Source organism: Anoxybacillus sp. TBDG-1, from assembly GCF_054815885.1.
The window spans coordinates 1-56757 of record NZ_JBTZSY010000014.1 but is presented as its reverse complement, the minus strand read 5'-3'; the positions used below and the strand labels follow the sequence as shown (position 1 = coordinate 56757).

Annotated in this window: 61 protein-coding genes, 1 pseudogene and 2 riboswitches (1 of these 64 only partly in view); of the genes and pseudogenes, 40 read left to right on the top strand and 22 right to left on the bottom strand. The window is 39.8% G+C overall.

Annotated features, from left to right (window positions below):
- Positions 1-55, bottom strand: partial view of a nucleotidyltransferase domain-containing protein gene (locus ACYQY7_RS06235; protein WP_461201241.1) — the 5' end (the start) only. Its footprint begins 188 nt before the window's first position; the window shows 55 of its 243 coding nt (coding positions 1-55); it begins with the start codon at positions 53-55; the stop codon falls past the left edge of the window.
- Positions 56-245: 190 nt separating this feature from the next.
- On the opposite strand from ACYQY7_RS06235, the gene ACYQY7_RS06230 reads away from it, so the two are divergent.
- Entirely contained in the window at positions 246-1370 is a 1125-nt protein-coding gene (locus ACYQY7_RS06230) for a conserved virulence factor C family protein (protein ID WP_461201240.1), read from the top strand.
- A gap of 19 nt (positions 1371-1389) precedes the next feature.
- A complete protein-coding gene (locus ACYQY7_RS06225) occupies positions 1390-1521 on the top strand; it encodes a hypothetical protein (protein ID WP_461201239.1) in 132 nt (43 codons plus the stop codon).
- A gap of 228 nt (positions 1522-1749) precedes the next feature.
- Here ACYQY7_RS06225 and ACYQY7_RS06220 read toward each other — a convergent pair whose 3' ends face one another.
- Positions 1750-2322, bottom strand: coding sequence for a Uma2 family endonuclease (locus ACYQY7_RS06220; RefSeq protein WP_461201238.1), 573 nt, complete (start codon positions 2320-2322; stop codon positions 1750-1752).
- Positions 2323-2492: 170 nt separating this feature from the next.
- Here ACYQY7_RS06220 and ACYQY7_RS06215 point away from each other — a divergent pair, with 170 nt between their 5' ends.
- From ACYQY7_RS06215 to ACYQY7_RS06200, 4 genes are all read left to right on the top strand, one after another.
- Positions 2493-3272: a GNAT family N-acetyltransferase gene (locus ACYQY7_RS06215; protein WP_461201237.1), complete on the top strand. Its 780-nt coding sequence runs from the start codon at positions 2493-2495 to the stop codon at positions 3270-3272.
- A gap of 70 nt (positions 3273-3342) precedes the next feature.
- A complete protein-coding gene (locus tag ACYQY7_RS06210) occupies positions 3343-3804 on the top strand; it encodes a gamma-glutamylcyclotransferase family protein (protein ID WP_461201236.1) in 462 nt (153 codons plus the stop codon).
- Between the two features lie 11 nt (positions 3805-3815).
- Positions 3816-4208, top strand: coding sequence for a gamma-glutamylcyclotransferase family protein (locus ACYQY7_RS06205; RefSeq protein ID WP_461201235.1), 393 nt, complete (start codon positions 3816-3818; stop codon positions 4206-4208).
- A gap of 129 nt (positions 4209-4337) precedes the next feature.
- Positions 4338-5345: a TlpA family protein disulfide reductase gene (locus ACYQY7_RS06200; RefSeq protein ID WP_461201233.1), complete on the top strand. Its 1008-nt coding sequence runs from the start codon at positions 4338-4340 to the stop codon at positions 5343-5345.
- Positions 5346-5629: 284 nt separating this feature from the next.
- Here the strand turns inward: ACYQY7_RS06200 and ACYQY7_RS06195 are convergent, their stop codons facing one another.
- The 3 genes from ACYQY7_RS06195 to thiC form a co-directional block, all read right to left on the bottom strand.
- Complete coding sequence (locus tag ACYQY7_RS06195; RefSeq protein ID WP_461201232.1) at positions 5630-5974, bottom strand: DUF779 domain-containing protein; 345 nt, start codon at positions 5972-5974, stop codon at positions 5630-5632.
- 45 nt (positions 5975-6019) lie between these two features.
- Positions 6020-7540 carry an aldehyde dehydrogenase gene (gene adh / locus ACYQY7_RS06190; RefSeq protein WP_461201231.1) on the bottom strand — a complete coding sequence of 507 codons (1521 nt, stop codon included), beginning with the start codon at positions 7538-7540 and terminating at the stop codon, positions 6020-6022.
- Between the two features lie 162 nt (positions 7541-7702).
- Positions 7703-9331, bottom strand: coding sequence for a phosphomethylpyrimidine synthase ThiC (gene thiC, locus ACYQY7_RS06185; protein WP_461201230.1), 1629 nt, complete (start codon positions 9329-9331; stop codon positions 7703-7705).
- Positions 9332-9439: 108 nt separating this feature from the next.
- A riboswitch (TPP riboswitch) is annotated at positions 9440-9554 on the bottom strand.
- A gap of 89 nt (positions 9555-9643) precedes the next feature.
- Between thiC and ACYQY7_RS06180 the strand changes: the two genes are divergently transcribed.
- Positions 9644-10096 carry a PH domain-containing protein gene (locus tag ACYQY7_RS06180; RefSeq protein ID WP_461201229.1) on the top strand — a complete coding sequence of 151 codons (453 nt, stop codon included), beginning with the start codon at positions 9644-9646 and terminating at the stop codon, positions 10094-10096.
- The gene (locus ACYQY7_RS06175; RefSeq protein WP_461201227.1) at positions 10086-11483 is read left to right on the top strand and encodes a PH domain-containing protein; all 1398 of its coding nucleotides are present in this window, start codon (positions 10086-10088) and stop codon (positions 11481-11483) included. The genes ACYQY7_RS06180 and ACYQY7_RS06175 overlap by 11 nt, the downstream gene beginning before the upstream one ends.
- A gap of 40 nt (positions 11484-11523) precedes the next feature.
- Here ACYQY7_RS06175 and ACYQY7_RS06170 read toward each other — a convergent pair whose 3' ends face one another.
- Entirely contained in the window at positions 11524-12234 is a 711-nt protein-coding gene (locus ACYQY7_RS06170) for an NAD-dependent deacylase (protein WP_461201226.1), read from the bottom strand.
- 123 nt (positions 12235-12357) lie between these two features.
- Positions 12358-12441, top strand: a riboswitch (cyclic di-GMP riboswitch).
- 38 nt (positions 12442-12479) lie between these two features.
- Here ACYQY7_RS06170 and ACYQY7_RS06165 point away from each other — a divergent pair.
- Together ACYQY7_RS06165 and ACYQY7_RS06160 are read left to right on the top strand one after the other, a co-directional pair.
- Entirely contained in the window at positions 12480-13136 is a 657-nt protein-coding gene (locus ACYQY7_RS06165; RefSeq protein WP_461201225.1) for a hypothetical protein, read from the top strand.
- Between the two features lie 83 nt (positions 13137-13219).
- Positions 13220-13399, top strand: coding sequence for a small acid-soluble spore protein H (locus ACYQY7_RS06160; RefSeq protein ID WP_461201224.1), 180 nt, complete (start codon positions 13220-13222; stop codon positions 13397-13399).
- A 31-nt stretch (positions 13400-13430) separates the two neighbouring features.
- Here the strand turns inward: ACYQY7_RS06160 and ACYQY7_RS06155 are convergent, their stop codons facing one another.
- Positions 13431-14312 (bottom strand): LysR family transcriptional regulator, encoded by an 882-nt coding sequence (locus tag ACYQY7_RS06155; RefSeq protein WP_461201223.1) that lies wholly within the window; start codon positions 14310-14312, stop codon positions 13431-13433.
- 137 nt (positions 14313-14449) lie between these two features.
- Here ACYQY7_RS06155 and ACYQY7_RS06150 point away from each other — a divergent pair, with 137 nt between their 5' ends.
- From ACYQY7_RS06150 to ACYQY7_RS06090, 13 genes and pseudogenes are all read left to right on the top strand, one after another.
- Positions 14450-16219 carry an assimilatory sulfite reductase (NADPH) flavoprotein subunit gene (locus ACYQY7_RS06150; RefSeq protein WP_461201222.1) on the top strand — a complete coding sequence of 590 codons (1770 nt, stop codon included), beginning with the start codon at positions 14450-14452 and terminating at the stop codon, positions 16217-16219.
- Positions 16220-16230: 11 nt separating this feature from the next.
- Positions 16231-17946 carry an assimilatory sulfite reductase (NADPH) hemoprotein subunit gene (cysI, locus tag ACYQY7_RS06145; RefSeq protein ID WP_461201221.1) on the top strand — a complete coding sequence of 572 codons (1716 nt, stop codon included), beginning with the start codon at positions 16231-16233 and terminating at the stop codon, positions 17944-17946.
- A 214-nt stretch (positions 17947-18160) separates the two neighbouring features.
- Positions 18161-18727 (top strand): glycerol-3-phosphate responsive antiterminator, encoded by a 567-nt coding sequence (locus tag ACYQY7_RS06140; protein WP_461201220.1) that lies wholly within the window; start codon positions 18161-18163, stop codon positions 18725-18727.
- Positions 18724-19824: an ABC transporter ATP-binding protein gene (locus tag ACYQY7_RS06135; RefSeq protein ID WP_461201219.1), complete on the top strand. Its 1101-nt coding sequence runs from the start codon at positions 18724-18726 to the stop codon at positions 19822-19824. Before ACYQY7_RS06140 ends, ACYQY7_RS06135 begins: the two co-directional genes overlap by 4 nt.
- Positions 19796-20674 carry a carbohydrate ABC transporter permease gene (locus ACYQY7_RS06130; protein WP_461201218.1) on the top strand — a complete coding sequence of 293 codons (879 nt, stop codon included), beginning with the start codon at positions 19796-19798 and terminating at the stop codon, positions 20672-20674. The genes ACYQY7_RS06135 and ACYQY7_RS06130 overlap by 29 nt, the downstream gene beginning before the upstream one ends.
- Positions 20671-21483: a carbohydrate ABC transporter permease gene (locus ACYQY7_RS06125; protein ID WP_055441408.1), complete on the top strand. Its 813-nt coding sequence runs from the start codon at positions 20671-20673 to the stop codon at positions 21481-21483. The genes ACYQY7_RS06130 and ACYQY7_RS06125 overlap by 4 nt, the downstream gene beginning before the upstream one ends.
- Positions 21484-21523: 40 nt before the next feature.
- Positions 21524-22819 (top strand): ABC transporter substrate-binding protein, encoded by a 1296-nt coding sequence (locus ACYQY7_RS06120; RefSeq protein ID WP_461201245.1) that lies wholly within the window; start codon positions 21524-21526, stop codon positions 22817-22819.
- 54 nt (positions 22820-22873) lie between these two features.
- Positions 22874-23590, top strand: coding sequence for a glycerophosphodiester phosphodiesterase (locus tag ACYQY7_RS06115; RefSeq protein WP_461201217.1), 717 nt, complete (start codon positions 22874-22876; stop codon positions 23588-23590).
- Between the two features lie 8 nt (positions 23591-23598).
- Entirely contained in the window at positions 23599-23910 is a 312-nt protein-coding gene (locus ACYQY7_RS06110) for a DMT family transporter (protein WP_461201216.1), read from the top strand.
- Between the two features lie 22 nt (positions 23911-23932).
- Positions 23933-24253 carry a YbjQ family protein gene (locus tag ACYQY7_RS06105; RefSeq protein WP_461201215.1) on the top strand — a complete coding sequence of 107 codons (321 nt, stop codon included), beginning with the start codon at positions 23933-23935 and terminating at the stop codon, positions 24251-24253.
- Positions 24254-24657: 404 nt separating this feature from the next.
- Complete coding sequence (locus ACYQY7_RS06100; RefSeq protein ID WP_461201214.1) at positions 24658-25773, top strand: NAD(P)/FAD-dependent oxidoreductase; 1116 nt, start codon at positions 24658-24660, stop codon at positions 25771-25773.
- A 102-nt stretch (positions 25774-25875) separates the two neighbouring features.
- Positions 25876-26133 (top strand): annotated as a pseudogene (locus tag ACYQY7_RS06095) (formate--tetrahydrofolate ligase); the annotation flags it as partial.
- Between the two features lie 131 nt (positions 26134-26264).
- Positions 26265-27455 (top strand): MFS transporter, encoded by a 1191-nt coding sequence (locus ACYQY7_RS06090; RefSeq protein WP_461201213.1) that lies wholly within the window; start codon positions 26265-26267, stop codon positions 27453-27455.
- A gap of 128 nt (positions 27456-27583) precedes the next feature.
- Here ACYQY7_RS06090 and ACYQY7_RS06085 read toward each other — a convergent pair whose 3' ends face one another.
- Genes ACYQY7_RS06085 through ACYQY7_RS06075 form a run of 3 tightly spaced genes read right to left on the bottom strand, consistent with a single transcriptional unit; the run spans position 27584 to position 29200 of the window.
- Positions 27584-28288, bottom strand: coding sequence for a pirin family protein (locus ACYQY7_RS06085; protein ID WP_461201212.1), 705 nt, complete (start codon positions 28286-28288; stop codon positions 27584-27586).
- Between the two features lie 16 nt (positions 28289-28304).
- Positions 28305-28703: a DoxX family protein gene (locus ACYQY7_RS06080; protein WP_461201211.1), complete on the bottom strand. Its 399-nt coding sequence runs from the start codon at positions 28701-28703 to the stop codon at positions 28305-28307.
- Positions 28704-28759: 56 nt separating this feature from the next.
- A complete protein-coding gene (locus ACYQY7_RS06075) occupies positions 28760-29200 on the bottom strand; it encodes a MarR family winged helix-turn-helix transcriptional regulator (RefSeq protein ID WP_461201210.1) in 441 nt (146 codons plus the stop codon).
- Between the two features lie 289 nt (positions 29201-29489).
- Here ACYQY7_RS06075 and ACYQY7_RS06070 point away from each other — a divergent pair, with 289 nt between their 5' ends.
- On the top strand, positions 29490-30077 hold the full coding sequence (locus ACYQY7_RS06070) for a cell wall hydrolase (protein WP_461201209.1): 588 nt from the start codon (positions 29490-29492) through the stop codon (positions 30075-30077).
- 94 nt (positions 30078-30171) lie between these two features.
- On the opposite strand, the gene ACYQY7_RS06065 is transcribed toward ACYQY7_RS06070, so the two are convergent.
- Positions 30172-30333, bottom strand: coding sequence for a type II toxin-antitoxin system antitoxin (locus ACYQY7_RS06065; protein WP_003397421.1), 162 nt, complete (start codon positions 30331-30333; stop codon positions 30172-30174).
- Between the two features lie 13 nt (positions 30334-30346).
- On the bottom strand, positions 30347-31192 hold the full coding sequence (locus ACYQY7_RS06060; RefSeq protein WP_461201208.1) for an SPFH domain-containing protein: 846 nt from the start codon (positions 31190-31192) through the stop codon (positions 30347-30349).
- 152 nt (positions 31193-31344) lie between these two features.
- Between ACYQY7_RS06060 and ACYQY7_RS06055 the strand changes: the two genes are divergently transcribed.
- From ACYQY7_RS06055 to ACYQY7_RS06030, 6 genes are all read left to right on the top strand, one after another.
- Positions 31345-32217 carry an ABC transporter ATP-binding protein gene (locus ACYQY7_RS06055; protein ID WP_461201207.1) on the top strand — a complete coding sequence of 291 codons (873 nt, stop codon included), beginning with the start codon at positions 31345-31347 and terminating at the stop codon, positions 32215-32217.
- Between the two features lie 11 nt (positions 32218-32228).
- On the top strand, positions 32229-33023 hold the full coding sequence (locus tag ACYQY7_RS06050; RefSeq protein WP_461201206.1) for an ABC transporter permease: 795 nt from the start codon (positions 32229-32231) through the stop codon (positions 33021-33023).
- Positions 33024-33037: 14 nt separating this feature from the next.
- The gene (locus tag ACYQY7_RS06045) at positions 33038-33691 is read left to right on the top strand and encodes a TetR/AcrR family transcriptional regulator (RefSeq protein ID WP_461201205.1); all 654 of its coding nucleotides are present in this window, start codon (positions 33038-33040) and stop codon (positions 33689-33691) included.
- Between the two features lie 134 nt (positions 33692-33825).
- Positions 33826-36009: a malate synthase G gene (locus ACYQY7_RS06040; RefSeq protein WP_461201204.1), complete on the top strand. Its 2184-nt coding sequence runs from the start codon at positions 33826-33828 to the stop codon at positions 36007-36009.
- 57 nt (positions 36010-36066) lie between these two features.
- On the top strand, positions 36067-36831 hold the full coding sequence (locus tag ACYQY7_RS06035; protein WP_461201203.1) for an IclR family transcriptional regulator: 765 nt from the start codon (positions 36067-36069) through the stop codon (positions 36829-36831).
- A gap of 66 nt (positions 36832-36897) precedes the next feature.
- Positions 36898-38958: a GDYXXLXY domain-containing protein gene (locus ACYQY7_RS06030; RefSeq protein ID WP_461201202.1), complete on the top strand. Its 2061-nt coding sequence runs from the start codon at positions 36898-36900 to the stop codon at positions 38956-38958.
- 91 nt (positions 38959-39049) lie between these two features.
- On the opposite strand, the gene ACYQY7_RS06025 is transcribed toward ACYQY7_RS06030, so the two are convergent.
- Together ACYQY7_RS06025 and ACYQY7_RS06020 are read right to left on the bottom strand one after the other, a co-directional pair.
- Positions 39050-39814 (bottom strand): CAP domain-containing protein, encoded by a 765-nt coding sequence (locus ACYQY7_RS06025; protein WP_461201201.1) that lies wholly within the window; start codon positions 39812-39814, stop codon positions 39050-39052.
- A gap of 81 nt (positions 39815-39895) precedes the next feature.
- The gene (locus ACYQY7_RS06020; protein ID WP_461201200.1) at positions 39896-40282 is read right to left on the bottom strand and encodes a permease; all 387 of its coding nucleotides are present in this window, start codon (positions 40280-40282) and stop codon (positions 39896-39898) included.
- 146 nt (positions 40283-40428) lie between these two features.
- Here ACYQY7_RS06020 and ACYQY7_RS06015 point away from each other — a divergent pair, with 146 nt between their 5' ends.
- The 4 genes from ACYQY7_RS06015 to ACYQY7_RS06000 all read left to right on the top strand — a co-directional run bounded on the left by ACYQY7_RS06015 (position 40429) and on the right by ACYQY7_RS06000 (position 43825).
- Positions 40429-42147 carry a two-component system sensor histidine kinase NtrB gene (locus tag ACYQY7_RS06015; protein WP_461201199.1) on the top strand — a complete coding sequence of 573 codons (1719 nt, stop codon included), beginning with the start codon at positions 40429-40431 and terminating at the stop codon, positions 42145-42147.
- 135 nt (positions 42148-42282) lie between these two features.
- On the top strand, positions 42283-42642 hold the full coding sequence (locus ACYQY7_RS06010) for an ArsR/SmtB family transcription factor (protein WP_461201198.1): 360 nt from the start codon (positions 42283-42285) through the stop codon (positions 42640-42642).
- A complete protein-coding gene (locus tag ACYQY7_RS06005; protein ID WP_461201197.1) occupies positions 42635-43582 on the top strand; it encodes a permease in 948 nt (315 codons plus the stop codon). Before ACYQY7_RS06010 ends, ACYQY7_RS06005 begins: the two co-directional genes overlap by 8 nt.
- A gap of 12 nt (positions 43583-43594) precedes the next feature.
- A complete protein-coding gene (locus ACYQY7_RS06000; protein WP_461201196.1) occupies positions 43595-43825 on the top strand; it encodes a thioredoxin family protein in 231 nt (76 codons plus the stop codon).
- A gap of 26 nt (positions 43826-43851) precedes the next feature.
- Here the strand turns inward: ACYQY7_RS06000 and ACYQY7_RS05995 are convergent, their stop codons facing one another.
- Positions 43852-44895, bottom strand: coding sequence for a cytochrome ubiquinol oxidase subunit I (locus ACYQY7_RS05995; protein WP_461201195.1), 1044 nt, complete (start codon positions 44893-44895; stop codon positions 43852-43854).
- Between the two features lie 18 nt (positions 44896-44913).
- On the bottom strand, positions 44914-46233 hold the full coding sequence (locus tag ACYQY7_RS05990; RefSeq protein ID WP_461201194.1) for a c-type cytochrome: 1320 nt from the start codon (positions 46231-46233) through the stop codon (positions 44914-44916).
- Between the two features lie 157 nt (positions 46234-46390).
- Between ACYQY7_RS05990 and ACYQY7_RS05985 the strand changes: the two genes are divergently transcribed.
- Entirely contained in the window at positions 46391-46714 is a 324-nt protein-coding gene (locus ACYQY7_RS05985) for a YnfA family protein (RefSeq protein ID WP_461201193.1), read from the top strand.
- 11 nt (positions 46715-46725) lie between these two features.
- Positions 46726-47466 (top strand): YkgJ family cysteine cluster protein, encoded by a 741-nt coding sequence (locus tag ACYQY7_RS05980; protein ID WP_461201192.1) that lies wholly within the window; start codon positions 46726-46728, stop codon positions 47464-47466.
- Positions 47467-47494: 28 nt separating this feature from the next.
- Here ACYQY7_RS05980 and ACYQY7_RS05975 read toward each other — a convergent pair whose 3' ends face one another.
- From ACYQY7_RS05975 to ACYQY7_RS05960, 4 genes are read right to left on the bottom strand one after another with little or no spacing between them, the layout of a single operon-like run.
- Complete coding sequence (locus ACYQY7_RS05975) at positions 47495-47749, bottom strand: sigma-G-dependent sporulation-specific acid-soluble spore protein CsgA (protein WP_461201191.1); 255 nt, start codon at positions 47747-47749, stop codon at positions 47495-47497.
- A 54-nt stretch (positions 47750-47803) separates the two neighbouring features.
- Positions 47804-48841, bottom strand: a complete 1038-nt coding sequence (locus ACYQY7_RS05970; protein WP_461201190.1) for an iron-containing alcohol dehydrogenase family protein — start codon at positions 48839-48841, stop codon at positions 47804-47806.
- Positions 48838-49488, bottom strand: coding sequence for an MtnX-like HAD-IB family phosphatase (locus tag ACYQY7_RS05965; protein WP_461201189.1), 651 nt, complete (start codon positions 49486-49488; stop codon positions 48838-48840). The genes ACYQY7_RS05970 and ACYQY7_RS05965 overlap by 4 nt, the downstream gene beginning before the upstream one ends.
- Positions 49489-49526: 38 nt before the next feature.
- On the bottom strand, positions 49527-50645 hold the full coding sequence (locus ACYQY7_RS05960; RefSeq protein WP_461201188.1) for an NAD(P)/FAD-dependent oxidoreductase: 1119 nt from the start codon (positions 50643-50645) through the stop codon (positions 49527-49529).
- A 112-nt stretch (positions 50646-50757) separates the two neighbouring features.
- Between ACYQY7_RS05960 and ACYQY7_RS05955 the strand changes: the two genes are divergently transcribed.
- The gene (locus tag ACYQY7_RS05955) at positions 50758-52452 is read left to right on the top strand and encodes a hypothetical protein (RefSeq protein WP_461201187.1); all 1695 of its coding nucleotides are present in this window, start codon (positions 50758-50760) and stop codon (positions 52450-52452) included.
- A 26-nt stretch (positions 52453-52478) separates the two neighbouring features.
- Here ACYQY7_RS05955 and ACYQY7_RS05950 read toward each other — a convergent pair whose 3' ends face one another.
- The gene (locus tag ACYQY7_RS05950; RefSeq protein WP_461201186.1) at positions 52479-53468 is read right to left on the bottom strand and encodes a sodium-dependent bicarbonate transport family permease; all 990 of its coding nucleotides are present in this window, start codon (positions 53466-53468) and stop codon (positions 52479-52481) included.
- Positions 53469-53584: 116 nt separating this feature from the next.
- Complete coding sequence (locus tag ACYQY7_RS05945) at positions 53585-53944, bottom strand: Na-translocating system protein MpsC family protein (protein WP_032099579.1); 360 nt, start codon at positions 53942-53944, stop codon at positions 53585-53587.
- 300 nt (positions 53945-54244) lie between these two features.
- Between ACYQY7_RS05945 and ACYQY7_RS05940 the strand changes: the two genes are divergently transcribed.
- From ACYQY7_RS05940 to ACYQY7_RS05930, 3 genes are all read left to right on the top strand, one after another.
- A complete protein-coding gene (locus ACYQY7_RS05940) occupies positions 54245-55162 on the top strand; it encodes a diacylglycerol/lipid kinase family protein (protein ID WP_461201185.1) in 918 nt (305 codons plus the stop codon).
- A gap of 114 nt (positions 55163-55276) precedes the next feature.
- Positions 55277-56251, top strand: coding sequence for a permease (locus tag ACYQY7_RS05935; RefSeq protein ID WP_461201184.1), 975 nt, complete (start codon positions 55277-55279; stop codon positions 56249-56251).
- 12 nt (positions 56252-56263) lie between these two features.
- Positions 56264-56716, top strand: a complete 453-nt coding sequence (locus tag ACYQY7_RS05930) for a DUF1980 domain-containing protein (protein ID WP_461201183.1) — start codon at positions 56264-56266, stop codon at positions 56714-56716.
- The last annotated feature ends 41 nt before the right edge of the window (positions 56717-56757 follow it).

The following is a 56757-nucleotide window of genomic DNA, read 5'->3' as shown; positions in this document are numbered from 1 at the left end:
CAATGTCAATATCGCTATCGTGACAAATGTGTTCTGTTGCTGTTGATCCGAACAAATAAATGACATATGGGGAACGGCATTTGTTAACATTTCGACTATAGCTTGTTCCATGGCTCTATCCGTTTTTTTATTTTTTATACCCGTCACATTTTCGAGTTTATTGAGTGAAACTTTTGCTTTTCTTTGTTTCTTCCTTTTTAATGAAGTTACGAGGGATTTTTTTGTAGAGGATAGGAGAGAAACAAATGAAAATTCAATCCATTGAACCAACGCCAAGTCCAAATACAATGAAAGTGCTGCTTGATGAAGAGCTTCCGTTTGGCACAAGTTATAACTATAAGCCGTCGCAAGCGGAACAGGCTCCAGAAATTATTCAACAATTATTGAAAATTGAAGGCGTAAAGGGCATTTATCATGTCGCGGATTTTTTAGCTGTTGAACGGCATGCGAAATATGATTGGAAACCGATTTTAACGAAAGTGCGTGAAGTATTTGGCGAACAGGTCGAACCACTTCAAGAAAATAAGGCGGTGCGCAACGAGCATTTTGGCGAAGTGAAAGTGTATGTGCAAATGCTTTATGGCTTACCGATGCAAGTGAAGTTAACGGACGGTCACGAAGAGAGACGAGTTGGCTTGCCACAGCCGTTTGTCGATGCGGTGTTAGAAGCGCAAAAACATGCGGGGAATATCGTCATGGAGAGAAAGTGGGTCGAAAAGGGCGTTCGATACGGGACGTTTGAAGAAATCGGCGCCGAAATAGTCGAGGAGTTGTCTGCCGCTTATCCACCCGAACGGCTCGAGCGGTTCGTGAATATGTTTAAACAAGGCGAGCAGGTGAAAACGCAAAAACGAACGAGTTTTCAAGTGACAGAACAAATGCTAGATGACCAAGATTGGACGAAACGATATGCAGCGTTAGAGCAAATGGGAGAGCCGACAGAAAACGATTTGCCGGTGTTGGCGAAGGCGTTAAAAGATGAAAAAGTCGCCATTCGTCGCTTAGCGACTGCGTATTTAGGAATGATTGGCGGAAAAAATGTACTTTCATATTTATATGAAGCGCTAAAGGATCCAGCCGTTTCTGTGCGCCGTACCGCTGGCGACTGTTTGTCTGATATTGGCGATGTGGAGGCCATTCCTGTGATGGTCGAAGCGCTAAAAGATGCAAGCAAGCTCGTTCGCTGGCGTGCCGCGATGTTTTTATATGAAAATGGCGATGAATCCATTCTGCCTGCGTTAAAAGCAGCCGAAAACGACCCGGAATTTGAAGTAAGCATGCAAGTAAAAATGGCCATTGAACGAATCGAAGGTGGCGAAGAAGCGAAAGGATCCGTTTGGAAACAAATGACGGAGAGTAGAAAGGGATAAATATAGTTATCTTGGAGATTTGAAAAATACAAGTAAAGGTACATCGCTACGAAATAATGAAAGCGTACTAGAAGAACAGCAGTCACCATCGCTGCAATCGCTAGCAGAAGAAGGGAAAACGTGCACGGACGGAAATTGCGCTATCGACTAAATTCAAGCAGATGAAAAGCCGGCTAGGGAACTTTAGCCGGCTTTATAAAAAGACAAGAAAGTACATGGGAGTTACCACGGTAAGCTGTCTAGCTCCAAGCGCCATGGACAAACCATCCTCGGTGGGGCTTGTGCGCCCTTCGCGGAGCCAAGGATGGCGACATTTCGCCGTTGCCCGCAGGATGCGGGCTGCCTTTAGGCGAAATTGGGACACTTTGCGCTTTTCTTATTATTCCACATCATCCATATGCAAAATGGAATCAAGCGAAATTGCTAAATCTGGATACAAAAAAGATGTTAGTACATCTCTCGGACCGAATACCGCCCGTTTTTGAAACCGTCCGTCTTCTAAGCCGATGACTTCAATCGTCCGATTGCTTGGGTCAACCATCCAGTACTCTTTCACACCATTTGCTTCATACAAATAATATTTTTGATTTCGATCTTTAATTCCTGTGCTAGCGGATAACACTTCGATCACGAGATCGGGTGCACCTTGTACTCGGTTTTTCTTCAGTTGAGTTACGTTGCAAATAACGAATAAATCCGGCTGTACAACTGTTTGCGCTTCTTCTTCATTTTTAGCTGTATCGAATTGCACATCAAATGGGGATAAGATGAGGCGGCATCCTTGTGCTTTGAAGTAAGGAGCTAAGGCGAGATACAGTTCGCCAACAACATATTGATGAACATACGAAGGCGATGCAAGCAAATAAGGGATACCGTCAATCAGCTCCCAATTTCCTTCCCATTGTTGAATATCTTTATATGAATACAGACGACCGTGTTGTGCTTTTTCCATCTCTCTCACCTGCTTCTTTGTCTTTTTTACATTATATCACAATGAGAGGGCACTTTTTGTATGCGACGAGAATCAAGCCTCATCTTTTTCGTTTTTTTTACATATTTCGACAAAATTTTGTGTGTATGTTTGCTATAGTAGGATTAATATTTGATCGAGGAGGGATGGATATGATTCGTAAGCTGAATAGGGCGGATCATCATGTTGTGTTTTCTTTTTTAAAGCAAGAGCCGTCACTTAATCTTTTTATTATCGGTGATATTGAAGCGTTTGGATATGAGCAGGAGTTTCAAGAGCTATGGGGTGACTTTGATGAGGACGGTGCATTGCGAGCCGTGTTGTTGCGATTTTATGATTCGTATATTCCATATGCTCCGGGGGAGTTTGATATAGACGGATTTGCGAAAATTATGAGAGATACTGCTCATTCTGTTCGACTTTCTGGAAAAACAGATCTTGTTGCAGCATTTGAACATCTCTTGCCACTTGGGAAAAAGCGTGTGACGTATTTTTGCGAATGTAACGAAATCATATTTCCGGAAGTGGAAAGCCGCTATGAAATAAAACAAGCAACGATCAATGATGTGGATCGAATAATAGCGTTGCGCAGTCGCATTGCTGAGTTTTCGGTGCTTCCTTCATCGCGAGATATGCTTGTCAAATCGTTAGAGACGAACACAGGTCGCACGTATTATATCGAGGAGGATGGCCGCATGGTGTCGTCTGTCTCGACAACTGCAGAGAATACGCTGTCTGCGATGGTTGTCGGTGTTTGTACGGATCCGAATGATCGTCAAAAAGGGTATGCAAGCGAAATAATGAAACGTGTCATCCAAGACTATATTCGCGCAGGCAAAACGTTATGTTTATTTTATGATAATCCGAGTGCAGGACGTATTTATAAACGACTTGGTTTTTCCGATATCGGCATGTGGACGATGTATGGGTGACATATGGTTTTTGTTTGCGGTTTTGCGTATATGTTGACACATATAAACAAAATGAAAGGTGCGGATGCATATGCCATTATATTTTGCGTACGGTAGTTGCATGTCGTTTTCGGACTTAGAAAGAACGACAAGTTTTGAGTACGTTGGAACGGGGATTGTTTTCAATTATCGCCTCGCATTTTCGGTATATTCGCGTACGAGACAAGGTGGGGTCGCTGATATCGTATATGCTCCGGGGGAAAAAGTGGAAGGAATTTTGTTTGAAGTGCCGGACTTTAAACAGTTAGACAGACGAGAAGGCCATCCGAATTTTTATCGGCGTTGTGAAATTGAAGTGTGGGATGAACAAGCGAAAACGATGCGAATAGCTAGTACGTATGAAGTCGTTCACAAAAAAACAGCTGAAATTCCGCCGTCTCGTGAGTATGCGAACATTTTGCTAGAAGGGGCGAAACGATTGTCTGAGCCATACCAGCAACAGTTGCAAGCACATATTTTTTCACTTTGGGGAAAAGAAAAAACAACCGAGTAAGGTGAGCGAAGATGAAATCGTTTCAAGTGTTCGTATACGGGACGTTGCTGCAAGGGGAGCCGAATCATCATGTTGTTGCCCCGTATGTTGCACATATCGAGAAAGGTGCTGTATGTGGTTGGCTTCATAGCGTTCATGATTTGTATCCGGCTTTAGTGCTTGATCCGTCTGCTCCTCCTGTGGACGGGGAATGGCTGACGGTGAGCGAAAAAGGACTAAGGGCAATGGATCGGCTTGAAGGATATTACGGAGAAGGAAAGCACAACGATTATGAACGAGTATTCGTGACAGATGTAAACGGAAAGACGGTCGGATTTGTGTATGTATACCCAAGCGAGCGAGCGAAACATTTGCCGCGAATCGGCACGTCGTGGAGGGCGTATAGGCAGTCGCGAAAAACATAAGAGACAAGAGAAGCGTGAAGTTTGCAAGTTTTTGACGCACTTCACGTTTTTCTATTGTTACATATGTGAATATAATAGAGGAGATGGATGCGTTCACTGAAAAAATGGAAATGAAGAGAGGGAAATACGGTGCAGCTTGGAGCGGTTGTCATTCAAGGAGAAAATGTATTACTTATCGTCAATTTGCTTATGACGTACGTGTTTTTTTATTACGGTTTGTTCGTTTTAAAAGCGAAACGAGATGTGATGGATGTTATTTTCAACAGTTTCATATATGGTTTGGTCATATGGAAATTGAGTTACGGTATTGTGCATCCGAACGTGGTGTTACAAAATCCGTTAACGCTCGTTTATTTCAACGGTGGCGTTGTTGGCCTTGTTTTAGCAGCAATATTTATTGTCGTGTATACATATTGGCAACTGAAAAAACAACACATTTCGTTCGATGTTTATATTCGTTCAGCTACTCCTATATATTTCGGGTACTGGGTCGTATTCAGTATGGTGAAAGGAAGTGAATTTTCGGAACAGCACTTCATTTGGCTACAAGCTATCGTAGCTCTTATTTTTTTCGTTGTCTCTTCCCGTACAAAAACGACGCAAAAGTTCGGACAATTGCTTGTTTTGTTCCATATTTTTGCCTTTATCTTTATATTCGCACCAATATCGGATACGACAAATGAAGGCACGTCAGAGCAATCGAGTACAAACGTTGGAATTGATGTTGGAGAAATGGCTCCGGATTTTGAATTAATGACATTAAAAGGAGAAAAAGTACAGTTGTCTCAATTTCGGGGGAAGAAAGTGATTTTAAATTTTTGGGCGTCGTGGTGTCCTCCGTGCCGCGCAGAAATGCCAGAGATGCAACGATTTTATGAACAGCATGGACAACATGTCGCCATTGTAGCTGTCAACTTGACGAATAAAGAAAAAAATCATCAAGCCGTTGAGACGTTTATTAACGAAAAAGGAGTGTCATTCGATATTATGTTTGATGAGCAAGGAACGGTTAGTAAAACATATGAAGTCATCACCATTCCGACTTCGTACATTATTGATGAACACGGAGTCATTCTCCATAAACATGTGGGCCCCCTTTCATATGATATGATGAAACGAACCGTTTTGTCGGAATGAGCTCGGTCGTTTCGTATGTTGAGCGAACAGCTTTTATATCTGTTCGCTCATTTGGTGCGCTCGGCATGGGTGCAATCTCTAGGGTGAAATAGTCGAAAAGGGTACTGGCGTATTTCAAATAGCCCCATCTTACACAGAACCCTTGGAAACTCCTATTGGAATGACCAAGGTCTCAAAAGTCTACAAGAACGTTATGAATTCTTGCGTTATTGATCTTGATTCAACCGCCGTATACGGAACCGTACGTACGGTGGTGTGAGAGGACGGAGGTTAATCACCTCCTCCTACTCGATTGAATCAAACATTTTTGATCTTGTTAAAAAACGCACCCCTTCGGATCCTTCAAGAGAAAACATACCGCCGCGACCAGGTACAACATCAATAATGAGTTGTGTATGTTTCCAATATTCGTATTGAGCAGCGTGTATATAAAATGGGCATCCTCCGATTTCCCCAAGCAACACGTCCGACTGTCCGATGATAAACTCCCCTTGTGGATAGCACATTGGTGAACTTCCATCGCAACAGCCGCCCGATTGATGAAACATAAGCGGACCGTACTTTGCTTTTAATTGTTCAATAAGTTGCAGTGCAGCATTGGTCGCGATCACTTTCGGTTGCATGTGCATCATCCTTTCAAAAAAGGCAGCGCTTTTGAGACGCTGCCTGAACGATTAGAAAAATCCAAGTTTTTTCGGCGAATAGCTAACAAGCAAGTTTTTCGTTTGTTGGTAGTGATCGAGCATCATTTTGTGCGTTTCGCGACCGATTCCTGACATTTTATATCCGCCAAACGCTGCATGCGCAGGATATGCGTGATAACAATTTGTCCACACGCGTCCAGCTTGAATGCCCCGACCAAAGCGATAGGCTGTATTCATATCGCGCGTCCATACACCAGCACCTAGTCCGTATAATGTATCGTTTGCGATGGACAACGCTTCTTCTTGATCTTTAAATGTTGTGACAGACACTACTGGACCGAAAATTTCCTCTTGGAAAATGCGCATCCGATTATGTCCCTTGAAGACAGTCGGTTTCACATAATAGCCGCCTTGTAAATCTCCTTCTAACATATTGCGTTCGCCACCGATGAGAAGTTCAGCGCCTTCTCGTTTGCCGATGTCAATGTATGACAAAATTTTCTCTAGCTGTTCGGATGAAGCTTGGGCGCCAATCATTGTGCTCGTATCGAGCGGATTACCTTGTTTAATTTGTTTGACTCGCTCTAATGCCCGTTCCATAAATACGTCGTAAATGGATTCTTCGATTAATGCACGTGAAGGGCATGTACAAACTTCTCCTTGATTTAAAGCGAACATCGTAAATCCTTCAAGCGCTTTATCAAAAAATTCGTCATCTTTCGCAGCGACGTCCGCGAAGAAAATGTTTGGTGATTTTCCGCCGAGTTCAAGTGTGACCGGAATTAAATTTTGAGATGCATATTGCATAATGAGACGTCCTGTCGTCGTTTCGCCGGTAAAGGCAATTTTTGCGCTGCGCGGGTTAGAAGCGAGCGGTTTGCCAGCTTCAAGACCAAATCCGTTGACGACGTTGACAACTCCTTTTGGTAGTAAGTCTTGGATGAGCTCGATCAGCACGAGAATTGATGTTGGTGTTTGTTCGGCTGGCTTTAGTACAACGCAGTTGCCAGCAGCTAAAGCAGGTGCAAGTTTCCAAGCTGCCATTAAAATTGGGAAATTCCACGGAATAATTTGTCCGACAACGCCGAGCGGCTCTTTAAAATGATAAGCAACGGTATCGTTGTCAAGCTCCGCTAATGTGCCTTCCTCAGCGCGAATGCAACCAGCAAAATACCGGAAATGATCAATGGCTAAAGGAATGTCAGCTGCACGTGTTTCACGAATGGGCTTTCCGTTTTCCCACGTTTCCGCCACAGCAAGCATGTCTAAGTTTTCTTCCATTCGGTCTGCGATTTTGTTTAACAGGCGTGCCCGCTCGGCAACAGATGTACGCCCCCATGCTTCTTTCGCTGCATGAGCTGCATCGAGTGCCAATTCAATATCGGCAGCTTTTGAACGAGGGACTTCGCAATATACTTGTCCAGTGACTGGCGAAATGTTCTCGAAATATTCCCCATCAATTGGAGGTACCCATTCTCCTCCGATGAAATTTTCGTATCTTTTTTTAAATGTAATGAGTGAGCCAGGTTGTCCAGGCTGAGCGTAAATCATTTGAATTCCTCCTTTTGTATCCGTTTTCAAAAAACAATGGATGACCAAGTCTGATACAAATGATATGTGTCCATTTTGTGAAATATGATAAATAAAAAATGTCTCATATTTTTGTTTTATTTAAAAAGGGGCTTTTTGGATCAGCCCCTTGTAACAAATAAACTAGCCTCTTCGAAACGTTTTTTGTAGTTGATGCGAGATATTCATTGAACAAAATTTAGGACCGCACATTGAACAAAAGTGGGCAAGTTTTGCTCCTTCAGCTGGTAATGTTTCATCGTGATACTCACGTGCACGTTCAGGATCTAAAGACAAGTTAAATTGATCGTACCACCGAAACTCAAATCTTGCTTTTGACAAGGCGTCGTCTCGTTGTTGTGCATTAGGATGTCCTTTGGCCAAATCAGCTGCATGAGCGGCAATTTTATAGGCGATGACACCTTGGCGCACATCTTCTTTATTCGGTAAACCAAGATGTTCTTTCGGAGTGACATAGCAAAGCATAGCTGTACCATGCCAACCGATAAGCGCTGCACCGATGGCAGAAGTAATATGATCGTAGCCTGGTGCAATGTCGGTAGTTATAGGACCTAATGTATAAAAAGGTGCCCCGTGACAAATTTCAATTTGTTTATCGACATTTTCTTTAATTTTATGCATTGGAACATGTCCGGGTCCCTCAATCATAACTTGAACATCGTGTGTCCAAGCGATTTTTGTTAATTCTCCAAGTGTTTGCAATTCGGCAAATTGAGCTTCATCGTTTGCATCCGCAATAGAACCTGGACGTAACCCATCGCCAAGTGAAATAGCAACATCGTAAGTTTTTACAATTTCACAAATCTCTTCAAAATGAGTGTATAAAAAGTTTTCTTCATGATGTGCTAAACACCATTGTGCCATTATTGAACCGCCACGCGAGACGATGCCTGTTGTTCGATTGATCGTCAATGGAATATAGCGAAGTAGCACACCTGCATGAATGGTGAAATAATCCACACCTTGTTCCGCTTGCTCGATTAATGTTTCACGATAAATGTCCCATGATAAATTTTCAACAATACCGTTCACTTTTTCTAATGCTTGATAAATCGGTACAGTACCAACTGGAACAGGAGAGTTTCGAATGATATATTCTCTAGTTTCATGTATAAATTTTCCGGTTGATAAATCCATGACTGTATCTGCTCCCCAGCGAATTGCCCAGAGCATTTTTTCAACTTCTTCATCCATTGAAGATGTAACAGATGAATTTCCAATATTTGCATTAATTTTTACATGAAACTGACTTCCGATAATCATCGGTTCACTTTCCGGATGATTAATATTAGCTGGAATGATTGCTCTACCTGCCGCAACTTCTTGTCGAATAAATTCTGGATTCATTTGTTCACGTATTGCAACAAACTCCATTTCTGGTGTAATAATCCCTCGTTTTGCATAGTGCATTTGTGTAACAGTTTTTCCTTTCTTTGCGCGGAATCTTCTGCATTGGAAAGGTAGGTTTGTGTTAAATGGCTGAGTTTTGTATTGTTCTACATCGCCGCGTTCTTCTATCCATTTTTCTCTTAATTTTGGCAGTCCTTGATGAATGTTCGGTTCAAACTGTGGATCAGTATATGGCCCGCTTGTATCATATACTCGAATTGGTTCATTATCCGATATGTTTGTCTCTGTTTTCGTTCGTGTGAGTTGAATTTCACGCATCGGAACAAGAATGTCTTCGCGTGTCCCTCTCACATATACTTTTTTACTTGAAGGAAATTGCATGTTAGAAAATAAGTCATTCATTTTCACTCGCTCCTTTTTCATTTTTTAGTTGGAGCAATGCCAATACGTAAAAAAATCAGGTTCTGTAACGAGAACCTGATTTTGTCCGCAAATAGTACAAGCAAAAAACACTCGCACCATCTACTTCCCTACGCTGGCATCACCCAGATCAGGTTCAAAGGGTCAAAGAACTTTTGCGCGTTCTTCTCTCAGTCCAAGCTATTGGACACCCCTAGTAGATGAAAAATTATGAACTTTAAAAATAATTTAACATATGATAAAAATGTTGTAAAGTTATATATGATAAACCTGTTAGAAAAGAGGATGTGAAAGATGAAAAACAAACTTTCTGAACGGGCTGTGTCTGTATGGCGGATATATGAAGCCATTCGTTTAATTATTTTTTTGCTTTTGTACGTGATTACTAGTTTTTTCGTTCCAACATGGATTGTTTGGGTGTTAGTTTTTTTATGGATTGTAGACGCTATTTTATTCGTTTTTTTCGTTCCACGATGGAAATGGGAACGCTGGCGATATATGATTCGCGATCGAGAAATTGAACTCGAGCACGGAGTATGGATTCGAAAGCGTACCCTTATTCCCATCCATCGCGTTCAACATGTCGATGCAAAGCAAGGTCCGTTAGCTAGAAAATATAAACTTGCTTCCATTTACATTTATACAGCGGCAACAGCGCATGAAATTCCATTTCTTGATGAACAAGAGGCAGAAACGCTGCGTGATTACATTTCTTCTTTAGTAAAGGAAGATGACTATGACGCATGAGACGAAACGGTTACATCCGATTGCGATTGTCATTTACACGATGAAGCGGTTGAAACAAGGACCTTTTCTTGCCCTTGCCTTACTGATTGCGATAAAAGAGAAAACAGGTAATCCTTTTGCTGATTGGTCGCCGTTGTTTTTATTTCTTTTATACGCTATGTTTGCTGGATATATGTCATGGAAGCGATTTACATATCGTTTAGAAGAAAATGACATGTATATTGAACAAGGGATATTTGTAAAAAAGAAACGGTATATTCCGTTTGAGCGTATTCAAGGTATTTCACATTCGTCAGGGGTGTTACAGCGGCTTGTAGGTGTTGTGCAAGTACATATTGAAACAGCTGGAAGGCAAATTGATGAACCGGAAGTCGTGTTGCCAGCCGTTTCAATAGAAGAAGCCAATCAAATCGAGCGTGCAATACGCAAATTAAACGAAGGGAACTTGCTCATAAAGCATGAGACAGATGTTGTATTTACACTTCGTTTTGGCGACGTGCTTTTTTTAGCTGTAACAAGCGGCGGCGCTTTTGGTGTTATTGCGGCGATCGGTGCATTTCTTTCTGAATTTGATAATTTTATTCCGTTTGAACGGCTAAAAACGTTTTTACCAATAGATGATACGACTTCTACCATTGTACTTTTGTTTACAATGCTAATTATCGCTTATATTTTGTCTATCGTTGGTCATCTTTTGGGCTATATGAATTTTACGGTTGTGAAACAAAAAAACACGCTAATGATTACAACTGGGTTGCTGCAAAAAAAGAGTATTTCTACGCCTGTTGAACGTGTGCAAGGCGTTGTGATTAAGGAGAGCTTGGTTCGTCGATGGTTTGGGTATGTTTCTGTTCATCTTATTCATGCAGGTGGGTCGCTCGATGATGGAAAACATGGGAGTCTTTTGTTGTTTCCGCTCGTTCGAACAAATGAAGTCACTTCACTTATTGCTGCTTGTTTGCCTGAATATCGTTTGCATGATTCGTTTCAATCGTTACCTACACGTGCACGTTGGCGTTATATATTAAGACCCACTTATATCGTCATGCCGATTACGATCGTAGCAATCATATATTTCCAGCGATTTGAAACTCTTTTTTTTCTTTTGATCGCAATGTATATCGGTTATCGGACGTATAAACAAGCGGGAGTGGCGCTCGGGGGCAAGCAACTTGTGTTGAGACGTGGATGGTTGACGATCAAAACAGTATATATGCTAAAGCATCGTATTCAATCGTTGACGATGTCACAAACTCGTATGCAACAACGGGCTCGGTTATGTACCGTACGTGCAACAGTCATGCCTGGCATACGCATAAAAGTCGTTGATGTTGATGAACGTGAGGCAAAAGCAATATACGAATGGTTTTTGGAAAATAAAGAATAAGCAATGATTGTGTCCCAAAAGAACACATTTTGGGACACAATTAAAGGAATTCGTCAATTTCCTGCAACACTTCTCCGATTTTACGGCCATGTACAATTAAATCTGCCCAATCATCGAATGGCGTCGGTTCCATATTCACGATAACAAGTTTTGCCCCGCTTCGTTTGGCGATGACAGGAAGCTCGTTCGCCGGCGATACTTGTAAAGAAGAGCCGAGCACAATCCATAAGTCCGCCCGTTCGGCTGCTGTCCATGCTTGTTCAATTGCATCATATGGCAACGATTCGCCAAATAAGACGACGGAAGGGCGCAAAAAGCCGCCACATGTGCACTCAACCTGCTTGTCTACATATCGTTTCGCATCGTACGTTTGCTTACAGCGCAAGCAATAGACGGTTCGCAACGTCCCGTGCAATTCGACGACATTTGTACTGCCTGCTTGTTGGTGAAATCCATCGACATTTTGCGTGACGATTTGATGAATAAGCCCTCGTTTTTGCCAATTGGCCAAAATCGTATGCCCAATATGCGGCCCGCATTCAAGAAGCGTGCGAATGCGATATTGGTAGAACGCGATAAATTCCCCGCGGTTATGTTTTAGCGCATACGTACTTGCTAATTGCTGCGGATTTTTCGTACGCCAAAGTCCTGTATTTGTCGAACGAAAATCAGGCAGCCCACTTTCTGTCGACATTCCTGCCCCAGTAAATACGACTGTATGCGAAGATTCTTTCAACCATCTTTCTAGCATAACTGTCCCCCTTTTTTTATCATACCATTTCTATCTTCGACCGCTTCTTCCTTTATTTTCGCATATATTTACTAGAAAAATAAGGACTTTCGATTCATGTGCATGAAAATAAGCGAAGTATAATAAAAGCAAAGGCACAGCTAAGGAAACTTAGCGTCGCAAAGCTATAGGGGCTAAGGGGAGAACCTATGCCAGCCAGCTGCCATTACCAAAAAAACATACATATGAAACGGAGGAGAAGGGTAATGTTGAAAAAAGGATTACCGATTTTATTAGCATCGATGCTTATTGCTTCCCCTACTTTCGCAGCAAAGCATGACGGAAAACATGTAGAGAAGAGCCATATTGTTGTGAAAAAAGAAGAAGCGAAGAAAAAACAACAGCTAGCGCAAAAGAAAAAAGAAGAAGCAAAGAAAAAACAAGAACTAGCCAAACAGAAAAAAGAACAACAAATGTTGAAAAACAAATTAGTAGAATTAAATAAAAAGCTCGGTAAGATCGAATTGCGTTTGGATGAGATAACAGTAGCACTCGCAGCGCTTAGCATGTCAAACGAACAACCAGTGCAAACAGAAGAAACGCCGACACAGATCGAGCAAACAACAGACGAAACAACACAAGTAGTCAGTGAACAAGGTAGTACAACTGTGACAACTCTTGAACAATCGACAGTTGTGCAAACAGATGAAGATGACGAGGAAGAAAAACAAGAAGAACTAGACAAATGGATTGGAAAACTTATTTCTACTTCTAACCAGTTAAAAGCGGTGAAAAATGAAATTCGTGCGTTAGAAAAGAAATTGTCTTCAAATGACGCCAACATGCAAGCGTTAAAAGAAAAAGTGAAAGTGTTAGAAGAAAAAGTACAACAAAATAAAAAGAAGTTGTTTGAATTAATGTAATGGGTGCCTTTTGGTGCTCTTTTTTTTGCATATTTTGATGCAAAACGTAGACGATAATAATTGTTTGAAAGGAGGAAAGCGGGATGAACATCATACGTGCACAACAAATTGCCGAGTCACCTGATATGAAAGATGTGACGTATCGCGGGAAATCTGTCTATATCGAACATGTCGATACGCAAACAGAAATGGCAACGATTCATTTTTTAGACAACCCTGAAAAGCAACAGCGCGTTCCTGTTTCACAGTTAGAGGAACATTAAGCGGTCGGGATGTGACAAAGCAACTTGTTTGTCACATCCTTTTTTGTTGAAGTAAATCAATAAATAAATGTATAAGTTTGTTGTCTTTCATGGTTGGTGCATAAAGATAAGAAAACGTTCGGTAAAAAGGAGGATGCTTTAAGCAGACGATCGATAAATGACCTTGTTTTAATTCACGCTCAATCACATGGCGTGAAAGAAAGGCTAATCCGTTTCCGCGCATTAACGTTTCTTTAATTCCTTGATTGCTGCTAATGATCATAAGCGATTTCACTTTTAGCCCGTTTGAGCGAATGAAATGATGAAAATATTCACGTGTGCCTGATCCTAATTCACGTGTAATCCATAGTTGATTTTGTAGATCGTTTATCGATACGGCTTGTTGGCAAACGAGCGGATGGTCGTTCGAAGCAACGATAACTAGCTCATCTTGCATAAACGGGTATACCGTAAGCTCTTTTTCATTCGTTTGTCCCTCAATTAAACCGATATCCGTTTGATACGTGCGGACGAGCTCTACAATTTCTTTCGTATTGCCAATGATGACTTCGAGATGCAAGTCTGGGTAATCGTTTTGTAAAGCAAATAAAAAAGAAGGTAGCACGTACTCTCCAATTGTAAAGCTAGCCCCGATTTTTAATGTCCCTTTCACACAATCGTGATGTTGTAAAATGTCTTGTTTTGTTTGCTCGTACAAGGCAATCATCTTTTTCGCCCGATCGTAAAGCAGTTCTCCCGTTGGCGTCATTTGTAATTTTTTCGGCGAGCGAATGAATAGTTTCGTTTGGAATTCTTTTTCTAAATTTTTAATATGCAAGCTCACACTCGGTTGGGATAAATGAAGAATGTCTGCTGTTTTTGTGAAATTTTTCACCTCGACTAATGTAATAAATGTTTTTAATTCTTCGTACACGACGATCGCTCCTTAGTTATTAAAAAAATAAATAGTTCTGATAATTTATATTTATTTTACTAATTTTATTTTTTGCGGTAAAGTCAAATAAAACATACTTGATTTATAGGAATAGTAGAAAAAAGAGGTGAACAAGGTTGCCATTTCAAGTGACAAACAGTCCATTTAATGAAAAACAAGTTGAGCTCCTGAATTGGCTTTTGCCGACATTAACGCCAGCACAAAAACTTTGGCTAAGCGGGTATTTAGCTGCAACCGAGTCGGTCGGAGCGCTTCAACAAGAAGCATCTATAACGAAAGAAGTGACGATCCTTTACGGGTCGCAAACAGGAAACGCACAAAAATTGGCGGAAAAAGCAGGGGAAGCACTCAAACATCGCGGGTTTCATGTGACCGTTTTCTCGATGCTTGATTTTAAGCCGAACGAGTTGAAAAAAATCAATACGTTGCTCATTGTCGTTAGCACATACGGAGAAGGTGAACCACCAGATAACGCCTTGTCATTTTACGAATTTCTCCATAGCAAGCGCGCACCGAAGCTCAATCATCTTCGTTTTTCGGTATTGGCGCTCGGCGATACGTCGTATGAGCATTTTTGCAAGACGGGAAAAGATTTCGATAAACGGTTAGAAGAGCTAGGCGGCAAGCGGTTATACGAGCGCGTCGATTGTGACGTCGATTACGAAGAAGCGGTAGCGAAATGGCTTGAAGGGGTGCTGAACGAGCTAGATAAGCACGGAGCGGTTTCCGTAGCAGCGCCCTCTGCACAAGTAAAGCCAACTGCGCTTTATTCACGAAAGCATCCGTTTCAAGCAGAAGTATTAGAAAACATCAATTTAAATGGACGCGGTTCAAATAAAGAAACGCGCCATATCGAATTATCGCTCGAAGGTTCAGGGCTTGTATTTGAACCAGGCGATTCGCTCGGTGTTTTTCCGACAAACGACCCAGAACTTGTCGACGCCATGATTGAAAAAATGAAATGGAGTCCAGACATACTTGTTTCTATTGAAGAAAAGGAAGAGCCGTTACGAGAAGCGTTGTTGTCGCGGTTAGAAATTACCGTATTAACCGAGCCATTATTGCAAGCATTTGCTTCGTTTTCGGGCGACCCAGACTTCCATGCGCTCCTTTCTTCTGAGCAAGAAGCGAAAAGAAAAGAATATATGAAAGGACGCGATGTGCTCGATGTTCTTTGTGACTTCGGTTCGTGGGAGATGACACCACAGCAGCTCGTCTCTTCATTACGAAAGTTGCAACCGCGCTTTTATTCAATCGCAAGTAGCTTGCTAGCTTATCCAGATGAAGTGCATATCACCGTTGGCGCGGTTCGTTACGAAGCACATGGGCGCTTACGGAAAGGAGTGTGCTCAACGTTTTGTGCCGAACGTTTACACATTGGTGACAAACTTCCTGTGTTCGTTCATCACAATCCGAACTTTAAACCGCCGAAAGACGCACATACACCAATTATTATGATTGGGCCAGGTACGGGGGTTGCGCCGTTCCGTAGCTTTTTACAAGAGCGTGAGGCGATGGGGGCGAAAGGGAAATCGTGGCTGTTCTTTGGCGATCAACATTTCGTGACAGATTTCCTTTATCAAACGGAATGGCAAACGTGGTTGAAAAACGGTGTGTTAACGAAAATGGACGTCGCATTTTCGCGCGATACAAAAGAAAAAGTGTACGTCCAACACCGAATGATTGAACAGAGCAAAGAATTGTTCCGATGGTTAGAAGAAGGGGCAGCCGTTTATGTTTGTGGCGACAAACAACGCATGGCGCGCGACGTTCACCAGACGCTTATTCATATTATCGAAAAAGAAGGGCAGATGAGTAGCGAACAAGCGGAAGCGTATATAGCAGAGATGCAAAAACAAAAACGGTACCAACGAGACGTATATTAGGGGGGATCATTGTGGGAAAATTTTTATTAACCGCGCCAGATGGACAGCCAAGCGATGTTGAACGCATTAAACGAGAAAGCAACTATTTGCGCGGCACATTGAAAGAAACGATGGAAGATCGCATCACCGCCGGCATTCCAGAAGATGACAACCGATTAATGAAATTTCATGGCAGCTATTTGCAAGATGATCGCGATGTAAGAGCAGAGCGGCAAAAACAAAAATTAGAGCCAGCGTATCAATTTATGATTCGCGTCCGTACCCCAGGCGGTGTAGCGACACCAGAACAGTGGCTTGCGATGGATGAATTGGCGCGGACGTATGCGAACGGGACATTGAAGCTTACGACACGGCAAGCGTTTCAGTTTCATGGCGTATTGAAATGGAATATGAAAAAAACGCTTCAAGCCATTAATGATGCCCTACTGACAACGTTGGCGGCATGTGGCGATGTGAATCGAAACGTTATGTGCAACCCAAATCCGTACCAGTCAGAAGTGCATGCGGAAGTGTATGAATGGGCGAAAAGGTTAAGTGATTATTTATTGCCACAAACAAGAGCGTATTACGAAATTTGGTTGGATGAAGAAAAAGTAGCCGGTACACCAGAAGTAGAGCAAGAGCCGATTTATGGAGCACTGTACTTGCCGCGGAAATTTAAAATCGGCATTGCCGTCCCACCGTCAAACGATGTCGATGTATTTTCGCAAGACCTTGGTTTTATTGCGATTGTCGAACGAGGAAAGCTCGTCGGTTTTAATGTAGCGATCGGTGGGGGGATGGGAATGACGCATGGCGACCGCACGACATATCCGCAGCTAGCGAAAGTCATCGGTTTTTGTAAGCCAGAACAAGTCATTGATGTGGCAGAAAAAGTCGTCACGATTCAGCGCGATTACGGCAATCGCTCCGTACGAAAACACGCCCGTTTTAAATATACGATCGACCGATTAGGGCTTGAAGCTGTCAAAGCAGAATTAGAACGCCGACTTGGCTGGGAGCTAGAAGAAGCGCGTCCGTATCATTTTGAACACAATGGCGATCGCTATGGCTGGGTTGAAGGGGTAAACGATACGTGGCATTTTACGTTATTTGTTGAGGGCGGTCGAGTGAAAGATACGGATGATTATCCGTTAATGACAGGCTTGAGAGAAATTGCAAAAGTGCATACGGGCGATTTCCGTCTCACCGCTAACCAAAACTTAGTCATCGCCAATGTGCCAAGTGAGAAAAAAGAAGAAATTGATACGCTTATTAAGCGATACAAATTAACAGATGGGAAACATTATAGTGCCCTTCGCCGCAATTCGTTAGCCTGTGTGGCTTTGCCAACGTGCGGATTAGCGATGGCAGAAGCGGAGCGCTATTTGCCAAAACTGCTTGATAAAATCGAAGAAATTGTGGAGGAAAACGGGCTTTGTGACGAGGAAATAACGATTCGCATGACCGGCTGTCCGAACGGCTGTGCACGCCATGTGCTTGGAGAAATTGCATTTATCGGCAAATCCATCGGTAAATATAATATGTACCTCGGTGCGGCGTTTGACGGCAGCCGCCTCGGCAAGTTATATCGTGAAAATATCGGGGAAAAAGAAATTTTATCTGAACTTCGTATGCTCCTTTCTCACTATGCGAAAGAACGGCTTGACGGCGAGCGTTTTGGCGACTTCGTCATTCGTGCTGGCATTGTGAAAGAAGTGACAGACGGAACGAACTTTTATGATTAAGAAAATCGGTTTCCTGTTTGGGAGCCGATTTTCTTAACATATAATTAACAAAATATTTAAATAAATATAATATGTTTTTAACAAAAGAAAGATAAAATCAAAATCAGAAAAGTGAATAAAAAAGGTGGAGAAAAGGAGAAACCGTAACAACAGCGTGGATATGTCATTCTGCCGTTGTTTTCGGTTTCTTTTTGTTTACAAGGAGGAAGTTTGTATGTTTTTACAAGATCAATTTATTGCGACAATTAAGCAACCGAAGCATATTGAGCTATTTTTACAAACGAAGTGGAGAACAGCACTACTGCAAACCGGTACAATTAGCGTCATCAAAAGGTACGTTGAGTTGTTAAAAGCTCATGATCGCTATGTATTTGTACATATCGAAAAAATACCGGGCATTAGTTATGACAAAGAGGGATTACAGTTTTTATCAAAATTTGTTCAACCGCACGGAATTGTTTCGACAAAAAGCACGTTGATTCAGTTAGCGAAAAAGGAAAAGCTATGGACAATTCAACGTTTATTTTTAGTAGATACAGACGCCGTTGAAAACGGGCTACAAGCCATTCAACAAGTTATGCCAGATGCGCTTGAAGTTATGCCTGGCATCGTACCTGACATGGTTGATCATTTAGTGAAGCAAATAAAAATTCCAGTTATTACAGGAGGATTAATCCAAAATCGTGGTCAAATGGTTCAAGCATTACGAAAAGGAGCACAAGCTGTATCGACGGGAAATCCGTTATTATGGAAAATAGCTGAGAAAGAGGGATTACAATGATTGAATTGAGGAATGTAAGTAAGTCTTACGATGGAAAAACATTTGTTCTTCATGATATAAGTGTACAAATTCAAGAGGGGGAATTTTTTGTTCTTGTTGGTCCGTCAGGATGCGGGAAAAGTACGTTGTTACGCATGATTGCTGGTTTAGAGTACATTACCGATGGACAATTAAAAATAGCAGGGAAAGAAATGAACAATACGCCACCAAGCGAACGATATATATCCATGGTATTTCAAAACTATGCGTTATACCCACATTTAACTGTTGAAAACAATATAATGCTAGGATTATATACTGCGAAACTGTCAAAGGAAGAGAAGCGAAGACGTTGTAAAGATGTAGCTGAAATGTTAGGCTTAACGGATTATCTTCAAAAGAAACCGCGTCACCTTTCGGGAGGGCAAAGACAACGAGTAGCACTTGCACGAGCTATCGTTTCTCAAAAACCGATTTGCCTAATGGATGAACCACTATCGAATTTAGATGCAAAATTGCGTACACATATGCGTTCATACATTCGTCAACTGCAACGTCAACTTGGTATGACAATCATCTATGTGACACACGACCAAGTAGAAGCAATGACGATGGCTGATCGGATGATGATATTATATGATGGACGAATTCAGCAAATTGGCGAACCGTTGTATGTATATAACAATCCGAACAATACATTTGTTGCTTCATTTATTGGTTCTCCTCCAATGAATATGGCTAAAGTACATAAGTTAAACGATTTATTTTTATTACAACAAGAATGGATTGTAAAGATTGCTCATCACGCGCAAATGGACAATAAATATGGAACGATTGGTGTTCGACCAGAACACATTAGACTTGCACATGAACACGAGCCACATGTATGGCTAACAGTTACACATGTTGAACGGCTAGGTACAGAAACACTTGTTACATTAAAACTAACAGAACAAGATGAATGGATTGCTCGGTGGCATGGGCAACATCCAATTGAAGTAGGACAACAAGTACGTATTTCAATTCATGACGAGCACGTTCTATTTTTCGATGAAGAAGGGAAAAGAATAGTGAAAGAGGGAGATAAGTATGTCACATACGATGAAACGAGCTATTGAAGGAGTTTTATATATTTTTCCTTCTTTCCTCCTATTTTCAATTTTTGTTTTTTATCCAATGGTTCAAACAGGCTACTTAAGCTTGCATATGACGGATTTCCAAGGAAACCCAACGGCATATGTTGGATTAGAACATTTTCTTTATTTACTGGAAGATCGAAATTTTAAAGAGAGCATGAAAGCGACGTTTTTGTTTGTTTTATACACTGTTCCTCCAACGGTAATTATTTCTTTCTTCTTAGCTCTTTTAGCAAATGAAAAACTAAGAGGAATACAGCTGTTTCGTACATGTTTTTCTTCGACGCTAGGAATGAGTGTGGCGGCATCTTCTGTCATTTGGATGTTTATGTACAATCCTGCTGTAGGAATAATAAACAAACTTATTGTTGCATTTGGCGGTGAGGAACGTCAATGGCTACTCCATCCTGATACAGCCTTAATTGCTGTTGCCATTGCAACAGTTTGGATGAATATCGGCTTTTCTTTTTTAATTTTACTAGGCGGGCTTCAAAATATTGACGTCACATTATATGAAAATGCAAATGTTTTAGGACTCAGCCGCATGTATCAACTATGGCGCATTACTATTCCATTATTATCACCGACTTTATTTTTCATTGTGACTGTTTCACTTATCCATTCTTTTCAAACATTTGGGCAAATCGATATTTTAACGAAGGGCGGTCCTATGAATGCGACAACTGTACTTGTTTACTCCATTTATCGGGAAGCGTTTATCAATTATAATTTCGGGTTTGCAAGTGCTCAAGCAGTAGTATTGTTTTTGATCGTGCTAGTTGTGACGTTTTTACAATTTGTACTTGTTGAAAGGAAGGTGCATTATCAATGAACCTTCTAAAAAAAATCGTGTTGTATGCCATGTTAGTTGTTTGTGCAATCATTTTGATGTTTCCGATGATGTATGCATTTCTTATTAGCTTTCTAAGCGGTGCTGAGCTTTTACAAGGAAGGTGGTGGCCAAATGATTGGTCTTTTCGAAACTATGCAGCTGCATTTGAAAAAGTTCCGCTAGCGAGATATTTGTGGAATAGTTTTTTTGTTTCATTCGTTGTGATGATTGGACAGCTAATTGTCTCTAGTTTGGCGGCATATGCTTTTGTTTTTCTTCGTTTTCCTGGGAGAAATGTATTGTTTTTTTTAACAATTACAACGATGCTTATTCCTTGGGAGGCAACAGTCATTCCAAACTATTTAACTGTTCAAGCTTTAGGATGGACGAATAATTACTTCGGTTTAACGGTTCCGTTTTTCGCTTTGGCTTTCGGCATATTTTTGTTGCGTCAACATTTTAAAACCATTCCATTTGAGCTATACGAAGCGGCACAAGTATCAGGCATAAAACATTTTCGTTTTTTCTGGTATGTCGTTTTGCCTCTTTCAAAAACAAGTTTAACTACATTAGGAATTTATAGCTTTCTAACAACATGGAATATGTATTTATGGCCGCTCCTTGTAACGAATGATGAACGTGTACGAACGGTTCAAATTGGCTTAAAACAAATGCAAACGCAAGAAATGGCGACGGAATGGGGGGTGGTGATGGCTGCGGTAATGATTGTTATTTTACCAACGTTACTTTTATTATTTGTTGGGCAAAAGCAATTGCAAAAAGGTTTGATGCAAGGAGCAATTAAATAGTTAGGGGGAATTAATTGTGAAAAAATGGATATATGCGTGTATGTTAGCGTCAACTCTAGCAGGATGTAGCGATAGCAATGAAGAGGCAACATCACAAGTGAAAGAGGAGGAATCATCGCCAAAAACAGAAGTGATTTTTTGGCATGCGATGAGTGGGGATTTAGAAAAAGCGTTAAATGAAATTGTGGATGATTTCAATGCTTCACAAACAGAAATTGAGGTTAAACCCGTATTTCAAGGAACGTATGAAGAGGCGTTGACAAAATTTAATGCCGTAGCTGGAACAAAAGATTCACCGACTATTATGCAAACATTTGAAATTGGGACAAAATATATGATTGAAAGCGGGAAAATTGAACCTGTCCAAACGTTAATTGATCAAGAAGGGTATGACGTATCACAATGGGAAAAAAATATTGTAAATTACTATACGGTAAATGGAAAAATTTACTCTATGCCGTTTAATTCATCGACACCTGTACTTATTTACAATAAAGATGCTTTTAAGGAAGCTGGTTTAGATCCAGAAAAACCTCCAATGACATATAGTGAATTAAAATCAGCAGCGAAAGCGTTAACGAAAGATGGGAAATATGGTTTTTCAATCTTGAATTATGGTTGGTTTTTTGAACAAATGTTAGCTGTACAAGGTGGTCTTTATGTAAATGAAGACAATGGGCGAAAAGGAGAAGCAACAGCAGTAAAGTTTAATGGAGAAGAAGGGCTACGTGTATTTCAACTCATTTATGATATGTATAAAGAAGGAACGTTTTATAATGTCGGTCAAAACTGGGATGATATGCGTGCTGCTTTCCAATCTGGAAAAATGGCTATGTATTTAGATTCTTCAGCAGGAGTAAGGACGATTGTTGATCATGCGCCGTTTGAAGTCGGAGTATCTTATTTGCCAGTTCCAGATGATGTCGAAAGACAAGGAGTCATTATTGGAGGAGCGTCATTATGGTTAATGAAAGATGTGGATGATGCAAAGAAAAAAGCAGCATGGGAATTTATGAAATACGTGACGACTCCGGAAGTACAAGCAAAATGGCATGTTTATACAGGGTATTTTGCAGTCAATCCGGCCGCTTATGATTTGCCACTTGTGAAAGAACAATGGGAAAAGTACCCACAACTTAAAGTAACAGTAAACCAATTGAAAGAAACGAAGGCCACACCAGCGACTCAAGGAGCATTAATCTCTGTTTTTCCACAAGCGCGTCAGCGTATTGTTAGCGCTATGGAAAGTTTATATCAAGGTGTTGATCCAAAACAAGCGCTTGAGCAAGCAGCTAATGAGATAAATCGCGAATTAGAAATGGCGAAAAAACGATAAATAAGAAGGGTGTCCACTAGGGCATCCTTTCATTATGAGAGGAGTAGAACAATCATGTATATTTATGCTCATCGAGGATTTAGCGGGGAGTATCCTGAAAATACAATGATTGCTTTTCAACGAGCGTATGAGCTAGGGGTAGATGGTATAGAATTAGATGTCCAAATGACAAAAGATGGGGAACTAGTTGTTATTCACGATGAGTGTATAGAACGAACAACAGATGGGATAGGGTATGTAAAAGACTTTTCATTTCGTCAGCTTCGCCAATTAGATGCCGGAAGCTGGTTTCATCCTCGTTTTGCAAGAGAACGAATTCCAGCGTTAGCAGAAGTTTTGGATTGGCTATCTGATCAAAAAAGATCAATCATTTTGAATATTGAGTTAAAAAATGGTATAATTCATTACGATGGCATGGAGGAAAAATTGCTCACTTTGTTGTATTCATATCGTTCGTGGTCGCATCGTATTGTTTGCTCCTCCTTTTCTATTCGGAGTTTATATCGGTTGTATCAGCTTGATCCAAATGTTGATAAAGCCATGTTAGTAGAAGGTTCTCAATGTGATGTATTGGATAAGGCTCGTGTATGTCATGCAAAGGAAATTCATGGTGATTGGAATTTTTTAATTTCTCGGGAAGGAGAGGAAATCAGTAAAAAGATGGACATTTGCGTATACACTATGAATGATCCGCTTTTGCTTACTGAGTTGATTAAACGGGATGTAAAAGCGCTCATGACTGATTTTCCTAATTGTATGCTTAGGGGATGAATAAAAATATGTATTGGTTATATTTATCTGTAGCAATTATCTTCGAAGTCATCGGAACAACTGCGATGAAATGGTCGAATGGACTTACGAACATATGGGCGACAATTGTCATGTTTGTTTGTTACTTAATCAGTTTTACATCACTTGCTATGGCTTTAAAAGGAATTGATGTTTCCATTGCATATGCCATTTGGTCAGGATTAGGTATTGTATGCATTACGTTCATCGGTTTGTTTTTGTTTCATGAAATGATAAGTGTCAAAAAGATCGTAGGAATTGCATTTGTTATTATAGGCGTCGTTTTATTAAAAACAAATTAAATAAAGAAAGCGGTGGGTTTACATGATTGTTACAACAACAAACAGCATTGAAGGAAAGCAAATTGAGCAATACCTTGGCTTAGTGTCTGGGGAGGTCATTTTAGGCGCCAACGTTGTCCGCGATTTTTTAGCGAGCATTACCGATATTATTGGCGGTCGGAGCGGAACATACGAGAGCAAGCTAGCTGAAGGACGGGATATGGCTGTACAAGAAATGGTGAAAAAAGCGCGCAATATGGGCGCGAATGCAGTCATTGGTGTCGATCTTGACTTTGAAACGTTGCGCGATGGAATGATGATGTGCATTGCGACAGGTACAGCGGTGAAGTTGAAAGGGGAATAAAAAAGTTTGCGAAGAAGCTCGTGTGGCTTCTTCGCAAAGTGTTGAAAAAGTGGAGCGTCAAGAAAAAAGTTCACGAAAGACGTGGGCTTTTTCTTTCTTTAGATTGTCGAATTTTTAAAATACCTTAACTTAAGGAAGATAAACTCACAAATATGCAACCACTTACCGGTGTGAGCTACCTAAAGTATACAATTGAAAAACGGTTTTGCCCTTGACAAAATCGTTTTTCAACAGTCTGAAGGGTTTTGCCAAAGGCCTTTGGTATGTTTGATTTTCAAAGGATGATAAATTTTTTGTAACAAAATTACATGCATATTTAAGCATAACATGATTACTATTGTTATTGAAAAGTGTTTATGTTATATTTTAAATCGTAATAATTACTGTTATCAAGAGGTGATACAATGCAACCTTTTTTTATTATTGTTGGAGCTGGCCCAGCAGGAATTGGAATGGGAATTTTATTAAAACAGTTAGGAATAGAGAATTTTGGAATATTAGAGCGTGATTGCATTGGTTCTTCGTTTCGACAATGGCCAAAAGAAATGCGTTTTATTACTCCTTCGTTTGTTGGTCAAGGTTTCGGTGCATTAGATTTAAATGCTGTGTCCCCCACTACCTCACCGGCATACACTCTACAAAAGGAAAGATTAAGTGGAGAAGACTATGCTTTGTATTTAGACTTGTTGGCCGAACACTTTGATTTACCGATTCGCGAAGGTGTAAATGTCAATCGTGTTTTTCCGTCAAAAAGTCGATTCCAGTTAGAAACGAATGAAGGGAAATATGAGGCTGACGCTGTTATTTGGGCAACTGGGGAATTTCAATTTCCAAACGCTCAACCATTTCCAGGGGCAGAGCATGCGCTGCATAATCGCTACGTAGATAGTTGGAAAACGTTTAATAAAAATCGCCATTATATTGTCATAGGGAGCTATGAAAGTGGAATAGATGCTGCTGTAAACCTTATTTCTCTTGGAAATGAAGTCACAGTTATTTCTAAATATCGATTATTTGCGCAAAAAGAGGCAGATCCAAGCGTTTCCTTAGCACCTTATACATGGGAGCGTTTAAAAGAAGCACTAGAAACAGAGCGACTGTATTTTATAGAGGATGTAGAAGTTGAAAAAATAGAAAAACAAAAATCAACATATACATTATTTCTTTCAAATAACGAAACACTTCAGACAAATCAACAGCCGATTTTAGCTACAGGTTTCCGTTCAGGGGCAGAGGAAATTTATTCATTGTTTGAGTGGGGAGAAAATGGAAAGCCGAAATTGACCGTAAATGATGAATCAACATTAGTTAACAATTTATTTTTGATTGGTCCCAGTGTTGCACATGAAAAGGCAATCTTTTGTTTTATATATAAATTTAGACAAAGATTTGCAGTGGTGGCCAAACAACTTGTTGATCGATTTCAACTTCCACATGACGAGGAAGTGTTTAGATACTATGAAAAAAATCAAATGTATTTAACGGATTTATCTTGTTGTGAAGTGCAATGTGAATGTTAAGTAGGAGTTTATATACATGCACTTTGTAGCTTTCATATGAGCAAGCATGATCTATTAACAGTCGAAAAAATGAAGTTAAACTTCTCATTTGTAGCTATATAACTTGTGCACGATGGCTCGTTCGCGAACATCGCTCATGGGTGCAATGGCGTTATCGCAATGAAAATGGCGCAAAAGCCCGAGGATTACGTCGTGGCAGAAGCTGAATTTGGCGCGGATTTAGGTGTGGAAAAGTTTTTACATATTAGTTTTCTCGTTGTGTTAATCGGTGATGTCATGACGATGCTAGGGCTTCCAAAACAACCAGCAGCGCTTCAAATGGATGTTGATGAATATGGAAACACGCGTGGGCTTTTCTAAATTATCAATAGGTTGAAAAGCGTCTCATCAATATGATGAGGCGTTTTTTATTGAGCAAGCAAAAAAATTGAAATATTTGTTGAAGTTATTATAATGTAAATATTCCATTTGTTTTGTAGGGAGAGAGGAAAATGCAAACAAGTGTTGAACAGCGAGTAAATATGCAAACTGTTGTTTATCCTATTTTAATTGCCATTAGTATTGGTCATTTATTGAATGACGCGATGCAAGCTGTGGTGCCAGCGCTGTTTCCGATTTTGGAATCATCGATGCATTTATCTTATACACAAATCGGTTGGATTGCATTTACGCTCAATATGACTTCGTCCATCTTGCAACCGGTTGTCGGATTATTTTCCGATCGGTATCCATCACCGAGCTTTTTGCCGCTTGGTATGGGGGCAAGCTTGCTAGGGATGATCGGATTAGCGTTTGCACCTAATTTTTTCTTTGTGTTATTGTCCGTTTTATTCATTGGATTTGGTTCAGCTATCTTTCATCCAGAAGGTTCTCGTGTCGTTTATTTTGCTGCGCGGGCGAGAAGGGGATTCGCTCAATCTATTTACCAACTTGGCGGCAATACAGGAAACGCCCTTGCCCCATTGTTTACAGCGCTCATTTTTGTTCCGTTTGGTCAAAAGGGAGCAGGTTGGTTTGTCATTGTTGCGGCGTTAGGAATGGCTGTTTTATTTTGGGTGTCAAAATGGTACGCTCTTCAGTTGCATCAACTGAAAAATCGTCCAAACAGAACAATAGAAAGAAAGAAGCATGCAAGCAAACGAATTATATTTGCCCTCGTTCTTCTCGTGTTGCTAGTATTTGCACGTTCGTGGTATTATGCAGGAATTTCAAATTATTATCAATTTTATTTAACGAAATATTATCATATTTCAATTCGTGAAGCGCAGCTTTATTTGTTTGTTTTTATGATTGCAGGGGCGATCGGTACCGTTTTTGGCGGTCCGCTTGCTGATCGATTTGGGAGACGAAATTTAATTTTTGTATCCACGCTTGGTACGGCACCGTTTGCACTCATTTTGCCATATGTGCCGCTTCATTTCGTTTTGCCAATTGTTTTTGTCACAGGCTTTATTTTATCGTCTAGTTTCGCTACTTTTGTTGTTTATGCGCAAGAGTTGCTTCCAGGAAACGTTGGAATGGCATCAGGATTAATTGTCGGTCTCGCATTTGGTATGGGAGCGCTCGGGGCAGTTGCACTTGGGAAAATTGCTGACGTTTATACGTTAAAAACGCTTATGGTCATGTGTAGTTTTCTTCCTTTATTTGGTTTTCTTACGTTTTGGTTACCAAAAGAAGCATAGTGGCAAGTGTATCGCTTGCCACTATACAGATGATCGTTCAGGCAGTTTTTCTTTTTTGGGCTGTGTATAGTTATTTGTATATCATTTGGAAAGCTTTTTCTCCATGAGTGAAAAAGGAGTTCTGGCAACTATGGTAAGTCAATAAGCATAAATTGACTATCTGCTTTTGCGGTAATATGCAATATTGGCATATGTGTTATACGAGCGGCGTCACGACGGTGTAATACCGTTTCGTCGTTTAAAACAATCTCCCCCTCAATAACAAACATATACATTCGACGTCCTTCTTGTTGATGGAATGTTATATGCTCATTATTTTCTAAATCGGATAAATACATTGTTAGATCTTGGTGAATATAGGCAACTTGCTCACCGATTTGTTTTTTCGAAACAATGGGCAATAAGCGATTTTTCATGTTTTCAACATCGTATGAAATTTGTTCATATGACGGAGCAAGACCGTACGTTTTAGGTAAAAACCAAAGTTGCAGAAGATTGACTTCTTCTGTAGTAGACGGATTCATTTCTGAATGTATAATGCCTGTTCCGGCTGTCATTCGTTGTACTTCACCAAATGAGATGATGCGATGATTGCCGAGATTATCGCGATGTTCGAGTTGTCCTTTTAAGACGACTGTAACAATCTCCATTTCTTGATGAGGATGAGCGCCAAAACCGCGTTGTGGAGCGATGATATCATCGTTAAATACGCGTAATGGGCCAAAGTGCATATTTTTTCGATCAAAATATTCAGCAAATGAAAAGCTAAAATAACTTTGCAACCAACCGTGGTTCGATTCAAATCGTTCATGTGCACGATATATGTGAATCATTGAAAAATCCCCTTCCTTATTTCATGAGTGCGTCAAGTGAATAGTCGCCTGCACCGATAAGCGCAACACCGATCACAACGACAATTAAAATAAAATTATACTCGAAGCCATTTTGTGTTACCCAAAATCCGTTTAGCGCATGTACTTTTACAATGGCTACAACCATTGTCATGGCGATCAACAAAGCTGCAAATGGTGTGAACAGTCCGAGAGCAAACAATAGCCCGCCAACGAACTCTGCTAAACCAGCAACTAGAGCCATTGTCACTCCAGGTTTTAATCCAATCGATTCGAGCCATCCACCTGTTCCTTTTAAACCATATCCTCCGAACCATCCAAACAATTTTTGGGCTCCATGACCGACAAAAGTCAAACCGACAGCTAGACGAATAAGTAAAATACCAATGTGCATCATAATCATTTCTCCTTTCATATATCTTGATTTCAAGATAAAAGTTGTGCGATAGGCCTTTAAAACGGCGCTAATGAAAGACCTATCTTTTTGAGCAAGTGAATCGCCATTTCTTTTTCATCTGTAGATAAAGATTGAAAAATTTCCGACATTTTTTGTGCGTGCTGTGGGAAAATGTGATCCATTAATGCTTTTCCTTCTTCAGTAATGACAGCGTACGTAATGCGCCGATCCTTTTCACAACGTTGTCGGACGATATATCCTTTTTCTTCGAGTTTGTCCATGACATATGTCATGGTTCCACTAGTGAGTAAAATTTTATCACCGATTTGCTGAATCGGCTGCGCCCCTTTGTGATACAACAAATCGAGAACGCCAAACTCTGTTGGATTCAGCCCGTAACGTTGAATGTCATGTTTTACATGCTCGGATACAGCTTTATGTGCCCTAGAAAGGACAACAAATAGTTTTAACGATAATGTTTGCTCGTTTTGGTTCATATGCATCAACCTTTATCTTGATTTCAAGATAATTATAAACTTACGAAAAGTAAGTTGTCAATACGGGTTATTTTATTTGGGTATTGTGATTTTGAGAAAATGTTATATACGCTGAAAATGACCACATAAATATGAAACACAATACCAATTTTAATAGATGAATAAATTTCCATATACCTTCTCGGGCGTTGAGCGCCATATGATCGGGAGTTTTTCCATAAATTAGATAATGATAGACTGCTAAATCCCTGCTAGTCTTATAAGCGAGCAATGGACTAGGAGGGATAATATGAGGAAATTACTGGCACTTGCTTCTGTTATTGTAGCAGCTTTTTGTTTTTCAACAACTGAAGTAGCTGCGCAAACGACGGTTCATCATGTGAAGCCGGGAGAAACGTTTTGGACGATTGCAAAAAGTTACAATGTTTCATTGCTAGAACTTCAACGAATCAACCAAAAACAATCGGATATTTTATTTGTTGGTGAGACATTGCGTATTCCACAGCCGATCTCTCAAGCTGATAGAGACTTATTAGCTCGTCTCGTTCATGCGGAGGCAAAAGGAGAACCGTATGCAGGAAAAGTGGCTGTTGCAACGGTCGTTTTGAACCGTGTTGATCATCCGAATTTTCCAAATACGATTCGCCAAGTCATTTATGAGCGTTCAGGGGGATATTATGCGTTTACTCCTGTACAAAATGGCGAGATTAACAAACAAGCAGACCGAGAAGCATACCGAGCGGTTGAAGAAGCCATTGCTTTTCGCGGTTTAGGAAGTGGCTCATTGTATTTTTACAATCCAAAAACGGCGAAAAGCGAATGGATCCGCTCACGTCAAGTGACAGTTATTATTGGAAACCATGTATTTGCAAAATAAAAGATTTGTTCATGTATATAATGAAGCGAGCGTTTGAAATATATAGAATCGGATGATGATGGAAAAAGGTGTCCCAAAAAGCTGGGACACCTTTTTACTTTTTATTTTCTTTCAAACGTCCTTCGCGCTTTGCTGCTTCACGCAGTAAAAATTCAATATGAGCATTCACGCTTCGAAATTCATCTTGTGCCCAACGTTCGATGATTTCATACAACTTTGGATCAATTCGTAGCGGGAAGTTTTTTTTCTTTGTCATTTCGTATTCACCGTTAGTATAACGTTCCGGCATTGATGACAGGTTGGGCTCCGCGATCAGAAATAATCGCCACCATCAAATTGTTAACCATGTTTGCTTTCCTTTCCTCATCTAACTGCAAATGAGCTTCTTTGTCCAACTGTTCAATCGCCATTTTTGCCATGGAAACAGCACCCTCGACAATTTTTTTCCTTGCCGACAAGATGGCGGTAGCTTGCTGGCGTTGTAACATGGCGTTTGCGATTTCTGTGGAGTATGCTAAGTGCGTTAAACGTGCTTCAATGACTTCGACACCGGCAACATTCAGACGTTCTTGCAGCTCTTTTGCTAATACTTCTGAGACAATGTCGGCGTTCCCACGTAACGAAATGTCTTCATTTTCAAATGTATCATACGGATATTTTGTTGCGACATGACGAATCGCTGTTTCACTTTGAATCTCAACAAATTGTTCGTAGTTATCTACATCAAATATTGCTTTTGCTGAATCAATGACCTTAAAAACGACGACAGCTGCAATTTCAATTGGATTTCCTTCAATATCATTCACTTTTAATTTGGCGCTATTGAAGTTGCGAACGCGTAATGAAACGGTTTTGCGAACGCTAAATGGAACAGTGAGGAATAAGCCGCTATCGCGAATAGTACCGATATATTTTCCAAAAAAGGTGACAACTTTTGCTTGATTAGGTTGCACCATCGTCATGCCTGTTGCTAGTAAGAAAGCGAGAAGAGCAAACAAAAGCGGAAGAACAAGTTGCGTCTTCATAAAAAACAACCAAACCGCCCCTGCAAGCAATGCGATGATGAAAAATAGAGCGGCGAATCCATTCATATACCATGCTTTTGTTTCTTTCATTTTTTTCTCCTCCTAACATCATAAAGATATTTTTATGATATTATATTTTCAATTATATGTAAATATATTTTTATTGACTAATAAGTCAAGATTGTGTACTATAAAGTTGACTCATTAGTCAATCAATAAGTGATGCCGAGGGAGGCGAAACAATGGGGATTGTTGATGTTAAGCAGTTAACGAAAATGTATAAAAACAATCGGGGAATTGAACATGTGACATTTTCTATTGAGGAAGGCGAAATTTTTGGTTTTATTGGTCCGAATGGGGCAGGAAAAAGTACAACGATTCGTACATTACTGAACTTTATTTATCCAACGAGCGGTAGCGCCACGATTTTTGGAAAAGATATTGTGAAAGATGCGAAGGAAATTCGAAGACATGTCGGTTATTTACCTTCTGAAGTACATTATTATGATGATATGAAAGTCATTGATTTACTCATGTATTCTGCATCATTTTACAAAGTATCGGATCGACGATTGAAACAGTTAGTTGAGCGTCTTGATTTAGATATTCATAAAAAAATCGAAGATTTATCGTTTGGCAATCGAAAAAAAGTGGGTATCATTCAAGCGTTGTTGCATGAACCGAAATTGTTAATTTTAGATGAACCAACGGGTGGATTGGATCCGCTCATGCAGCATACTTTTTTTGAACTTCTTTTAGAAGAACGTAAAAAAGGTGTGACGATCTTCTTCTCCTCGCACATTCTTTCAGAAGTACAAAAACTTTGCGATCGTGTGGCGATTATTAAAGAAGGCAAGCTTATTCAAGTGGAGACGATTGAACACTTAACGAAAAACCAGTTGAAACACGTAACGATCGTGCTCGAGGAAGGACAATATGCCATGTTTGATTTGGAGGGAGTTGTAGAAAGAGAAGTCAGCGGCAATGAAGTGATGATGTTATACAGAGGGGATATGAACGAACTAATTGCCCAGTTGCACAACTTGCGCATTAAAGATGTATTGATTAGCGAACCGTCTCTTGAAGATGTGTTTATGCACTATTACGAAAAGTGAGGGGATAGACGATGTTTAAACGAGAATGGAAACGAAACGCAAAATCTTTAGTGATTTGGAGTGCGGTGCTTGGTAGTCTTGTTCTTTTGATGTTAAGTATTTTTCCGCAGTTTGCGGAGCAACAAAAAGAAGTGACAAAACTTCTTGAATCATTGCCACCAGCGATGATTAAAGCATTTGGCATGGATCAATTAAGCATTGGTGATCTAACAGGGTATTACGGTGTCCGTGTATATATGATGACGACGTTACTAGGAAGTGTTTATGCGACTATGTTAGCAGCAAATATCGTTGCGAAAGAAGAAAACGATAAAACAATTGAATTTTTGCTTGCGAAACCAATAACAAGGCGAGAAATTTTAACAAATAAATGGCTTGTCGTGACAGCGAATATTCTCACTTTAAATGTGATTTCCCTTCTTGTTAGTTTGATTGGTTTTCACATGGCTAAAGGATACGATGTGTTGTTAAAAGCTGTTTATTTACTAACAATGGCAGCTGTATTCCTTCACTTTACGTTTGCGGCTATGGCATTTTTATTATCAGCAGTCATGCGCAAAACGAGAAATGCATCATCATTTGCTCTTGGGCTTGTCTTTGTTACGTATTTTATGAGCATGATGTCAAGCATTTCTGATGATTTATCATTTTTAAAATACGCTAGCCCATTTAAATATGTCGATGCAGCACCAATTATTCATCATTTGCAACTTGATGCATTATACGTTATTTTAATGATTGGGATAATTAGTGTAAGCATTGTTTCGGCATATATCATTTATCAAAAGAAAGATATTGTTGTATAGGTAGGGTGGTTTTATTGTACGAAGCGTTTGAAAGGCAGCCGGAAGAAAAAAAGAAGCACATTATTCGTATAACGATTGAAGAATTTGTTGAACATGGATACGATAGAGCATCGACCGATCTCATTGTAAGTCGGGCTGGCATATCGAAAGGGTTGTTGTTTCATTATTTTAAAAGCAAAAAAAATTTATATTTGTATGTTGTTCATTATGCGAAAGAGTTGTTGACAGAAAAAACGATGAAAGCGATCAGTGAACTACAATGTGAGGATTTTTTTGAGCGAATGAAACAAATTTTACTTGTAAAACAGCAAGTATTTATGCAACATCCAAACGAAGCACAATTGATGATTGAAGTGGTGACAAATCCGCCGAAAGCGGTGAAAAAAGAAATCGAGCAACTGCTTGCAAAACATGAAGAAACGTATGGCAAAGATTTTTTGTTACAGCATGTTTTTTTGAAACAACTTTTGCAGAAAGAACAATTACGTGAAAATATATGTGTTGATACAGTCGTGCGTATGATGATGTTTATTGTCGACCAATTATCAAATAAGTACTTGCAGCTATATAAAAGCAATTCATTTGACCTTATTCAACAGGGGGATATGCTGATTAATGAGCTTGAAGATTATATGAACATTATTAAGTATGGAGTGTATCGCTTGTAAAGCAGGGTTTTCCCTGCTTTTTTAATTGTCAGAAAATAATTGAAAACATGTGACTCATTGTGGTATCATTTTCTTAGAAATTTATGAAACAATGTTTCGTAATACGCAACAAAAAAGAGGGAAGGGGAACGATGATGGGAGAATATGTACAAGTTGGACGTTTGCAAGTAGCTAAGTTGTTTTATGAGTTTGTTGTTGAGGAAGTATTACCAAATAGCCAAGTGGATCCAAGGAAGTTTTGGGGAGATTTTGAACAACTCATTAATGAGTTAACACCAAAAAATAAAGCATTGCTTGAAAAACGTGATGAATTGCAAGAAAAGATCAATGAATGGCATAAACAGCATCGCTCACAGTTTGATTTTAAACAATATAAATCATTTTTACAAGAAATCGGTTATTTAGAGCCAGAAGTCGAGGATTTTGAAATTACAACAGAAAATGTAGACGATGAAATTGCTAAACAAGCAGGTCCACAACTCGTTGTTCCGATCACAAATGCGCGCTATGCATTGAACGCAGCTAACGCTCGTTGGGGAAGTTTGTATGATGCTTTATATGGCACGGATGTCATTAGCGAAGAAGATGGTGCAGAGCGTGGAAAAGGATACAATCCGGTGCGCGGCAAGAAAGTTATCGCTTACGTTCGCTCGTTTTTAGATGAAACGGTGCCGCTTCGCGGGTATTCGCATAAAGATGCCGTTCAATATGCAGTCGTCGATGGCGTATTAACTGTTACGGTAAAAGATGGGCAAACGACGACGTTGCAAGATGAAGCAAAATTTGTCGGCTATCAAGGTTCACCTGAGCAACCGTCCGCCATTTTGTTAAAAAATAACGGTCTACATATTGAAATACAAGTGGATCGTAACCATCCAATCGGTCAGACTGATCCAGCAGGGATAAAGGACGTTTATTTAGAAGCAGCTTTAACAACGATTATGGATTGTGAAGATTCTGTTGCCGCAGTAGATGCGGAAGATAAAGTGCTTGTATATCGCAATTTACTCGGTTTAGTTCGCGGCGATTTAACAGCGAGCTTCGCAAAAGGAAACAAAACGGTGACACGCGAGCTAAATCCAGATCGTGTATATACAACGCCAAGTGGCGAAACGCTCACTTTGCCCGGACGTTCGCTTATGTTTGTACGCAACGTCGGTCACTTAATGACAAATAATACGATTTTGCTTGAAAACGGAGAAGAAGTGTATGAAGGCATTTTAGATGCGGTTGTGACGACGTTAATTATGAAACATTCGCTTCTTGGCAATGGGAAATATGTCAATTCAAGAAAAGGTTCCATTTACATCGTGAAGCCAAAAATGCACGGTTCCGAAGAAGTGGCGTTTGCGAATGAATTGTTTGACCGTGTTGAAGATATGCTCGGTCTTGAGCGCAACACGATTAAAATTGGCGTGATGGATGAAGAACGACGTACGACGCTTAATTTAAAAAACTGCATTTATCAAGCAAGAAATCGAATCGTTTTCATTAATACAGGCTTTTTAGATCGTACAGGTGACGAAATTCATACGTCGATGGAAGCAGGCCCGATGATTCGGAAAAATGAAATGAAATCGTCGACATGGTTGCAAAGCTATGAAAAATCAAACGTGGCGATTGGATTAGCGACTGGTTTTCAAGGACGCGCGCAAATTGGTAAAGGCATGTGGGCGATGCCAGATATGATGGCAGAAATGGTGAAACAAAAAATTGTCCACCCACAAGCAGGCGCGAATACAGCATGGGTACCGTCACCGACTGCGGCGACGTTGCATGCGCTTCATTATCATCAAGTCGACGTGTTTACAGTGCAAGATGAATTGAAAAAACATATAAAAAATTATCGTGACGATATATTACAAATTCCTGTCGCTATCAATCCGCAATGGACGCCAGAAGAGATTCAACAAGAGTTAGACAATAATGCGCAAGGCATTCTCGGTTACGTTGTCCGTTGGATTGATCAAGGGATCGGATGTTCTAAAGTACCTGACATTCATAACATCGGTCTCATGGAAGACAGAGCAACGTTGCGTATTTCTAGTCAACATATCGCCAACTGGTTACATCATGGCATTTGTACGAAAGAGCAAGTGCTTGAAACGTTGAAGCGAATGGCAAAAGTGGTAGATGAACAAAACGCCGATGATCCGGCATATCGACCAATGGCAGTTGACTATGACAACTCAGTCGCTTTCCAAGCTGCATGCGATCTTGTTTTCAAAGGGTACGAACAGCCAAACGGCTATACGGAGCCGATTTTACATCGTCGTCGTTTAGAAGCGAAGGCAAAATTTGCGCATGTAAAACAATAATGTGATGAGGGCATTCCATGTGAATGCCCTCGTTATTATGTTAAAGGTGGGAGACATATGGAGAAAGATTCGTTTGTGCAGTCAGTTAGTCGGGCATTGCGAATTATGGATATTTTAAGTAACGAACGTCACGGTATGGGCGTAACGGAAGTCGCAAAACAAATCGGGATTCATAAAAGCTCTGCTTATCGTTTATTGGCGACACTTGTTGAGCACGGATATGTTGAACAAGATGAAGAAACCGAGCGTTATAAACTCGGTTATAAATTTTTAGAAATGAGCTCAAAGTTGTTAGATTCAATTGATTTGCGTAAAGAAGCAAAACCGTATTTGCGTGAGTTAGAACAACTCACGAATGAAGTAGTCCACCTTGTCGTGTACGATCAAGGAGAAGTCATTTATATTGAAAAATTGGATGGGAACGAAACGTTGCGTATGCATTCGAAAGTTGGAAAGCGAGCCCCGATGCATTGTACGGCTGTTGGTAAAGCAATTTTAGCACATTTACCAAAGCATGTCGTTATGGACATTTTAGAAAGAAAAGGATTGCCGCCACATACGGACTATACGATTACAGATCAACATATGTTTTTTCATGAGTTAGAGCGTGTTCGCGAGCTTGGTTATGCGCTCGATTTAGAGGAGAACGAGTACGGCATCCGTTGCATAGCGGTGCCCATTTTTGATCATACAAAACAAGTTATTGCCGCAGTAAGTGTTTCCGGACCGACCATTCGTATGACAGATGAACGGCTTGAACAACTTCACATACAAATGAAAAAGATAGGTAAACAAATTTCGGAGCGGCTTGGATGTCGATGAATGATGTATACGTTTGGCCTCTAGTCGTAGTATAATGTCAAAAAGGATGTTTAAGGAGGCCACTTTATGGCACAACGTGTTGTGAAAACAACATATTTGTTAGGACTTTTGTTTTTCGCTGCCGCGCTCGTTTATTTTTTTGCTTCGAATTGGCCTGAACTAGGAAGATTGACGAAAGTCGGTGTTGGTGCTGGGTTTATGGTACTGTTTTATGCGATGAGCGCAACTGTTTTTCGTCGACATTTTTTAAGTAAATGGTTGTTTATTTTTGGAGCGATTACGTTTGGAATTTGTGTGTCATTAATTGGGCAAGTATATAACTCACATGCTGATAGTTTTTTATTGTTTTTCATTTGGTTCATTCCTACCGCCATTTTGGCATGGTTTACTCGCTATCGATTTCTTTCGATATTTAGCTTCGGGTTGTTGCAGCTTACATTTTGGTTTTACTACTTCCCGTCTTCTTATCAAATTGAACGAGGAGAATGGACATCGTTTTTTCTTTTGCTGCTTTTTGCCGTAGTCAACGGAATCATTTCGTTTCTTGGGCGCCCATCGATTGTTTCAAATTTAGCTTATATAGCCATGCACGGTTGGTTATTCGTTATATTTGTACAAGGAATTTCCACTGATCAGTTTCATTTTTGGTCATACGCATATGCTGTTATTCTTGTTTTGTTTTTAATGTATGTAAAAAAACAACCGTATTTTATATGTACTGTGTTGTTCACAGGTATGTTTTGGATCGTGCAATATTTTCGCTTTGTTGAGCGGCATTTTGGTGGTAATTGGTATATATTTGGGCTTGTATTAGCTGCTATCATCGTTTATATAGGCATTTATGTACTTCGCTGGATGAAAATGCGAAGCAACGGAAAAGTAGAAAAAGTTTTCCTGATCGCTTTTCAAATCATTGTTACAGGGGTTGCTTCCGTCATTGCGATTGGAAGTATTATGCAGTTGTTGTCGTTTTGGTTTGATGTATTTTCTCCTTATTGGTTGTTCAGTATATCTATTGTTTTGTTCGTTGTTCCAGGGTTGTTATGGAAAAGATGGAACGATGTCGTTCGCTACACGTTGCTTGCGATTGGATATATACTTGGAGCGTTTAGCGCGACGGATGTTTCTTTTATTGCGATGAGTGTATATGTCGCTGCATTGTTTCTTATTTCATGGCGTATGAAAGCAGGCATACGAGCGATGACGAATATTGCTGTCTCGATTTATCTCGCCATAATCATGCTTGACGAATGGAACAATATTCGTTTCACGTTACTTATTATATTTCTTTTTTATAGTGCGATTTATTGGTTTTCCAAACATATGTACGAACGCTTTGTGTTTCTCGTTTTTTCGTTTACTTCGCTCCTTCTATTGACAAGTGCTGATTTTTTTGAAGTAGATGGAATGTATGTCGTTTGGAATATATTATTTCTTGGCGCTGTTGCGTTCTTTCTCTTTTTCCGTACGAATGAACAAGAACAATGGATTGCTTGGGCATATACATGTTTGTTTTTAGCGTTAAAGTATTATGAATGGGTATGGGACTTACTGCATAAGTCGGTCACGCTGGCGATTGTTGGAATATGCTTGTTTATCTTGGCTTCGTTTGTACAAAAAAGAAAAGCGATTTCGTTTTCTGTTACGAAGCAAAAATGGTTGCCGCTTTTCATTGTCATGGTTTTGCAGTTTGCTTTTATCGTTTATGTGACGTTTGATAAAGAACAACATCTCCGATTCGGTCAACAAATTAAATTGCAACTTGAACCGATCGACCCACGTTCGCTCATTCAAGGAGATTATGTACGCCTTCAATATGATATTTCAACGATTGAAGGGATGAATGAATGGGGAAAAGTGCAAGTCGTTTTACGAAAAGATGAAACAGGAATCCATCGATTAGTTGGCATTTATTCGCTAAATGGAAAAAAACGCAATTCAATTGTGTATCAAGAAGGGGATGTATTAGTAAACGGAAATATATATGGGGACACGATCATTTATGGAATTGAAGCGTATTTTGTCCCTGAAAAAGCAGGGGGAGACATACAACAGCACGCTCGTTTTGCCTATGTTCGCGTGAGTAAAACAGGTGATGCATTGTTAGAGAAAGTAACTGAACAGTAAAAATGAATCGCCGCCTCATACGGAGACGGCGTTTTTTTATGATGTTGCTTAGCTTCAACTCCCATTTCCTTTGACAGTGGTAAAGGAGACTTTACCTTCCAATAAACATTTGTGTCCAATAATTTCCGTTTCCATCGAATCCGACACCGATATGTGTAAAGTTACGATTTAAAATGTTCGCTCGGTGTCCTGCGCTATTCATCCACGCATTGACCACCTCTTGTGGTGTACGTTGCCCTTTGGCGATATTTTCTCCCGCGGTGCGATAAGAAACGCCAAAATCGCGCATCATATCGAAAGGAGAGCCGTACGTTGGGCTTGTATGCGAGAAATAATTGTTTTTACGCATATCTTCTGATTTTTTTTGTGCGACAGAACTAAGCTGTGCATCAGCACGTAATGCTGGCAATCCTGCGCGCGCTCGTTCTTTATTTGTTAAGTCAATGACTTGTTGGGCATATTGACTAATTCCGGTTGTTGGTGTCGTTCGTCTTGTTTGTTGCTGCGTCGGTTGTTGCGTTTGTCTATTTGGTTGTGTCGGTGTCACTTGATTTGGACGTTGATACGCATTTGGTGCTTGCGTATAAGGTTTTGGTTGCATATACATCCTTTGTTGTTCCATTAATGATCGTTCAATTTGTGTGCGTAAATTTGCAGCATCCTTTGGATCGATTGGAACAAATTTATAGCGAGCATCTTGGATCAATATAGCCTTTGTATGCGGATATTGATCGCTCGATAACGTCGTATGCAAAGCGGAAATGTTGGAACGATTGTTCATATCCATTGCATTGTTACAGCCAACAATAGCAAGCAAGCTTAAAGCGGCAATGGATTTCGTGAGTTTTGATATCATTTGTTCATCCCTCCCATCTGTTTTGCATGATTAGTTTTTACGTTTATGCACAAAACTAAAGATGGGAATGGTTGAGAAATGTTATGTTCGTTTTAATGTTACACGAATGACTTCAGCAATCATGCCAACGATGATACCGAACGCTGAAATGGTTAGAAAAACAATCACACTTGTTATATCGCTCCAGCCATCGTGCATACGAGTTATGGAAATGAACGTGACGTAAACGATCCCAATGATGGAAAAAATGGAAGATATGATGACAAATGTTGCTTTGCCGAAAAAACCACCGATTCCGATTATAAAAGATAAAATAAAGGATATGATCGCAAAGCTAACGAGCTGCTTAAAATCCAACTTTATGCTAAGCAATAAACGGGATGCGGCGAGTGTACAAAAATAAAGAAAAAACAAAAAAGCGCTAACGCCATACCACTGTCTTGACCGACTTTCGGGAAGTTTTATCATCGCTGTCACTCCTTTGTCATTTTTTTTATTATATCGCATTGTTGATTTTGTTGAATAGAAAAATAAAAAATTCTCTTGTTGCCTATCATCGTTGTTTACAATAGAATGATAGAGTCAAAACTGTACATGATAGGTGAACACATTCCATGAAACGATTATTTACGCTATATGTGACGCTCATCTCTTTGATTGGATGTGCATTATTTCTCTATATATGGCCATTTTCGGATGTGCACGTAGCACAACAATGGTTGTTGTTATTGTTATTTGCTGGTTCGGTAGCATTGTTAGATCGATATTTAATATGCCTCCCACCTAGTGGTAATTCGTTTACATTGGAATCATCGATTTATTTGTCTTTACTTTTTGTTTTTGGATTGAAATATACACTAGCTGTCTTAATATTAGGAGGCTTTATTGTATATTTTACTCATCTTCAAAAAATGGTTTGGTGGAAACATGTATTTAATTTTGCGGTCTACGCCATCATGATCTGTAGCGCTTATTATGTTTATATCATTTTTGGTGGAGTAGTTGGGGAAATATCTTTCAGACACTTTTTTGCCTATATATTCTGTTTTCTTACTTATTTTATTTTAAACGCTGTACTTATGGCTATGTATTTTTCGCTTCATTCATCTAAGAATTTCGCTGTTGTATTGACTCATACAATAAAAGAAGTTGTATATATTTATGCTGTTACATTGGTAGTAGCTCTCATACTAGCCATTCTTTTTAAATTCGATTCATTCTTTGGTTTGTTTTTGTACACATTTATTATGCTATTGCTTTCTTCAACTTTTCGACAGTATTCTCGCTTATATGAGAAACTAGAGGATGATAAAATATATATTGAGCAACTGCTCAATTCATTGCCTATTGGTTTGATTACAATTGATAATTCGAAGTCGAATCTTTTCATTAACAATTCTGCCGCTACGTTGCTTGATTTAGATAAAAAAGAAATGAAACAAATGATCAAGCAAGGAAAACAAAATGAACATAATGGTTTGTTTTGGGAACTTTTCACGCGTCGCGATCCGTTTCAGCAAGTCAAAGTCCAGTATGAAAGAGATGGGGAGAAAAAAATATTTTTAGTGTCGCAATCGAGGTTGCTTAATTTGTATAGCGAAACGGCAGGGCGTACAATTTTCTTTCTCGACATCACCGAAATCGAGGAACTGACAAGACGCATGCATCAGTCAGAAAAGCTTGCGTTAATGGGGGAGATGGCGGCGAAAGCAGCGCATGAAATTCGCAATCCGCTTACGGTCATTCATGGCTTTTTAGCGTTTATGAACGAAAATTTAGCAGAAAATGAGCGCGAACAATACCACATTCCGCTTTTATTAAAAGAAATTGACCGCATTAATGCGATTGTCGAAGATATGCTTCTTATTGCAAGGCCGAGCGCACCGATGTTAAAAGAGACGTACATGGAAACGATCGTTCAAGATCTTCTTTCTTTGCTGCAGCACACATGTGAAACAAAAAGAATCGCTGTTCACGTTCGTCTGGACCGGGTTCCGTTATGGATCGATCCAAAACAAATGATGCAAGTGTTATACAATTTGCTTCATAACAGCATCGAAGCTATCAGAGAAAACGGCACGATTTGCATATATTCCGATGTCAATGAGACGTACAATATGTATATTTACGACTCCGGTCGCGGAATTCCAAAAGAGATGCAAAAGACGATTTTTGAACCGTTTATGACGACGAAATCATCGGGCACAGGCTTAGGGTTAACGATTGTGAAACGAATTATCGAAAACCATGGCGGAACGATCGCGCTTCATCATAGTTCGGAGAAAGGAACGACGTTTGTCATCAGCTTGCCGATTGGGCGGAAAGAAAAATAGAAAAAGGTGTCCGTAACGGATACCTTTTTCTATTCATATAAAAAGTGGTTAAAAAACGCCAAAAAATGTTCACAAATTAAAACTATAAAACTAGAAAAATAGTTTTATAATAAAGGGGAAGGGAGTGAACGAATGATGAAAAAGGATTGGCAATTGAAAGATGAACGAGAAATAAACGCCGTGATTGAAAAAGCGAAGCGAACATTTCCTTTTTTTCAGGATGATCAGCTTATCAAAGACCGCGCTCAATTGTTTAAAGCGCTCGGTGATGAAACACGTTTACGTATTGTTGGCATGTTGATGCATACAGATTTATGTATGTGTGAAATTACAGCAGGGTTGCAGCTGCCTCCATCAACCGTTACACATCACTTGAAATTACTTGAACGGGGAAAAGTAGTCCATGTATATAAACAAGGAAAATTTACGATTTATCGGCTAAATCGAGAGGCGGCCATGCCGCTTATTCAAGAAAGAAGAGATGTTCATGTTTAAAGCGTTTGCAGATTGGTTAGTTAAAGATGTGTTCGGTTTATCAATCACATCAAAACTTGGTGGGGCACTTCATTTTTTCATTTATGATACGCTAAAAATTATTGCTCTATTGTCTGTTATGGTATTCGTTATTTCGTTTGTCCGTAGCTTTTTTCCACCTGAAAAAGTAAAGCAGTGGATTAGCGGGAAGAAAAAAGGAGCTGCAAGTGTGTTAGCAGCCTTACTTGGCGTCGTATCGCCATTTTGTTCGTGCTCAACCGTTCCGCTTTTTATTGGGTTTGTTGAAGCCGGGATTCCACTTGGGGTCACATTTACCTTTTTAATTTCGTCACCGATTGTCAATGAAGTGTCACTCGTTATGTTATTTTCAATTTTTGGATGGAAAATTGCCGTTTTATACGTTTTATTTGGTGTGTTATTGGCGATTGTTGCTGGTTTGATAATTGGAAAATTAAACTTAGAGAAATACATTGAATCATACGTGTTTAATATTAAATTAGGACAATCGGTCGTTCAACAGATGACTATGCGTGAGCGACTCGTTTATGCGAAAGCGAATGTCACGGATACGGTAAAAAAAATATGGGTATTTTTGCTGATTGGAATCGGAATCGGAGCATGGATTCATGGATACGTTCCGGAAGATTTACTCATTCGTTATGCTGGAAAAGAAAGCATATTTGCTGTCCCAGTTGCGGTCATTCTTGGTGTGCCACTGTACTCGAATGCAGTTGGTTCACTTCCAATGATTGAAGCGTTAATGGGGAAAGGGATGGCGCCTGGAACAGCACTTTCCTTTATGATGGCGATGACAGCACTTTCGTTTCCAGAGATGGTGTTGCTTCGCAAAGTGATGAAACCGCAGCTTATTGGTATATTTGTCCTTATTGCAACCGTTGGCATCATTGCCATTGGCTATATATTTAATGCGATATTGTAGGAGGATGAGAACATGATTATTAAAGTGTTAGGAACAGGATGCAAAAAATGCCGAGAACTTGAACAAAACGTGCGAATGGCGCTTGCGCAATTACAAGTAGATGCACAAGTAGAAAAAGTAGAGGACATCGCAAAAATTATGAGCTATGGGGTAATGAGCACGCCTGCACTTGTAGTAAATGAAAAAGTTATATCGGCAGGAAAACTGTTATCTGTTGACGAAATAAAAGAATTGTTAAAGTAAAAAGAGGGCGCTTGTTTCCGCCCTCTTTACTTTATCGGTTGTACGTTTTCTTTTTGCACGTCTAACGTTCGCGGATGTTCGTCCATGTAAGGCTGCAAATATGATTCCCGTACTTCATGGCGCATCCAGCCCATAAGTGCAACGATGAAAATAAAACAAGCGATCGATGCATAAAATAAGTTTTGTGTATCTCTTTTCATGACTACATATAAGAGACCGCACAATACGATTGTCAATACAATTGATACGAGTAAAAGCGTTGTTAACAACATATCGTCGCCCATAAATAGAAGCATGACATCGCGGCGGAACGATATGAGCAACAAGGAACCGAACAATAGTTGTAGCAACGTGATCCAAAACGTTACTTTTACTCCGCCCATTTTTAACGATTGCTCGACGTCAGATAACGGCTGTTTCTTTTGTTTCCATGCGAAGTAAAAATACATATAAAATCCACCAGCAGCTAAGCTTGCTAAAATAAAGTGAGCATATCGTTGCCAAATTTGTGGATAATGAATGAGACTATGGAAAAACCCGTTCGCACTTGCCCATTTTTCTGGATGCAACATCGAAACGATATTGACGATAAAAATTAATGGAATAAACAGTAAAATAACGGATGCAACAAGACCGACAAAAAAGTGCAATCCTTTTTTGTTCTCCCATTTTTCCCATGAAAATTTATATAAATACAAAAGGAGAAAGGCAGTAATTAACAAGACGATAATGCTGAGCCACGCTTTTCCGATTAGCAACGTCGACGTGTAAAAATATTGCGTATAAATGACGCTAACGATTAAAAGAGGGGCAACGCCGAGTACGACTGCAATACTTTTATGGATGGAAGCGTGAAACGAACAAATACGTGCCATATCATCTAGTTGTTTCGATTTTTTTACCATTCCAATGCCTTCAAGAGCAACTGCTCCAGTCGCGAATGATAGCGTGAAATTGACAAATACAATGTGAAGAATAAACGTCAATACGATCAAAAACTCAAGTAATGATAAGTTACCTGGTATTGGTAAAGGAAAATCAGGCGGGATGGCTAATTGTAATATATGCATATGTGTCGCCACTCCTTTCTAATTTTGTTCGTTGACCACTTTGTATAAATAAGCCGCAAGCGCTTCTACTTCTTCTTTCGTTCCCACGAACGGCGGCATCATCGGACGAATTTGATGCATCGTTGGAATAAACGATTCGATGCTTTTTTGTGGCCAGCCTTGTAGACGGTTAGCAAGCGCTCGTTTGGAACGCCAGCCGTCGATCGTATGACAGGCTAAACATTGTCCTTCGTAAATTTCACGGCCAGCTTCGATTTTGTTTTCTTCTGTAATTGTTTTCACTTTGGCGATCGTTGAGTGAGCTAAATAGCCATCTTGATTCATCGCTTCCGCTTTAGCAGCAGTGATGCCGTTGACGTACATATAGTTGTAAATAATGTACGGCTTGCGAATCGATTCACGAACAACTTCAAACTCTCCGATGAAACCGATAGCGGAAATAAACATCGCTAAAGCAAGAACAGCCGGCAGTTTTTTCGGACGAATGACAAGCCAACTGAGAAAAACGACAATAAGCCCAAACGCAATAAAGTTTAATACGTTAAATGTTTGTTCAGGTAAGCCCGTTGACCAAACAATTAACTTTGCTGCTTGTTCTGGAATCGATTTTAAATACCAGAGACCGAAAATAAACGTGGCTGGTAGCGAAATCGCTCCCCAGACGGAGAAAATGCGAAAGAGCGGCAGGCGAACGTCCTCATCTTTAACGAATATACGCACAAAAATTGTAAATAACGAAATCGTCAGCGTAACGGCTAAAAATGTTCGAAACGCTAATGAAGGTAAGTATGTCGGGTTAAAAAAAGCGTTCCAAAACGAAAGCGTTTCGACCCAACGACCTGGTGTAAGCTTTGCTGCTAAAATACCGGTGATGATCGCCATCGTAAGCCATGAAAATACGGCAAGCGCGATCCCGATGTTCAAATGTTTTTGTTTTTCCTTTCCTTCTTTCCATTTCTCCCACGTGTAGTAGTAAATAAGGAGCAGTACGACTTCACCGATAAAGATGACCCATTCTGTTACCCACGCCCAGAAAAAAATGCGCAACAAAGAGCCAATCGAATCCGGTTGAATGACCATAGTCGATAACCAAATACCAACTCCAGTCATCGCCCCGACCGTTGTTGTAATGATGACAATCCATTTCGTTAGCTGCTTCGCTAGTTGATCGAGTTTTGCATTTTTCGTTTGCATGGCGTAATACTCTGTTGATACGACGATAGCCGTTGCGCCGATCGCTACCCCATGGCTAATAAGGACGTGAACAATCGCGATCAGTGCAACAATATTCCCGTTCCCAAACCACGGAAATTCTACAATAGGAAAATCCACTTTCATTCAACTCCCTTCATTTTTTATCCGTTTTCACTATAACAACCATTTTTGAAGTACAAATGATTATTTTGTGAGAAATGTTTTCGAAAAGTATTGCGATTTTGTGACAGTTCATAATACAATCCAACTATTCATACGAGAAATGGAAAGGAGAAAATGGATGAGCGCAATTATTTTATTTTTATTAGCTGGTCTTGCAGAAATCGGTGGAGGTTATCTTATATGGCTTTGGCTGCGTGAAGGAAAGCCATTTATGTACGGAATTACTGGCGGAATATGTTTAGCGTTATACGGTGTCATTGCGACGTTTCAGTCGTTTCCATCTTTCGGGCGAGTATATGCGGCATATGGAGGGGTTTTTATTATTTTATCTTTGCTGTGGGGATGGGGGATCGACAAAAAAACGCCAGATTTGTATGATTGGCTCGGTGGCGTTATATGTTTAGTCGGTGTGGCAGTCATGCTTTGGGCACCGAGACAGTAAGGGGGATCAACATGCCTTTAACATATGAACAAATTGTACGAGTTTGTAAACAAATTAATGAAAAGCATATGCCGAATGGACAAGCGTTTGTTGATGCAGTCGATACGTGGTTGGAACGGTACGAAGGAGAAAACGGGAAGGAGTTTATGTTCTTAGCCTTTAAAAAATTGCTTTTTCTTGTTGATGAGCACATTCATACGATTGAGCGCAAAGTAAATATTCGTCCAACTTGTACAAAAGGATGTGCATACTGTTGTTACTTTCCAATCATTACAACGAGAGCAGAAGCAAAATGGATCATGGTGAAAATTGCTGAGCTACCTAAACAGGAACAGGAGCGGATTGATCAACATATACAATGGTATGGTGAACATTATGCTGATAAAATAAAGCGAGTGAACGTGTTAGATTTTACAGAAGATCAGCGTTTTAAAGAAATATACATGAAAGAACAATTGCCATGTATATTTTTAAATCGTGAAACAAATACATGTTTTGTTTATGAAGTAAGACCCATACCATGTCGTACGTATTTAAACTACTGTTCCCCAAACGTATGTGCCGAATCATATATGCCTGACGAACCGTTTAGTTATGAATTTTTATATGAGTTTTATATAGAAGCGCTTCATGATTTAATTCAAACGCTCGTCTATGAAGGAGAAGATGTTGGAATCGACTATCCAGATGACTTGTTTGCCATGGACTATTTGTTTCGTTTTTTTATTGATGAAACAAATAAAAAGGTCTAGCGCTTAAATGGGCGCAAGACCTTTTTGTTTAAATGAGTTGCTCGTATATTTCATTTAAATGATGTATGCGAACATCGTCTTGTTCTTCTTTTGCATATTTCATTTCTTGGCGCAACATGCGATCTAAAAATGCTGCTTCTTTTTGTGATAAGTCGCGGACGAATTGTTCTTCATTTTTGTACGGTTTATTTACCAGCTTTTTATATAAATGAATGGCTACCGCGTGATGACGGTCAGCATAGTTTGCTAATGCTTCGCGTAAATACGCTAACGTTTGATTCAACCGTCCCACCTCCTCAAACAGTAGGGTGGGCAGTTTGGCAATGAAATATGTGTGCTATGTAAAAATCCCTTGTAAAATAGGGTCTTTATCAAGCAATTCAATCGCACGCTTTCGATAATGTTCATCGTGAATATACGTATAACGGTTTGGTTTGATCGTTGGTGCCATATCGATCGCTTGTCGATATTCTTCTTTATTCAAACGCAACGTTTTGACGTAATCAAAAAATTCGGTCCGTGTAAACACTTTTGTGATGCGTTCAGCTCGATGTTGCTGGACATGAGCCATGATATACGTAGCGATCCCAACTTGAATGCCGTGCATATGTGGCGATGAACTGATTTTATCAAGCGCATGAGAGATTAAATGCTCAGATCCACTAATTGGCGCGCTATTCCCACTAATAACCGTCGAAATACCGCTCATCGTTAAAGAGCTAATTAGTTCCTTTAGAAAAATAGGATGCTTAATATTTTGCATTGGCGTTCGAATAAAGCTATTGACTGCTTTTTTGCTAATCATCGCAGCAAAAGCGTTCACGCGACTAACTCCGTGCCTTTGTTCGAACTCCCAGTCGTACAGCGCTGTAATGTTGGACATTAAATCGCCCACGCCCGCTAAAATAAAGCGCTCAGGAGCCTGCTGAATGATGTTTAAGTCGGCTAAAATGCCGAATGGCACTTTGGCGGGAACGGTTGTTTTTTTACCGTGAACAAGCAACGAGCAGTTCGTGCTTGCAAAACCGTCATTCGATGCGGATGTCGGAATGCTAATAAACGGCACTTGTCGTAAAAACGCCATATATTTGCCGCAGTCAATGACCGCGCCACCCCCCATCGCCATCAAAACATCACAATGAGGAAGTTCAAACGCTTTTTTCATAATGTCAACGATATCAAGCTGTGGAGGCAAACAGACGGTATGAACAGAGATGGACGAGATCGTTTGTTTCATCTCTCGCTCGTACGCTTGATAAGTAAAATCATCGAACAATATAACAGTTTTCGAAAAACGATACGTTCGCATCATTTCATCTATACGTGAAATAACATTTTCGCCAATTTCAAGAATGGATGGAATTGGGATGTTCATTTCAATACTCCTTTTTCTTGTAAATAACGCTCAACATCTGCAAACGTGTCCACAGGAACAAAAGAAATATGTTGTTCGCGCAACAATGATTGTAAAGTGCCTTTCGCAAACGTTACATCAGCTACTTTTGCCGCGTGAACATCTGGTTCACTATCGCCGATAAAATAAACTGTTTCATACGTCAGTTTTAATGTACGAACGACGCTTGATTTATCGATGCCATATCTTTCAGAATAATGAATATGATTCGGATCGATGCGCATATGAATATTTTTGTCATGATAATATCCTTCGTTAGAAAAAATGTCAACGCCACGTATATCGTACTTCTTTAAAAGATGGCGAATATAATAATCGGTTCCCGCACTTAATACGTAAAAATCACCTTTGCTTTGTTGGACACGTTTAATAAAAGGTAAGACCGTTTCGTCAATCGGAATATGGTGAATATCTTTAATGATTTTTTCTTCATCTTGATGAATGGATGTAAATACGGTGCTTAGAAAGTCGATATCTTTTATTTTTCCAGCACGCCATTGTTGAAATAATTGTTCACCTTCTGGAAAATATTTCTCGATAACAATCCAGTAAAAGTCTTTATGCGAAATTGTTCCGTCAAAATCAGAAACAAAAGCCCATTTGTTCATTAGTGAACCTCCGTTTTTGTTGTTATTATATGCATTTATTAACGAAATTGAATGGCTTGGGCAACATCGTAGTCGTTTTGTTGTAATGAAGTAGGTTGTCCAAGAATGATTTTCGTAAGCTCCGCCCCAACATATGGACCGGCAGTCAAGCCGGATGCACCAAGCCCATTTGCCACATAAAGGCCTTCGATTTGTGGTACTGCACCAAATACGGGCAAAAAGTTCGGTGCGTGGGGACGGAAGCCAACGCGTGTTTCCACATGAGTCCAATCCGCTAAGTGAGGAGCGATGGTTAATGCTTTATGTAACACTTCGTATAACCCACCGGCAGTCACACGACAGTCAATGCCAACACCGTCTTCATGTGTAGCTCCAGCAACTATTTTTCCATTTGGAAAGGCGAGTAAATATTGATTGTTTGGTGGCATGACGACAGGCCAATGATCGGTATGCTGATCAGGGTGTTGTAAATGGATAATTTGCGCCCGCTGTGGTGTGATGAGAAAATCAATACCTAGTGGCATAAGTAATGATTTTGCCCAAACGCCTGCTGCTGCAATGACTGCATCCGCTTCATAACGATCGTTTGCTACCATGGCACCAATGACTCGCCCATTTTCGTGCAAAAGTGTCGCACTTCCTTTTATATATGTTGCCCCTAATTGGATGGCTGCATGAATAAGAGAACGTCGCAACGCTTCCCCGTCCACTCGGGCTGCTCCGCTCACATATAACGCTTCGTACTCGCCACTTAACACAGGAAATCGTGTTTTTACTTCTTTTGGAGACAAGCGAGTAATTTCTCCAATTTCAGGAGCCTCTTCCCTTCGTTTATACACTCGTTCTTCCATACTTTGTAATTTATCAAAATCATGATGTAAGCAAATTGCCCCGACACGTTTATACCCTGTTTGGTGACCGTATGCTTGTAATTGTTCAATCAACTGTGGATAAAATGCCGCTCCGCCTTTTGCGAGAGCGTACCATTTCTTATTTCGCCGTTGCGATGTCCACGGGCAAATGATTCCTGCTGCTGCTTTCGTTGCTTGTCCTTGGTCTTCACGATCGATTAAAATGACGTGTATTTTTTCTTTTGCTAGATGAAAGGCAATAGAAGCACCAACAATTCCAGCCCCGATGACGATATAACAATTCATTGCTCACACCTTCTTTATTTCATTTCGCATCATTAACAATAACATAATCTTTATATTGTCGCTAATCATTTCTCGTTATAAAATAAAGGAGTTAACAAATGATGTCATTGGGGTGTGTAGATTGTCAACTGTTGATTTACAACTAAAGCAAATAATGCGTGATTTAAAACACCATGATCCACAAAGGCGATATCAAGCTTTGTGTGCACTTGAACAATTGTCAGAAGAAGAAATAGAACTTCAACCTGCTTTCATTCGAAAAATGATTGCGTATGCAACAGAGGCGTTTCCAGATCCTGTTGATGAGTGGGATGATCCGAGCTATCATGTGTTGCAGTTTGCGTTATATTTTGTAAGTGCACAGTTTGTTCCCAATGTCCTCGAACATTTTGCGCGTTTCAGTCCTGCAGCGAAAGAAATAGCGTTTCGCTATGTATGCGAGTTAGGGGATGAACAATATGATGAAGCATTATATCACATTGTTCATAACGAGTTGCAACAGCAAACATTTTCAATTCCATGGGAGCAGCTTCGCCATCGACTGAATGTCATTAAAAAGCTTATTGATCGCGATTATGCTTATTTACCGTCAGATCTTTTTTGTTGGTTATTGCTTCACTCGCATCGTGAAGGAGTAGCCTGTCATTTGCAACAGGACGAAATTGTTTCCATACTTATTCGACATTATCGCCAAACGAAAGAAATGTATGCGCCATATGATGCTGATTATAGTCCGATGTTTGTTTTCCGGTTTTGGAAAGAAAACTACTTATCTATTCGAGCTGATATGCACGTATGCCTTTCTTTAATGGAGTTTTATTTCAACGAGGAAATCGCAACATTGTTGCAAGAAGCTTTATCGTTTCGTGATCCGATCATTCAAGCACGAGCGATCGTGACAGCTTTACAACATCGCCTGACTGTTGCTGACGATGTCCTTTTAGCATGCGCAAATAATATGGAAAGTGCAAGTTTATTGTATGGAGAAATGGAGCGGATCGGAAAAAAGCAGCTGTTTCCGATGGAAGTAAATAAACTCAGTCATTTTGCAAAAAGCCACTTGTTTTATGTATTAACTCATGAATATAACGTTGTCCCAAACGATATAGAAATGATCGATCATATGGAGATGGAAAATGAGCATAATGAAAAAGTTCGCTATTATTTTCTTTCTTATGTTGATGAGCAAGAAAAGTATGTGGCGTGGGTCGGGGTGTATGTTCAAAGTCAAGATGGGAGAAGTATGTTTGAATATGCGTATGTTCCATTTATTCCACTTCAACAATATTCGATTGAGGAACATAAGAATTATTTTGTTGAGCAAATCAAGCAAGAGCAGCAAACAGAACATACGCTATTTCGGCAACATTGGACATTTCGTTGGACAAATATTTTATCTTACGCTGTATTGAGTTTGTTTATTGGTTCGCGCTGGCTAGTGGCAGTTGAAGAAAAAAGTGTGTTTTTATATGCTCTCTCCTTTTTGTTAACCGCATTAGGAATTGTTTTTGTTGTAAACGATTGGAGAAAACGAAATAGGGAAATTGTACTCACAACGAAAAAATTGATGTACGCTGACCGATGGGATATACGAGAAATTCCTCTCAATCAAATAAAACGAGTGACTTTTGAAAAACGTAAAAATCGTTATCATATATTTCAACGAAAAAGTGAGCACATTGTTATATATGATGAACGCCATGAACAATTAGCTTTTCCGAAAGATGATATAAACGAAGAGCAGTTTGCGCTTCTTCTTCGTTATGCAACAGCTCATTTACAACAAACACCGCATATTCAAAAATAAAAAAGCAAGGGGCTGACCTTGCTTTTTTAATAAAACCATTTCGCCATTTCGTAATATAATGGCATACCGATCGTTAAGTTGAACGGAAACGTAAGTCCAAGTGCCATGCCGAGATAAATGGCAGGGTTGGCTTCTGGGACAGATGCACGCATCGCAGCTGGAGCCGCAATGTAAGAGGCACTTGCGGCAAGCACGCTAAGTAAAATCGTTCCTCCGAAAGATAGCCCTGAATAATAGCCGATGACAACACCTAAAAATCCGTATATAGGTGGTAGGAAAATCCCTAAGGCGAGCAATTTTATTCCATACTTTCGGACAGCTGCAAGCTGATTTCCAGCTGTTAGTCCCATTCCAAGTAAAAAGAGGACGAGCACACTCGGATATAAATCAATAAATAAAGGTTTAACAATCGTAAGAGCACGATCTCCACCAACTAGTCCGACGAGAAGGCTGCCAACCATTAAAAACACACTTTTTCCGAATAGCCCTTCCTTAATAATCGGTCCGTATACCGATGTAGCAGAGAAGCGATATACTATTTCTTGCTTATACGAGCGGTTTTCTAGCAACTTCAATATGACGAGTGACACGATAATCGCAGGGCTCTCTAATAAGACGACAAATGCGTTCATATAGCTTTCATACGAAATATTTGCTTGCTCCACAAAAGCAAGCGCAGCCCCAAATGTAACGATACTAACTGATCCATACGTTGCTGCAATGCCTGTTGCATTTTTACGATCAATGCCGAGACGACGACAAACTGCAAACGTAATGATCGGGATGATGATACCAAGGGATAACGTTCCAACTAATGGGCGAATAAGCTCACGAAAAGAATGTTCCGCAAGTTCAATGCCACCTTTCATACCGATAGCAATTAACAAATAAATGCTTAACGATTCATTTAATCCCGTTGGTAATTTTAAATCTGATTTGACGAGCGCTGCAATAACACCGAGGATAAAAAATAAAATAGCTGGCGATGTTAAGTTGTTGATAATCATTTCTTGCATAGCAATCCTCTCCTTCCTATTTCTCTTATTCAACAAAAAAGCCGGAAATATTTTTCGATCGGGTCGAAAAATATTTCCGGCTTATCTTTTACTGACCACAATAGGCCTTTAAAAGATCAACCTTGTATATCGATTGGCTCTTGTAACAAAAAGACGATCATTCGCTCTCCAGTTTTTGTACTAATATCTGTATGCATACTTGTTACTTGTTTTCCTGTTAATGTATAAATCATTTGTTTTAACTGTTCACTACCCGACTCAATTAAATCTGAACGGATGCGTTTAATGGACAACATCCCTTCCTTTGTTTCACACAATACTTTTTCAGCAGGAGTTAAAATGCCGCGTAACTGCACGATAACCATGTTTCGTAAAATATCTGTTTTTACAGAGAGTGGACCGCGGCCTAAATATTCTTTTTCCCATTGGGTGAGAGCCCGACTAATTTGATCTTCTAGTTCCCCTTTTGTTTTCACAATGACCCCCCTTTAGAAACAAAAAGCGGCATGCCTCACGTACAGATCAAGTGAAACATACCGATGTATTTTTAGCCTAACTCGTTTCGCCATCGACCCTTTCGTTTTCGCCATGTTGTCATGTCAAAAACGCTAAGGTAAAACAATAAAACGAGCTTGCTATCAATCGTTCGGTGCAACAATTTGTTTTTAATTGTATAAGGCTTCAAAAATTATGTCAAGGGAAAAGATTGATGTCATACATGTATATGCCGTGTTAGAATAAAAGGAAAGGGGGAAATAGGGAATGGGGGAGAAGGCTTGGTATTACATTTTATTGTAAATCCTTCAGCGAAAAATGGAAAGTGTAAAAAAATATGGGGGAAAATAGAGCGAGAACTTCAACGTCGTCATATTCATTATCATGTTGTATTTACACAAAAACAGGGAGATGGAACGAAGCTAGCACAACAATTTGCTGAACAAAAACATGAACCGTTTATATTAATTGCTGTTGGTGGGGATGGAACGATTCATGAAGTGATGAACGGCGTTGCAACGTATGATCATGTAGCTGTCGGATATATCCCCGCCGGGACAGGAAACGATTTTGCTCGCGGGATAAAACTGTCAACGAAATGGAACAAAGCGTTTGATCATATATTATCAAGTATAAAACATACGGGAGATCATTTGTATGATATTGGGGTTTTTCAAGGCATAAAAAGAGGCATTTTTGTTAACAATGTCGGTTGTGGATTTGATGCACAAATTTCAAGAAAAGTGAATCTTTCGAAATGGAAGCATATTTTAAATCAATTATATTTAGGGAAGTTTGTTTACGTTTTTTATTTATTAAAGGAACTTTTTACATATCAACCAACAGCCGTTCAACTGACTATTGATCAAAAACAATATGTTTTTTCAAAAGTGTGGCTTGTTACTGTGGCGAATCACCCGTATTATGGTGGCGGAATGAAAATAGCTCCATTTGCACAGTCCGATGATCAACATTTTGATGTTGTTGTCGTCGATGATGTATCACGGTTAAAATTGCTCGCCTTGTTTGTGACTGTTTTTTGGGGAGGGCATGTAAAAATGAAGGGAGTACATACGTTTAAAGGTAAATATATTCATGTTACTAGTCATACTGCTCTTCCACTACATGCGGACGGTGAACAAATTGGGGAAGGTGAAATCACGATTTTAGTAAATAAACAAATACGTGTGTTTCGATAGCTCGAATGGATTTTTATCTACTCGAGTTTTTATTTTGAGAAGAAAAAGGTGTATGTTAAAAGATAGACAGGCATATAAAGAAAATAGGAATCATTACTTTTGAGGAGGTTGGGCATGGAAAGTGTATTTGGAAAAAAACGTGATTTAAGTGCAATGACGATCTTTATATTCATCATCATTTTATTTTTGTTCGGTGATCTGCTTGTTAGGAAAGCCAACATTCCTGTATTTGCTTTGCAAGTTGGAACAATTTTTTTAAGTATTTTGTTGGAGGCTATTCCGTTTATTTTATTAGGTGTATTTGCTTCTTCGCTTATTCAGACATTTGTTTCGGAACAGACGGTGCAAAAATGGATTCCGAAACGTCCGATTGTTGCGCTTATTCCTGCTGCAATTGTTGGCGCTTTGTTGCCGATTTGTGAATGCGCTATTATTCCTGTTGTGCGCCGGCTCATTTCAAAAGGCACGCCGCTCCATATCGGGGTAGTGATTATGGTGACAGCGCCAATTTTAAATCCTGTTGTATTTGCGTCTATGTATTATGCGTTTTCATCAAATCAATCTATCGTTTATGGGCGAATGGGGATTGCATTTGTTGCATCTCTTATCATCGGTTTAATAATTTATATTGTTTTTCGCAATCGTTTACCATTAAAATCAATTAAGCATTCGCATCATCATGAAAATCATCGATTTACAGCAACGTTGGCTCATGCGGTTGATGAGTTTTTTGATGTTGGGCGCTACTTAATTATTGGTGCGTTTGTCGCTAGTTTCTTCCAAGTTGTGATAAATCGCGAAATATTAATTGGAGTTGGGCAACATGAAGTAATAGGTCCGGCTTTAATGATGGGACTTGCTTATGTGCTTTCTCTTTGTTCAGAAGCGGATGCATTTGTTGCTGCGTCTTTTACATCAACATTTACTTCCGCATCTTTGTTGGCATTTTTAATATATGGTCCGATGATTGATTTGAAAAATACGTTAATGATGCTTGCGTATTTTCGACGAATCTTCGTTGTCGTATTTATTGTTATCGTTACGATTGTTGTATATATAAGTGTTTATACGTTTCAATTTATCGGATAAGGGAGGAAGAGAATGATTCGAGGTGTTTTGTTGTGCGGATATGCTTTATTGTTTATTAAATTGTTATTAAGTGGGAACGTTACAAACTATATTGCTCCGAAAATGCTGCCCTTCATTTACTTTGCAACGTTTACACTTTTATTACTTGGAAGTATACAAATATGGAGAAAAGAAGACAATGGCTGTTGTCATCATCATTGTGAAGATAGGCATCATGTTCCAAAAACAGTTGGACAAGGCATACGAATGTATGGGTTATTTTTTATTCCGTTGCTTATCGGCTTTATGTTTTCAAACTATATATTAGATAGTTCACTTGCGGCTAAACGTGGAGTGCAGCTAGGGGGAAGGGAAATAAGGGAAGAAAATAAACAGATTGTCGAACAGTTTTTAGAAGATCCAGAAGGATATATGGACAATATCGATAAACAAATCGAAAATATTATGCAAGACTCGTGGTGCTAGATAAAATCGAGTAAGCATAAAAATAGCCCTTGCTTGTGGAT

Excerpts from the sequence above, each read along its gene's own strand:
- ACYQY7_RS06140 (WP_461201220.1), top strand. The coding sequence starts at position 18,161 with ATGTTTTTACAAGATCAATTTATTGCGACAATTAAGCAACCGAAGCAT.
- ACYQY7_RS06050 (WP_461201206.1), top strand. The coding sequence starts at position 32,229 with ATGTTTAAACGAGAATGGAAACGAAACGCAAAATCTTTAGTGATTTGG.
- ACYQY7_RS05990 (WP_461201194.1), bottom strand. The coding sequence starts at position 46,233 with ATGAAAGTGGATTTTCCTATTGTAGAATTTCCGTGGTTTGGGAACGGG.
- ACYQY7_RS06230 (WP_461201240.1), top strand. The coding sequence starts at position 246 with ATGAAAATTCAATCCATTGAACCAACGCCAAGTCCAAATACAATGAAA.
- ACYQY7_RS06020 (WP_461201200.1), bottom strand. The coding sequence starts at position 40,282 with ATGATAAAACTTCCCGAAAGTCGGTCAAGACAGTGGTATGGCGTTAGC.
- ACYQY7_RS06005 (WP_461201197.1), top strand. The coding sequence starts at position 42,635 with ATGTTTAAAGCGTTTGCAGATTGGTTAGTTAAAGATGTGTTCGGTTTA.
- ACYQY7_RS06010 (WP_461201198.1), top strand. The coding sequence starts at position 42,283 with ATGAAAAAGGATTGGCAATTGAAAGATGAACGAGAAATAAACGCCGTG.
- ACYQY7_RS06165 (WP_461201225.1), top strand. The coding sequence starts at position 12,480 with ATGTTGAAAAAAGGATTACCGATTTTATTAGCATCGATGCTTATTGCT.
- ACYQY7_RS06110 (WP_461201216.1), top strand. The coding sequence starts at position 23,599 with ATGTATTGGTTATATTTATCTGTAGCAATTATCTTCGAAGTCATCGGA.
- ACYQY7_RS06030 (WP_461201202.1), top strand. The coding sequence starts at position 36,898 with ATGGCACAACGTGTTGTGAAAACAACATATTTGTTAGGACTTTTGTTT.
- ACYQY7_RS06160 (WP_461201224.1), top strand. The coding sequence starts at position 13,220 with ATGAACATCATACGTGCACAACAAATTGCCGAGTCACCTGATATGAAA.
- ACYQY7_RS06180 (WP_461201229.1), top strand. The coding sequence starts at position 9,644 with ATGAAAAACAAACTTTCTGAACGGGCTGTGTCTGTATGGCGGATATAT.
- adh (WP_461201231.1), bottom strand. The coding sequence starts at position 7,540 with ATGATTTACGCTCAGCCTGGACAACCTGGCTCACTCATTACATTTAAA.
- ACYQY7_RS06055 (WP_461201207.1), top strand. The coding sequence starts at position 31,345 with ATGGGGATTGTTGATGTTAAGCAGTTAACGAAAATGTATAAAAACAAT.
- ACYQY7_RS05995 (WP_461201195.1), bottom strand. The coding sequence starts at position 44,895 with ATGCATATATTACAATTAGCCATCCCGCCTGATTTTCCTTTACCAATA.
- ACYQY7_RS06000 (WP_461201196.1), top strand. The coding sequence starts at position 43,595 with ATGATTATTAAAGTGTTAGGAACAGGATGCAAAAAATGCCGAGAACTT.
- ACYQY7_RS05965 (WP_461201189.1), bottom strand. The coding sequence starts at position 49,488 with ATGAACAAATGGGCTTTTGTTTCTGATTTTGACGGAACAATTTCGCAT.
- ACYQY7_RS06205 (WP_461201235.1), top strand. The coding sequence starts at position 3,816 with ATGAAATCGTTTCAAGTGTTCGTATACGGGACGTTGCTGCAAGGGGAG.
- ACYQY7_RS06120 (WP_461201245.1), top strand. The coding sequence starts at position 21,524 with ATGTTAGCGTCAACTCTAGCAGGATGTAGCGATAGCAATGAAGAGGCA.
- ACYQY7_RS05950 (WP_461201186.1), bottom strand. The coding sequence starts at position 53,468 with ATGCAAGAAATGATTATCAACAACTTAACATCGCCAGCTATTTTATTT.
- ACYQY7_RS05985 (WP_461201193.1), top strand. The coding sequence starts at position 46,391 with ATGAGCGCAATTATTTTATTTTTATTAGCTGGTCTTGCAGAAATCGGT.
- ACYQY7_RS06075 (WP_461201210.1), bottom strand. The coding sequence starts at position 29,200 with ATGAACCAAAACGAGCAAACATTATCGTTAAAACTATTTGTTGTCCTT.
- ACYQY7_RS06015 (WP_461201199.1), top strand. The coding sequence starts at position 40,429 with ATGAAACGATTATTTACGCTATATGTGACGCTCATCTCTTTGATTGGA.
- ACYQY7_RS06025 (WP_461201201.1), bottom strand. The coding sequence starts at position 39,814 with ATGATATCAAAACTCACGAAATCCATTGCCGCTTTAAGCTTGCTTGCT.
- ACYQY7_RS05970 (WP_461201190.1), bottom strand. The coding sequence starts at position 48,841 with ATGAACATCCCAATTCCATCCATTCTTGAAATTGGCGAAAATGTTATT.
- ACYQY7_RS06220 (WP_461201238.1), bottom strand. The coding sequence starts at position 2,322 with ATGGAAAAAGCACAACACGGTCGTCTGTATTCATATAAAGATATTCAA.
- ACYQY7_RS05935 (WP_461201184.1), top strand. The coding sequence starts at position 55,277 with ATGGAAAGTGTATTTGGAAAAAAACGTGATTTAAGTGCAATGACGATC.
- ACYQY7_RS05960 (WP_461201188.1), bottom strand. The coding sequence starts at position 50,645 with ATGAATTGTTATATCGTCATCGGGGCTGGAATTGTTGGTGCTTCTATT.
- ACYQY7_RS06060 (WP_461201208.1), bottom strand. The coding sequence starts at position 31,192 with ATGAAAGAAACAAAAGCATGGTATATGAATGGATTCGCCGCTCTATTT.
- ACYQY7_RS06090 (WP_461201213.1), top strand. The coding sequence starts at position 26,265 with ATGCAAACAAGTGTTGAACAGCGAGTAAATATGCAAACTGTTGTTTAT.
- ACYQY7_RS06035 (WP_461201203.1), top strand. The coding sequence starts at position 36,067 with ATGGAGAAAGATTCGTTTGTGCAGTCAGTTAGTCGGGCATTGCGAATT.
- ACYQY7_RS06125 (WP_055441408.1), top strand. The coding sequence starts at position 20,671 with ATGAACCTTCTAAAAAAAATCGTGTTGTATGCCATGTTAGTTGTTTGT.
- ACYQY7_RS06130 (WP_461201218.1), top strand. The coding sequence starts at position 19,796 with ATGTCACATACGATGAAACGAGCTATTGAAGGAGTTTTATATATTTTT.
- ACYQY7_RS05930 (WP_461201183.1), top strand. The coding sequence starts at position 56,264 with ATGATTCGAGGTGTTTTGTTGTGCGGATATGCTTTATTGTTTATTAAA.
- ACYQY7_RS06065 (WP_003397421.1), bottom strand. The coding sequence starts at position 30,333 with ATGACAAAGAAAAAAAACTTCCCGCTACGAATTGATCCAAAGTTGTAT.
- ACYQY7_RS06040 (WP_461201204.1), top strand. The coding sequence starts at position 33,826 with ATGGGAGAATATGTACAAGTTGGACGTTTGCAAGTAGCTAAGTTGTTT.
- ACYQY7_RS06085 (WP_461201212.1), bottom strand. The coding sequence starts at position 28,288 with ATGATTCACATATATCGTGCACATGAACGATTTGAATCGAACCACGGT.
- ACYQY7_RS06100 (WP_461201214.1), top strand. The coding sequence starts at position 24,658 with ATGCAACCTTTTTTTATTATTGTTGGAGCTGGCCCAGCAGGAATTGGA.
- ACYQY7_RS06070 (WP_461201209.1), top strand. The coding sequence starts at position 29,490 with ATGAGGAAATTACTGGCACTTGCTTCTGTTATTGTAGCAGCTTTTTGT.
- ACYQY7_RS06115 (WP_461201217.1), top strand. The coding sequence starts at position 22,874 with ATGTATATTTATGCTCATCGAGGATTTAGCGGGGAGTATCCTGAAAAT.
- ACYQY7_RS06215 (WP_461201237.1), top strand. The coding sequence starts at position 2,493 with ATGATTCGTAAGCTGAATAGGGCGGATCATCATGTTGTGTTTTCTTTT.
- ACYQY7_RS06175 (WP_461201227.1), top strand. The coding sequence starts at position 10,086 with ATGACGCATGAGACGAAACGGTTACATCCGATTGCGATTGTCATTTAC.
- ACYQY7_RS06170 (WP_461201226.1), bottom strand. The coding sequence starts at position 12,234 with ATGCTAGAAAGATGGTTGAAAGAATCTTCGCATACAGTCGTATTTACT.
- ACYQY7_RS06135 (WP_461201219.1), top strand. The coding sequence starts at position 18,724 with ATGATTGAATTGAGGAATGTAAGTAAGTCTTACGATGGAAAAACATTT.
- ACYQY7_RS06105 (WP_461201215.1), top strand. The coding sequence starts at position 23,933 with ATGATTGTTACAACAACAAACAGCATTGAAGGAAAGCAAATTGAGCAA.
- ACYQY7_RS05980 (WP_461201192.1), top strand. The coding sequence starts at position 46,726 with ATGCCTTTAACATATGAACAAATTGTACGAGTTTGTAAACAAATTAAT.
- ACYQY7_RS06210 (WP_461201236.1), top strand. The coding sequence starts at position 3,343 with ATGCCATTATATTTTGCGTACGGTAGTTGCATGTCGTTTTCGGACTTA.
- thiC (WP_461201230.1), bottom strand. The coding sequence starts at position 9,331 with ATGAATGACTTATTTTCTAACATGCAATTTCCTTCAAGTAAAAAAGTA.
- ACYQY7_RS06195 (WP_461201232.1), bottom strand. The coding sequence starts at position 5,974 with ATGCACATGCAACCGAAAGTGATCGCGACCAATGCTGCACTGCAACTT.
- ACYQY7_RS06080 (WP_461201211.1), bottom strand. The coding sequence starts at position 28,703 with ATGATGCACATTGGTATTTTACTTATTCGTCTAGCTGTCGGTTTGACT.